Below are 56,897 nucleotides of genomic sequence, written 5' to 3'. Positions count from 1 at the left end.
GGGCGACGACGGCGGGAAGGGCGAGGATGGCTCGCTTGTTCATGGTGTCCTCCACATAGGCGAACCGCTGGTGGTCTCCGACGCTAGGGAGGAGGCGGTAAACGCTCGCCGTGACGACGGTTAGACGACGGCAAAACCGGCCGGTGGCGTCCCTGCCTCGGCCTCACCGGGCGCGCCCACGCTCATGATGGGCGTATGAGACAGCGCGTGATGCGGGTGGCCGTGGTGGCGGTGCTGGTGGCACTCGTCCTGCTGGCCACGCCGCTGGCGCTCGGGATCCAGACGTCCTTCTTCGCGGACGAGCGCGATGAGCTGGAGCGCGTGGCCCTGGCGGCCGCCATCCATGTGCCCCCGCAGTTCGTGGCGGGCGACCATGTGGAACTGCCCGCCCATGAGCGGGGAACCGATGTCGGGGTGTACGACCTCTCCGGGCGGCTGCGCGACGGCAGCGGTCCCAGGAAGGCGGACGCGATCACCCAGGCGGCCCGGGGCGGGGCGGTGACCCGGGGGCGCGGCGACCACCAGATCGTGGTGGCCGTGCCCATAGCGACCGGGGAGCAGGTGATCGGTGTGGTCCGCGCCTCGACCGGGGCACAGCAGGTCTGGCATCGCGTCATCCTGGCCTGGCTCGGCCTGGCCGGCACCGCCCTGGTCGCGCTGGTCACGGCCGTCGTGGTGGCACGACGGCAGGCGCGCACGCTCACCGCACCGTTGGAGGCGCTCTCGGCGAAGGCCGGAGCGGTGGCGGACGGGGATCTGACCGCGCGCGCCGAAGGCAGCGCGATCGCCGAGATCGACCAGGTGGCGCGCACCCAGAACGCCATGGTCGAGCAACTGGCCCGACGGCTCGATCACGAGCGCCACTTCACCTCCAACGCCTCCCATCAGCTGCGTACCCCGCTGGCCGGCCTGCAGCTGGGTCTGGAGGCGGCCGCCGCCGATCCCGACGCGGATCTACGAGCGGCGGTGACGGAGGCCCTGGAGCAGGTACGGCATCTTCAGCGGACTGTGGACGAGGTACTCCGGCTGGCCCGGGCGACGCCACGCCCCGGCGTTCCCGCGACCGCCCGGACCGCCGCCGAGGTGGTCGAGGGGGCGGAGCGCCGCTGGCACGGCACGTTCGCCGCCGAGGGCCGTCGTCTGGACTTCGGCGTCGAGCCCGGGGGCGGGGGCCTGCGGATCCCCGACCGCACCGCAGAGCAGATCCTGGACGCCCTGCTGGACAACGCCCTGCGCCACGGCCGCGGCACGGTCAAGGTCACGGTGCGCGAGCTGGAAATTGCGGTCGCCGTGGACGTGTCCGACGAGGGCTCGCTGACGCTCGACCGGCGGGCCGCCTTCGAACGGGGGGCGACGACATCGCGGGCCGGCAGTGGCATCGGCCTGACACTGGCGCGGGAAATGGCCGAGGCGGCCGGAGGGCGGCTCACCCTCGCCCGGACGGCGCCCACCACCTTCACCTTGCTGCTGCCGGTCGCGGAGCCACCGCCGCCACCGGAGTAAGCCGTCACAGGGGGAGGCGGGCGGCCGAAGATGACCGCCCGCCTCGGATGAGGTCCGGGGCTTCTTCCTACTCGTTGCCCTCGGACTCATGGTTGGCCTGGGAGCCGGAGTCGTTGTGACCGCCGGAGCCGTCCTCCTGGCCGCCCTTCTGCTCGCTCTCGCCCTTCTGCTCGCTCTCGCCCTTCTTCTCGCTCTCGCCCTTCTTCTCGCTCTCGCCCTTCTTCTCGTGCTCGCCGCCGCTCTTGGAGGTGGAGGGGCCCGGAGGGGTGGGCTGCTGCGCCGTGGTGGACACCGAGGACGAGGGGTGGGACGGCTGCGCGGCCGCCATGGCGGTACCGCCACCGACAACGGTCGTGACGATGGCCGCGGCGGACGCGGCGAGTACGGCTGCCTTCTTGCGCGTGTTCATGTTCAACCTTCGCTTTCGGTACCGGACGGACCTTCCAACCGGAATGCGCTCATCCTGTACCGGGGCAGCTGAGAGGAGCCTGAGGCGAGGTGGCGGAGGTCATGGAACCCTCCAGGGGTCCCTCAGCGAGCTCTCAGCTTGCTTCTCCCGCAGCCCCTTACGCTGAAAAAGAATATTCGGGGCATAGAGGAGAGAAAGGCGCACCATGCGTGTCCTCGTCATCGAAGACCATCCCACGCTGGGGCGTGCCCTGATCCATGGACTCACCATCGAGGGGTTCGCCGTGGATCTCGCCACGGACGGAGAGGAAGGACTGCACAAAGCGGGCGAGACCGCCTATGACGCCATCGTGCTGGACATCATGCTGCCGCGACTCAATGGCTACGACGTGTGCCGGCGGCTCCGGGCGGCGGAGGACTGGACCCCCGTGCTGATGCTCACCGCCAAGGACGGCGAGTACGACGAGGCCGACGGGCTGGACATCGGGGCGGATGACTACCTCACCAAACCCTTCTCCTATGTCGTTCTGACCGCCCGGCTGCACGCTCTGATCCGCCGGGGCTGCAGCCCAAGGCCCGCCATCCTGCGTGTCGGGGACCTCCTCCTGGACCCGGGGGGCCGCACCTGCGTGCGCGCCGGAACTCCCATCGAGCTGACCACCCGCGAGTTCTCGCTGCTCGAATATCTGGTGCGCCACGAGGGCCAGGTGGTGAGCAAGCAGGAGATCCTCACCCATGTCTGGGCCGAGCACTTCGATCTGGACCCCAATGTCGTCGAGGTCTACATCGGCTATCTGCGGCGCAAGATCGACGCTCCCTTCGAGGCGCGGTCCATCGAAACCGTCCGCGGGGCGGGGTACCGCCTCGCGGCGAGTGGCGGGTGACCCATGGGAACCCCCGCCGCGCCCCTGGCCTCCCGCAGGGCCTCGACGACGTCACGGACGCGCACCCGGCTCCCCCGCTGGCCCAGGTTGGGCCTGCGGATACGGCTGACACTCGCCGCCACGCTCGTCACCGCGCTCGGTCTGTGCCTGGCGGGCGCGCTGCTGGTGGTCAGCCAGCGCGCCTCGCTCATCCGCAGCCTGGACGACAGCGCCCGGCAGCGTGCGCTGATCATCTCAGCCGCCCTGGACAAGGGCCGGGCGGTGCAGCCGCTGCCCGCCTCCGGCACCGGTGACGACGTGACCCAGATCGTCGACCACCGGGGCCGGGTGATCGCGGCATCCGGGAACGTTGCGGGGGAACCCGCGCTGTTCCGGACGCCGAAACCGGCCCCCGGCAGCGAACCGTCGGTGCGCACCGCCCACGGGGTGCCACTGGGCGACCAGGGGACCTACCGCGTCGCCACTGTGTCGGCCGGATCGACGCAGGCCCCCGAGACCGTGTACGTGGGGCTCGCCACCGCCCAGGCCGACCGCAGCGTGGACGAGCTCGTCGCCAAGCTGGCCGTGGGCCTTCCGGTACTGACAGCCCTGCTCGCCGCCGCCGGATGGCATATCACCGGGCGGGCGCTGGTGCCGGTGGAGCGACTCCGCCGCCAGGCTGCCGAGATCACCGCCACCGACCTGCACCGCCGGCTGGATCTGCCGCCGGTCGCCGACGAGGTGAGGCGGCTGGGGGCCACCCTCAACGATTTGCTGGCCCGGCTCGACGAGGCCACTGCCCATCAGCGGCAGTTCGTGGCCGACGCCGCGCATGAACTGCGCAGCCCGGTGGCTGCCATCCGAGCCGAACTCGAGACCGCCGCCCGCCACCCCCACACCGACTTCTCCACCCGGCTGCCCGATCTGCTGGAGGAGACGGTCCGGCTCGGCCGGCTCATCGACGACCTCGTACGGCTGGCCCGCCTGGACGCTACTCCGGCTGCCGCACTCACGGCCGATGTCGACCTGGACGACCTGGTTCGGGCCGAGGTGCGGCGGCTGCACGTCCGCCCCGGTGTGGCCGTCGTCCGCGGCCGCATCCGCCCCGCCCGCGTCCGCGGGGACGCCGACGCCCTGTCCCGGGCCGTGCGCAATCTGCTCGACAACGCCGTCCGGCATGCCCGCCACCGGGTGGAGGTCACCCTGGACACCGCGCGTGGCGAGGCGGTGCTGAGCGTCCAGGACGACGGCGCCGGTATCGCACTCGCCGACCGAGAGCGGGTCTTCGAACGGTTCACCCGGCTGGATGACGCCCGCAGCCGGGACGCCGGAGGCTCCGGGCTGGGACTGGCGATCGTGTGGGAGGTGGCCACTCATCACGGCGGCCGCGCATGTGTGGAGGACGGCGGTCCGGGAGCCCGGCTGACACTGCACCTGCCCCTTTCGTAAGGGTTGGCGTGGTTTTCGTCAGATGTTGCCGTGGCCTGACTCTCGCCGCGGTGAGCGTTAACGGCCCCCTCTCCAGCGTGGAGAAGATCAGTGGTTCGCCCATGCGGAGGGAACACGACCGCCGCCGGACACTGTCGGAGGCGGTGCGCCGGTCGTGCCTCGGCTCGTGAGGGCGGGGCGTTCGCCGGCCGGGCAGGACCGGGACGCGACGGGCCCCGGGGCGGACGCCGGCGGCACGGCGGCCGCCCGCTGGCCGGGCCGACCGGATGGGGCATGTGGTAAGACCGGTCCGGGGCCGTCCGGGGCGGGCGGCGGATCGACGGATAAATCCGGCGAAGGCGCGGCGGGCAGGTGAACTACCAGGCGGGCTCCGCCGAGGCCGCCGTCGGCGAGGGGTGGGTCCTGGTCGGCGTAGGCGACGCCGCCGTGGGCGGTGACGACCTTGCCGACGATGGCGAGGCCGAGGCCCGAGCCGCCGGCCTCGCGGGAGCGCGCCTCGTCGAGACGGGTGAAACGCTGGAAGACTCGGGTCCGGTCCGCGGCCGGGATACCCGATCCATCATCGCTGACGGTGAGTTCCACGGTGCCGCCGCTCTCGCCCAGGGCCACGCGGACGTGCCGTTCGGCATGGCGACGGGCGTTGTCCAGGAGATTGCGCACGACACAGCGCAGCGCCTCGGCGTCGCCCCATACGCGGCCTCCCGAGACCCGCCGGGCGTCGATCTCCGCCCAGGCCAGGGAGCGCTGCCGACGGATCTCGGCCAGCACCACCTCATCCAGGTCGATGACACGCGCGGCCTGTGATCGCGGCCGGGCGGGATCCTCGCTGCGGGCCAGCGCGAGGAGGCCCTCGACGAGGTCGTGCAGCCGCTCCACGTCTTCCAGTAGGGCGGCGGCCACCTGCGGGTCACGGTCCGGATCGGGGTAACTGGACATGACCTCCAGCTGGGCGCGCAGCGCGGTCAGCGGGCTCCGCAGTTCATGCGCGGCGTCGGCGACGAAGCGGCGTTGCGCGACGGAGGCTTCGTCGAGGCGGGCGAGCATGTCGTTGAGGGTGACGCCCAATGCCTGGATCTCGTCCTGACAATCGGGCAGGTCCAGGCGGCGGTGCAGATCGGTCGCGGTGATGTCCGCGGCCTGGCGGCGCAGTGTTTCCACCGGGCGCAGAGTGCGGCCGGCCGTGAGCGAGATCGTCCAAGCCACCAGCGCCGTCAGCGCGGGGACACCGATCACGAGGCCGGTGGTCAGGCTGGACAGTGTGTGCTCGGCCTGGGCCAGGGACACCGCCACGACGATGGTGGCGGGCCGGTCCCCGATACGGGTTGGCCGGGCCAGTACGCGGAAGTCCCCTCCGTCGCCGATCTTAAGGTCGTGGAGGGTCGTGGCATGGCCCGCGACGACCTGCGGGGGAAGGGGGTTCGGGAACCCGCTGGGGCTGCCCGGGCCCGTGTCGTAATCGGAACTGGCCCGTACCTTCCCCGAGGCATCGAGCACCTCGACCACGTCGGCGTCCCCTCCGTTGGACGGGATGAGGGAACGCAACTGGTCGTGCCTGATGAGAGCCGAGACGTCGGACAGCCGCTGGCGCCCTGTGGTGTCCAGATCGCGCCACATCGAATACTTGAGGCCGAGCAGCAGCCCGAGACCGGCCGCGACCATCGCGATGGCGACGGCCGTCGTGGCCCATATGGTGACCCGCGTACGCAGGCTCAGCTTTCTCGTCAGCCGTCGCACCTGCACGAAGGACAGGCGGTCGGCGAGACGGCGCCGGGACACTCAGCCGCCCTTCCCGTCCAGTCGGTAGCCGACGCCCCGTACGGTTTCGACGGCGGACCGGCCGTACGGGGTGTCGATCTTGCGCCGGAGGTAGCCGACGTAGACCTCGACGATGTTCGGGTCGCCTTCGAACCACGCGTCCCAGACCTGAGCGAGCAGGTCGGTCTTGCTCACCACCGTGTCGGGGTGGCGCAACAGGAACTCCAGCAGTCCGAACTCGCGCGGCGTCAGGTCGAGGGTCTCCTCCCCACGACCGCACCGGTGGGCGGCCGGGTCCAGCCAGAGATCGCCCGCACGGAGAACCGGCGGCCGCTGGGGGGCGCTGCGGCGCAGCAGCGCGCGGATCCGGGCCAGCAGCACCACGAAGGAGAAGGGCTTGGTCAGATAGTCGTCGGCACCCAGATCGAGCGCGTCCGCCTCGTCGTACTCCCCGTCCTTGGCCGTCAGGATCAGAACGGGAGTGGCGATCTCCGCGGCGCGCAGCGTGCGGCAGACGTCGTAGCCGTTACGCCCCGGAAGCATCAGGTCGAGCACGATCACGGCGTAGTCGTGGTGCCTTACCAGACGGAGGGCCTTCTCACCGTCCTCGGCGATGTCGACGCTGAATCCCTCGGCGCGTAGCCCACGGTCCACCGCGGCGGCGATGTTCTGCTCGTCCTCGACCACCAGCACCCGCACGCGCATCACCTCGTGGCCGATCGGTCGGATCCACCGGAAGGCTGATCCTCGCTTGCGAGTCTAGGGGCCCACGCGCTGGTCAGCCGCGCGCTCTCAGCGGGCTCTCAGGGTCTCCTCAGCGCTCACTCAGGGTTCTCAGTGCCCGCACAGACCGTACACGGCACAGTGGGAAGTGCCTGCTTACCACGCAGGCGTCGAGTTCAACGGACATGCCGTCACCCCGACGAAAGGCGTCAACGTGGCTCCGACTTCCGCGCCGCAGCGAACGCATGAGCGTTTGCCCAGCACCGCGCCGAAGCCCGCCCCGCAAGTCTCCGAGCTCCGCGTCCCCCGCCCGGCTCCCGTCGGACGCTGGGTCCTGATCATCGCCGGGGGTTACGCGGCGGGTCTCACGGCCTCCGCCTTCGGCGTTCCCGCCCCCTACCTCCTGGCCTCGCTGCTGGCCGGCGCCGCCCTGGCGCTGTGCGGGGTGGTCCGTGACCGGCTGCCGGCGCCGGCGGGCCGCGCCTCACAGGCGCTGGTCGGCGCTCTGATGGGCAGCTACCTCACCCCGGCCGCCCTCGTCTCCGCCGCCCCCGTCGCGCTGCCCATGACCGTGGCCACCGCGGCCACCATCGCGCTGAGCGTCGGGGTCGCCTGGCTGCTGGCCCGCCGTGGCCGCATCAGCCGGCCCAGCGCCGTCCTCGGCATGGTGCCCGGCGGTTCCGCCGCGATCGTCACCTGCGCCGACGAACTGAACGCCGACGTACGGCTCGTCGCCTTCACCCAGTACCTGCGCGTCGGCCTCGTCGCCACCACCGCCCCGCTGGCTGCACACTGGATGACCTCCGGCCGGCCGTCGGCCGCATCGGGTCACCCGGGCGGGGGCGCCGGAACCGGCCTCCTTCACCTCGTGGCGGGGGCGGACCAGCTGAGTGGCCTGCTCGCGCTCGCGGCCGTCTGCGTCGCCGGCTCCTGGGCCGGCCGGCGGCTGCGACTGCCCACACCCATGCTGATCGGCCCCATGCTGGTCGCACTCGCCGCCACTCTCAGCGGCGCCGTGCCCGGCTTCGCGCCCGTGGGGGTACTGCAGAACATCGTCTTCGTCCTCGTCGGCCTGGACGTCGGCGTACGTTTCACCCGCCAGACGCTCATCAGCGTGCGGCGCCTCCTGGCACCGATCCTGGTCTGCATGACGGTCGTCTGCCTGGGCTGCGCCGGGATGGCGTGGGTCTTCGCCGGCCTGACCGGCACTCCGTTCACCGACGCCTACCTCGCCACGACACCCGGAGGGATCAACGCGGTCCTCGCCACGGCCGTCTCCTCGCACGCGGACGTCGCCCTGGTCTCCACCGTCCAGAGTCTGCGCCTGCTGGTGGTCGTCCTGGTGACCCCGCTGATTATCCGCCAGTTGGCCGCGAGCCGACCGCAACCACCGTCCCGCGTGGGCGGGGACATGGCGCGGACCGGACCGGCTGACGGACTGACCGACACCGACTGACCGACCGCCCAGCCGTCGAAAGGGGTTCCCGTGGAAACCTCGTGTCCCGCCTCAGGCCAGCGATGGGTCGCACTCGTCGATCGCGGAAACGGATGCGTCGAGACATGCGACATCGTGGAGTGGCGACGCGAGGACGAGGAACTCGTCGGCTACATATGCGGCACGGGCGGCGCGGCCCGAGGGGACAAGGCCCGCGTCGTCCGTGCTGACCGCCACCCGGGATTCCTGACCTACGAACGACGGCCGCAGGTGGTCTGCGCTCTACCCGGGATGGGGTGGACGGTCTGCTACCGCCTCGACACACCACCCGATGGCCTCCCTGGCGCCGATGGCGTCGAACGCCGTCCGGTGCTCGCCTGGCTCGTGTACGACGACGGAACGGTCACGCCGTGCGACGTGGACCACGACGGCCTCGTCTACTGCAGCACGGACACCCCGGAACTGGCACATGTCGAACCCCCGGATCCGGTGATCGGCTGACCGCCGACCCGTGGGTCCATGAGGTGCGCGGTCGTGGTCTGATGTGGGGGATCGAGATGGCGAACCCCGGCGACGGCCGGCCCGCGGCCACGATCGCGTCCGCGATCCAGACCTACGCGCTGCGGCACGGGCTCATCGTCGAACGCGGCGAGCGCGAGGACGCGGTGATACGCCTCCTGCCCCCGCTCAGCGTCACTGCCGAGGTCGTGGACATGGCCTGCGCGACGCCGAACATATCGTCACGGCGCATGAGGCGGGTCACGATGTCGTCGTCGTGGTACCCGCCATGGGCGACACCACCGACAGGCTGCTACAGCTGCCGCTGGAAATGAACCCCGAGCCGTCCTCGCGCGCACTGGACGTGCTGCTGACGGCGGGTGACCGCGATGGCGATTCACACGTTGGAGGCCCAGGGGTGCTCGTTCTCGGGCCCGCAAGCCGGTGTGATCACGACCTCGGTCCACGGTGAAGCCCAGATCATCGACGCCAGACCGGAGCGGGTACGCCGGGCCCTTGCTCGGGGCGCGATCGTGCTGGTGGCCGGGTTTCAGGTCCTCAGCCGGGAAACTGAGGAGATCACCGCCCTCGGCCGAGGTGGCTCCGACACCACGGCGATCGCCCTGGCCGCGGCGCTCAAGGCCGACGTGCCGCGCTGCGGCGGTCCGTAGACGTACCCGCTCAGCTCGCCCAGATACCGGTGATGTCCGACGCGGTGGCGGCGTGTCCGGCGTGCGAGGTGTCGTACATGTCCTCGATGGTGCGCAGCACGTCGTAATGGTCGTACCTGGTCGCCGATCTGCTGCCCGCGGCCACCGGCTGACCGTACAGCACCGTGGCGATCTTGTTCTTGCTGTGTTTGTTGTCCTCGTCGAAGGTCACCAGGAGGAGGCTGTTGTGGGTCTTGGCCCAGGCCGCGTAGGCGCCGAGGTGCTTCTCCAGCCAGGCGTCACCGGTGGAGACCGGGCAGTCATGCATGTCACTGCACAGATTCGGGATGACGAAGGAGACCGTGGGCAGCCTGGCGTAGACGGTCGGGAACTGTGCGAACGTCTTGGCACTGGATCGGGGGACGTTGCGGAACCCGAACCACGGGTTGTGCTTGCGCGCGTAGCGTCCGCTGTCGCAGGTGGTCGAACCTTGGCTGGGCAGCGACTCGTTGTAGCCGGCCCAGGTCTTTCCGACGGCCGTCAGCTCGGAGGCGAGGTTGGCGGCGGAGCGGAAGCCGGGGGTGTAGCAGCTGTCGTCGGTGATGCCCTGCGTCGCGCCGGAGAAGAGTGCGAAGTAGTTGGGCTGGCTGGGGTGGGTGATGGCGTAGGAGCTGGTCAGGACGGCGCCGCCCCTTCCCAATGAGTTGATGTACGGAGCGCTGGGGCTGCCGATGATCTGGTCGTACGCGTGATTCTCCATGACGACGACGACCACGTGGTCGGGCGTGGGGACATGTCGGGCCCTGTGCCCGGTTCCTGCGGCTCCCGTCCACGTCGCGGCCGCCGCTGCGGCGACGCCGAGGGCGTAGGCGAGCAGACGGACGGTACTCCGGGGGCGTGTTCTGGACGAGGTGATCACGGGGCCTCCGGTCACAGCAGAGCCGGAAGATATGTCGGTTTTTATTCTTCATGTTTCCGGTCGGTCTCGTGCCCGAGGCCCGTGCTCGGTCAGCGCTGAGTAATCCGTGTGGACGGCTCCGGCGCGTGCGGGTGGCCACGAGATGCCATGGTGGCGATATGACCAGGGAGGACGTGGCGATGTCGGATGAGTCGAAGCCGCTTCTCGCGTAGGGGATCGCCTCGTGAAACCCCGGCCGTCGGCCATCACCGTCGAAGCAGGGGACGGCCGTGCCCTTCGATGCCATCGGTTGCGCGCGGCAGCCCGTGACGCGGCGCCCGCTGTGCTGGGCTTCGCCGTGGTGCGGGCCGTCGGGGTGACGGTGCTCCTGTACTGGGGCCACCGGCGTGGAGATCCAGCGCTGGGAAGATTGGCGACGATATGGGACGCCGAGCGGTACGGGAATATCGCGGTGAACGGATACGACCGCGGCCTGCCCGTACTCGCGGCCAGTCCGCAGGCAGGGAACGCTTACTCCAACCTGGCGTTCTTCCCGCTGTATCCGGCCCTGATCCGGCTCGTGCACGCCCTGACGTCGCTGCCCGTCCCGCATGCCGCTCTTCTGGTCTCCTGGCTCGCGTCCCTGGCCGCGGCCTGGGGGATCTTCGCCGTCGCCGCCTGGCGCTACGGCAAGCACACCGGAGTGCTGGCCGCGGTGCTCTGGGGAGCGTTGCCGCATGCCGTGGTGGAGAGCATGGCCTATACGGAGGCACTATTCACGGCCTTGGCCGCCTGGTCCCTGTATGCGGCGTTGACCCAGCGCTGGATATGGGCCGGCCTCCTGTGCGGGTTGGCGGGGCTGACCCGGCCCAGCGCGGTGGCTCTGGTGGTCGCGATCGACGGGGCGGCTGCCGTCGCCTTGATACGAATCCGCAGACGTCCGGCACGGCAGCCGGCGAAGGCACGGTGGCGGCCTTGCCTGGGTGCGCTGATCGCCCCGCTGGGCTGGCTGGGGTTCATCACATGGGTGGGCACCCGGCTCGGCCACTGGGACGGTTACTTCACCGTCCAGAAACTGTGGCGTTCCCGATTCGACTGGGGAGTCACCACAGTCCGCCAGCTGGGCCGGGTCTTCCTTCATGCCCCGTCCGTGCCGTTCGCCTGGGTGGTCGTGGCGCTCGTGCTGTGCGCCGCCATAGCCCTCGGAGCCGTGACAGTGGCGCACGGCCAGCCGCTGCCGCTCGTGGTGTACAGCGTGGGCCTGTTGGTGATCGCTGTCGGGGACTCGGCGTTCTTCGGCGTCCGGGCCCGGTTCCTCCTGCCCGCTTTTCCCTTGCTGCTGCCGTTGGCGATGGGGCTGGCCCGAGTCCGCCCCGGCAGCGTGCGTGTCCTCCTGCTGGGCTCGACGACCGCCCTGTCCGCGCTGTACGGCGCTTACCTGGTCTTCGCCGTCGATCACGCACCGTAGTAAGCGGTCACTGTTCCCTGATTCTGTGCGGGACATCGCGCGGCCCGTGCGTCGGTGATCTTTTCGACGCTCGCCGCGGCCTCCAGCTCGACGGGACCTGTGGTTGGTTGTCCGGAAATACCGGTTGGGCGCTCTCCGTTTCAGCGGCTTGCCTCGCCCTGGGCGACTTCGATGTCCTGGTGGACGCTGAGTGCGCCGGTCGCCGCAGTGGCGCAGGAGATCACCGCGCAGGCGGCCAGGAGAACGGCGATCCACGGCACGATGCGCGGTGTTCGTGCGGCTGGGGACAGGAGGGCGGCCACACGCCGCGGCACAGGACCTGTGGTCGCCGCCGGTGTGAACGCCGGGCGATCCGAGTCCGCCGCGTGCGCGGCCAGGGCGGCTCGGGCGATGGCGCGGGCGGTCAGGTGCCGGTCGCCGACCGCAGTGGCGGCCGCCTCGTCGGCAGCGCGTTCCGCGACCAGCCGGACCGCTTCACGGACCGCTCGCAAGGCGGGGTGGCAGTGGGCGGCGAGTTCCGCCGCGGCCAGGAAGTAGCGGTGGCCGCCGGTGTTGTGGGCGCGCTCGTGCGCGAAGAGGGCCTCCCGCTCGTCCGGCCGCAGGGCACGCAGCATGCCGGTCGTGACGACGATGCGGTGCGGGCGGCCGGGCAGGGCGTAGGCGTCCGGGTGCGGGGAGTCGACGACGCACAGGTCGCCCGCGACGGGCCGGCGTTCGGCCTGGGAGCGGGCGGTGCGCAGCCCTGCGGCCTGGCGCACGGCCGAGCGCCCGAGCGCGAAGGTGCCGAGCGTGAGCAGACCGGCGGCCAGGGCGGCCACGGGCAGGACCAGCCGTTCGGAGGGCGTCCGCAGAGGGTGGACCAGCTCGCCCAGCGCGGCAAAGGCCGGGATTTTGAGCAGGCCGGTCACCGCGAAGGTGCCGAGTGCCGCGACGGTACCGGCTGCGAGGAGGAGCGCGGAGACGGTGAGGGTCCACAGGGCGGCCACCGGCGAGCGGTGGTCGAGGATCCGGCGGGCCAGGAAAGGCGACGCACAGGGCAGGAGGAGCGGGATCAGCAGAAGCGTGGTCGTCATAGGCCCTCCTCCAGCAGTCGCCGCAGGACCTGCTCGTCGTCCGGGCCGAGCTGGGCGACGAAGCGGGCCAGAACGGTCTCCCGGTCGCTGTCGCGGTCGAGTTCGCCGTGCATGCGCAGAGCGGTCAGGCCGTGCGGGTCCTGTATGGGGCGGTAGGCGTAGCCGCGGCCCTGCCGCTCCCGCTCCAGGGTCCCCTTGTCATACAGGCGGGAAAGGATCGTCGTCACGGTCGTCCGCGCCAGACCGGAGGAGAGTTCGGCCTGGACCTGGGCCGGGGTGAGCGGCGTGTCCGAAGCCCACAGGACGGCCATCACGGCCGCCTCCAGCTCACCCGCGGGTCGGCGCTCGTCCTTCGCGTCGGTCATGGGAATGATTCTCACCCCACCATCGTCTACAGTGACGCAGATCGTCTACAGGATTGTAGTCGGTCGGGGTGCCGTGCATCCGGTCGTCCGCAGGGAAAGGACTCATGCCGATGACCACACCCGTGGTCCTATCGTCGCAGCTCGCTGTCAACCCCCTCGACGCGCACTCGTTGCTGGCCGCCTTCGGCGTGCTGGGTGTCGGTGCGGTGATGTTCGCCGAGACGGGACTGCTGATCGGCTTCTTCCTGCCGGGCGACTCCCTGTTGTTCACGGCGGGCCTGCTGTGCACGGGCACGGGCACGGGGGAGCATGGCGTACGGCTGTCCCTGGGGCCCCTTCTGGTCGCCGCGGCGTTCGGCGCGCTGGCCGGTGCGCAGTGCGGCTATCTCATCGGGCGCCGGGCGGGCGGCACCCTGCTCGCTCGTAGCAGGTCCACCCGGCTGCGCGAGGGGGCGAAGCGGGCCGAGGTGCTGCTGGCGCGGTACGGGCATGCGAAGGCCATCGTCCTGGCGCGATTCGTGCCGGTGGTGCGGACCGTCCTCAACCCGCTGGCAGGGGCGCTGGACGTGCCCGTCCGGGTGTTCACCGTCTGGCAAGTGGTCGGTGGCCTGGTGTGGAGCGTCGGCCTGTCCCTGGCGGGATACGCGCTGGGCTCCTCGATCCCCGGCGTGGACCGCTATCTGCTGCCGCTGGTGGCGCTGATCGTGGTGGTGTCGCTGATTCCGCTCGCCGCCGAGCTGTACCGCAGCCGCAGGCAGGCCAGGGCGAAGGAGGCGCGCGGGTGACCTCCGCGTTCGGCGGAGCGTCGATCGACGGCTCCGCGTACACGGATGTGGTGGACCTGGCGGGGCGCTCGCCCCGCTGGCTGGACACCGCGGTGACGGCGTGGTCGGCGTACGGGCTGGCGGTGTTCGCCCTGCTGATGGTCCTGGGCTGGTGGCAGGCCCGGCGGACAGGGGCAGTGGTGGCGGTGACGGCGTTGGCCGCGCCGGTGGTCGTGGTCCTGGCGTACGGCGTGGATGCCGTCCTGAAGCTGGTGGTGCGTGAGGACCGGCCGTGCCGGAGCTTGCACATGAGGACGCTGGAGGCGTGCCCGGCGCCGGGTGACTGGTCCCTACCCAGCAATCACGCGGCGATCGCTGCGGCGACCGCCGTGGCGCTGGTGTTCCTCTCACGTCGCCTGGGAGCGGTCGCGGCCGTGGCCGCGCTTGCCATGGCGGCCTCCCGGGTCTGGGTCGGCGTGCACTACCCGCACGACGTCGCGGTCGGCGTGCTCGTGGGCGGTCTCGTGGCCTTCGCTGCGATGATCCTGTTGCGGCGGTGGGCGCAGATGCTTGCCCGTCACCTGAGCGCCACTGTGCTGCGTCCGCTCCTGGCTGCCCCGTGAACCGCAGGGACGCCGCAGGGCTGGTGTGCAGCGCGGGCCTCGGCGCCTGGACGGCGCTGGGAGTGCTGACCATGGTGGTCGTGGGTGGCGATGGTGCTCCGCTGTGGGTGGACGACGGCCTTCTCTCGTGGTCCGTCGGACACCGCCCCGATGCGGCGCTGGCCCTGGCACGCGGGCTGACTGACACCGGAACCGGTGTCATCCCGTACGTCCTCGCCGTGCTGGCCGGCGTTGTGGCGGGGCGGACGCTGCGGCACAGGCTTTTCGCCGCCGCACTCTGCCTCGCGTGCCTCGGCACAGGACAGGCGCTTCGGTACGGCGTGATGGAGCTCATCCACCGGGCCCGCCCGCCACGTTATGACTGGGCCACGCACGCGAGCGGCTGGGCCTTCCCGTCGGGGCATGCCACCACGGCTGCACTGACCGCCGGGCTACTGATCGTGGCGCTGAGCCTGCGCGCCCCGCGCGGCGGGACGGCACTCAGCGTCGCCGTCGGCTGCTGGGGCCTGCTGGTCGGGCTCACCCGCGTCTACCTCGGGGTGCACTGGTTCACCGACGTCGTCGGCGGCTGGCTGTTCGCCGTCGGCTGGCTCGGAGTGTGCCTGTGCGCCGCGGCCCACTGGCTGCCCGCATCCTTCCTCGGCGACACGACCCACCCGGCCGCAGAGTTTTGACAGGCCGTGATCTGCGGCGGTTGTAGTTGAGGTGCAGGATATCCCGGTGAGATTGATCTTGCCTGTGTTCAGGCCTCTGGCTGGTGGTCCCAGAGGTGCACGGCCTCACCGGACTTGAGTGGCTTGTCGCTTGATATGGGCGGACACGATGCGGGCTTCGTGCTCGCACGCGTTGCTGGCGTGGGCGCGGGGTTCGGTCGGCCGACGTGTTTTCGGCCAACAGGTCGGCGCGCCGGCCGACGCCCTGGACTAACGCTGCGGCAACTGGGACGACCTCCTTCATGCCCCCGTCGCCGTCCCGGCCCCCATAGAGGCTGCGCTGCACAGCTACCTGGCCGCCTTCGGCCTGGTCTCCGGCTGCTTCGACTTCGCGCTGACCGGCGACGGGGACACCCCCGGAGCGCTGGACGGCGATCGAGTGCAATCCGAACGGACAGCGCCATACGTTCGGCAGGGGGAGAAAGTCATGCCGACTCCGGAGGCCGGGCGCCCAATGCGGGGCCGCCAAGAAGGCGATGGGGGACGAGGTATCCGGAGTTCCGGCGCAAGTCTCCGGGCTGCTCGTCGGTGTGTCGGTCGCTTCCGCTCCGTCCGCTGGAAGATCCTCCGTCAGGAGATCCGCTGCGGCGAAAGGAGCCCTTGGTGGGCTGGAGAAGGCGTCGCCCGGGCTGTTCCTCCCGCACGCCGGCGACCGCGGCTCCTGCCTGACCGCGCTCGCACCGGCGGTCGGGCTCACGCGGTGCGAGCCCGACCGCCGGAGCCAGCAGTGGAACCGTGAGCCATGGCGGAGCGCAACCTGGAAACGCACGGCCTGGCGGATCTTCGGGAGTGCGGACCGCTGTCTGTACCAGGACGACCGCGGACTCCCCGCCCGCTGGGATGACCGCGACCGGCAGAGCCCCGAGCCGAGACTCTCCGGCTGCGGCGCCCGGCCCCGGCCCGAACTCTACTGGCGCTGGGCGGCTGACGCTCCGGACACCGCCCCGCCCCGCGGCTTCACGACAGCGGCTCAGGGCTGTCTCGAACCCTCGGCCGCCGCGTCGCCGAATCGCGTCAGGGCCAGTGCTCCCGCCACCGCCGCCACGAACCCCGCGACCGCCAGCCACTGGAGACCGTCGCGGGGGCGGTCGCCCAGCCAGACGATGCCCACCACGGCGGGCCCTGCCGTTTCGGCCAGGACCATGCCCGCTGTCGCCACGGTCACCGAGCCGCGCTGCAACGCCGAGGTGAGCAGGAGAAACCCCGCTGCTCCCCCGAGCGCCAGAGCGTAGAGGGCGGGGTTGCCGAAGACCCGGGGAACCGCGAGGGAGTCGATCAGCCGGACCGCGACCTCGACCACGCCGAAGCCCGCGCCCGCGCCGAGACCCAGCAGCAGGGCGCGCGGCCGCTCCGCGAGCCGCCCGGAGAGCGCGCCGGCGAGGAGCACGACGAGGACGGCGCCGAGCAGGGACCAGTGCAGGGCGGCCGGTCCGGCGCGCTGTCCCTGCGCTCCGGAGGCGAGGGCGATCATCGCCAGCCCCGCGCACACCGTGGCCACCGCGGCCCATTCGGCGACGGTCAGCCGGGCGTCGAGGAGCCAGGCGGCGACCACGGCGGTGACCGCGAGACTGGCGGCAAGCGAGGCGCCGACCGCGTACAGGGGAATCGACCGCAAGGCGGCGATCTGGAGGAGGAACCCGAGGCCGTCGACGGCGAGACCGGCGCCATAGCGCCACTGGCGCAGAGCGCGCAACAGCAGCACCGGGTCGACGCCGGAGCCGGAGCCGGTGTCGACGGCACGTGCGGCGATGGCCTGGAGAACGGAGGCCGTGCCGAAGCAGCAGGCCGAAGCGAGTGCGCACACCATCCCCAAGGGCACGGGAAGGACTGTAGGCCAGAGCTCGGCGAAGAGCTGGGGGCTGGCCGCCGACCACGCGGGGCACACGGGTACGGGAATACCGGGACCGTGCGCGGTGCAGGTCAGCGGCCGGGCGGCACATCGACCGACCCGATGTACTCCTGGGTCTCCTCGTCCGGGAGCCGGACCGACTGCGCCCAGAAGTAGATCAGCAGACTGAAGACCGCGATGATCGCCATGTCCCACCACAAAGGCAGGGCTCCGGTCGCGCCGCAGGACACAGACGAGGCAGGCCCGCCGCTGCAGTAGCCGCCCTGCCAGGAGATCAGGCCCATGCCCACCAGATACACCGGCAGCCACTGAGCGGAGCGCCAGTCCGGATGCGGGGCCCTCGGGTTCAGCCCGAGCAGCGCCGAGGCGCCTAGCAGCAGATAGCCGAGCACGATCGCCAGACCGAGCCGCCACAGGGTGTCCCAGCCCGCCCAGTAGATGATCAGGTTGGACACGATGAAGGCGACGGGCGCCCAGAACATACCGCCCGGAAGGCGGTACGGACGGCGCCGGTCGGGGTCCTGTCTGCGCAGACACCCGAAGGCGAGCGGCGCGCCCGCGTACATCAGCACGCTCGCGGAGGTGACGAAGCCGACCAGCTTCTGCCAGGTGGGGAAGGGCAGGAAGGCGATGAGTCCGACGACGAAGGTGAAGAGCAGACCGAACCAGGGAACCCCGCGCGCGGTGGTCCGTTCGAAGACCGCGGGCACGTAGCCGTTGCGGGAGAGCCCGTACGAGACCCGGGAGGCGGCGGTGGTGTAGATCAGGCCGGTGCCGGTCGGGGAGACGACCGCGTCGATGTAGATCAGCACGGCGAGCCAGCCGAGCCCGGCGGAGAGGGCGAGTCCGGCGAACGGGCCCGCCTTGTCGGTGAAGGACAGATTGACCCAGCCGTGGACGAAGGAGTCCGGCGGCAGAGCACCGATGAAGACCACCTGGAGTGCCAGATAGAGGAGGGTGCCGAGGACGATCGAGCCGATCACCGCCCGTGGGATGTCCCGTGCCGGATTGCGGCTCTCCCCCGCCAATTGGTCTGCCTGTTCGAATCCGAGGAGCGCGAAGATGATCCCGCTGGTGCTGACGGCGGAGAGTACGCCCTGGACGCCGAACGGGGCGAAGCCCTGGTGGCCGAAGTTGCCGCGGTGGAAGGCGGTTCCCGCCAGAGCGACGACGGTGAGCACGGGGACGGCGACCTTCCACCAGGTGGCCATGCTGTTGGTGTGGGCGAGCCAGCGGATGCCGAAGAAGTTGACGAGGACAAAGAAGGCCATGAAGGCAACGGCCAGCCCATATCCGGCGGCGGTCAGCTGGTTCTTCCCCGTCTGTACCCAGCCGGCGTGAACACTGAGGTAGTTCAGCGACGCCATGACCTCGATCGGAGCCGTGGCGGCGGCCTGCAGCCAGGAGAACCAGCCGAAGGAGGCTCCGGCCACGCTGCCGAAGGCGTAGTGCGGGAAGCGCGCGGTGCCCCCCGCGACCGGGTAGGTGGCCCCCAGTTCCGCGTGGACGAAGGCCAGAACGGTGATCGCGAGTGCCCCGATCCCCCAGGAGACGAGGGAGGCGGTCCCGGCCGCCTGCGCGGCGAACAGCGCGCCGAAAAGCCAGCCGGAGCCGACGATGGATCCCACGGAGGTCCAGATGAGTCCGATCAGGCCGATGTCTCGCTGAAGACCCGGCTTCCAGGACGCCTCAGGCGCGGTCGACGGCGGCATCCGACACGCAACCTCGCTCCGCTGGGGACCAGACGCGCAGCCTGTGTGGACGCGCCCGCTGACTCCGTTCTCCCTTTCCCGGCGCCGGCCCCGCCACTCCGGCACGGCGGGACTTGCTCCGAATGGAGTGCCGGGGAGACGGGGACTCGCGATTCTCCCTGCTCGGCCCGTCCGGCGCGGGCGGCAGGGGATTCAGGTCCCCACGGGCGGCGACCCGGACCGGCCCGCACCGCCTTCGCTGACGCCGCCACCGCTACCGACGACGGACGCGCGCCGACGCCGGCGCAGGGCCACGAGCACGCAGAGCGCCAGCGCCGCCCCGATCGCCACAAGATGCTCTCTGCCCGCCAGGTTGGGTTCGGCGATCACCTCGACGACCATCGCCACGATCACCAGCGCCCCGGTGAACCAGGCCCCCGTGCTCACGCAGACGCACACCACGAGCCCGACGACCGTCGCCGACGGCCCGGTGTCGACGACCTGCGCGTCCGATGCCGGCAGCCCGAGGACGCCCCCGGGGCCGAGCGCGATCCCGAGCCGCGCGTAGAGCGCCCCGGCGAGGGTGCAGAGGTAGGCGACGACGAGGGTCCCCGGCCGCCCCAGAGTGATCTCCGCGATGCCGAACACCAGCAGGACCTGTGCCAGCGAGCCCCAGACGGGCAGGTCGGGCGCGGGCACGAAGAGCGAGAGCGGAGTACGGAGGAGGGCGAGCCAGAGAGGATCCTGGGCCCGGACGAAGCCGACGTCCTGAACGAAGCCATGGCCCCAGCTCTGATTCTGGCCGAGTTGGAAGAGCGCGATCAGAGAGATCGAGGCGAGCGTCAGCGGGAAGGCCCGCCACCCCCGGGCCGCCACCGCCGCCCGCACGGTCGTGTACAGCGGGCCCCACTCGCGCCGGGCGAACGAGGCAGCCGTGTTCAACGGCGAGTCTCCAGACGTCTGCGGTGCAGCCACTTCGGCAGTCCGGGCGCTTCCAGAAAGCCCTCGGCGCGGGCGCTCGCGATACCGATGCGCAGCAGGTCGGTGCTCTGGGCGTACAGCAGGAAACGGGGCTCCCAGATGGGCCGGTACTTGGCGTTGGCGCGGTAGAGCGACTCGATCTGCCACCAGCGGGAGAAGAAGGTCAGCAGCGAGCGCCACAGCCGCAGCACCGGGCCGGCGCCGAGCCGGGAGCCGCGTTCGAAGACCGCGCGGAACATCGCGAAGTTCAGCGAGACCTGGGTGACGCCGAAGTCGCCGGCACGCTGGATCAGCTCCAGCACCATGAATTCGAACAGGCCGTTGTCCGAGTCCCGGTCACGTCGCATCAGATCGAGGGAGAGCCCGTCGGGGCCCCAGGGGACGAAACTCAGCAGGGCGCGCGGCCGTCCGTCGGCGTCCCGGCAGACCAGCATGACGCAGCGACCGTCCTGCGGATCGCCGAGACGGCCCAGCGCCATGGAGAATCCGCGCTCCGTCGCTCCGTCGCGCCAGTCGTCGGCCAATTCGATCATCTCGGCCATCTCGTGAGGCGGCATGTCCTCGTGACGGCTGACGCGGACGGTGTACCCGGCGCGCTCGACACGGTGGTGTGCCTGGCGGACACTGCGTATGGCACGGCCTTCCGTAGTGAACTCGGCGATGTCGACAATCGCCTCGTCGCCCAGCTCCAGAGCGTTCAGTCCGTGTCGGGCATAGACGGTGCCGCCCTCTTCGCTCGCCCCGATCACCGAGGGTGTCCAGCCGTGCTCACGGGCCCGGACCAGCCAGCGGTCGATCGCTCCCGGCCACGCCTCCGGGTCGCCGATCGGATCACCGGACGCGAGCGAGACACCGCCGACCACTCGGTAGGTGACGGCGGACTTGCCCGACGGCGACCAGATGACGCTTTTGTCGCGGCGCAGGGCGAAGTAGCCGAGGGAGTCGCGGTCGCCGTGCCGTTCCAGCAGCGCGCGGATCTCCCGCTGATCTTCGTCGGTCTGCGGGTCGACGGCGCGGCGGGATCTGAACGCCGCGTACAGGACCAGCAGGATCAGTGCCGTGCTCATCAGATTGATGAGCACATTGGCCCAGCCGGGGGTGACGATTCCCCCGAAGTGGATGTCGTCGTAGGCGAGCGAGAACATGCGGAGCACGCCGTAATGCCAGCGCTCCAGGAAGTCGGAGCGCCCGGGGTCCGGGTCGGTGTTGCTCACGGTGACCATCGTGGCGGCGAGCAACGACCCCACCACCAGCCCGACCGCGCCGACCATCGCCGCCAGTTTCGGGTTGGCGCGGTCGCCCTTCGCGTAGAACTCCCGCCGCCCGGCGATCAGGGCGGCGACGAAGAACGCGGTCAGTCCGACCGCGAGCCAGTTCTGGACGTGCTGCCGGTACACCGGCAACCCCAGGGCCAGGGCCGTCAGCACCAGCGTCAGCCCGGACAGGGCGAGATTGAGGATCCAGGCGGCGCGTTTGCGCCGCCTCATGGTGATCGCCAGAAACACGGAGAGCACACCGGAGAAGAACCCGGCGGTCAGCAGGTAGGACGTGAAGAACTCGTCGTCGTTGTGCCGCCGGATGTCGTTCCCGAACGACACCCACACGGCGCCGAGGAAGTTGATGAAGGCGACGACCCGCAGATACCAGACCGCTGAGACGTACCCGCGCCGTGACCACTCGCTGCGAGCCGCACCCGGCTGCGGACTCCGTCGGACGCGCCCCATGCGAGCGACCCTAGAGGCTGCCGGGCCCTCGGAAGCGCTCCGCGAAGGGCGGTGAACGGGTGAACTCGCCAAGGCGGCCCTGGACGCGTTCAACACCGCGTACCGGGCGGCCAAGGCGGCGGACGCCGTATACATCGGCGTCGAGCACCATGGACGGCGGTGGACGGTGAAGGCCGGCATGCTCACCGCACCCGGCTCAGGGCCGCGGCTACGCCCATGCACTACACGCTTCAAAGGCGTCACAGGCGAGGCGCGGGCCCGCGCCTCGCCGCCGCCCTGCACGCCGCCCTCTACGGAGACCTGGAACCGCTGGCCCGCGCGGTGCCCGCCGTACCGTCCTGACCGAGTCCATCCCCACCCGGCCAGCGATCCCTCTACCAGATCGTGGTGATGATCCGGGCCGGAATGGAAGATCACCGGACAAGCCGTCGGAGGGGCTGGGAACGTCGCGCGCGAGGCAGGCTGACGCTCAAGGAGCGCGCGGTGCCGACCAACTTCCTGAGCGAGGACGAATAACGGCGCTTCGGCCGGTTCGCGCAGAACCCCGACGAGGGACAGCTCGCCGGGTCCTCCCTGCTTGACCGGACCGCGCGGCGCCGGGCGACAGCCGCCAAGTGCGCCAGGAACCGGATCGGCTGGGCGGTCCAGCTCGGGACCGTCCGCTACCTGGGAACGTTCCTCGACAACCCCGAACAGGTAGCGCGCCGTGGTGGTCGACTACGTCGCCGAGCAGCTGGGCCTGGACCCTGCCGAAATTCGCCGGGTACGGCACGAAGGAGCACCGCTAGGACCACCAGGACCAGATACGCGAGGGCTACGGGTACACGAAGTTCGGCTTCGACCAGTGGTTCGGGCTCGCCCGCTGGATGTACCAGCGGGCGTGGATCGGGTCCGAGCGCCCGCCCCTGCTGGGATCGCTCGTCCTAGACGCCGTGATGCTGATCTGTACCTATGCGCTGACCCGCCTCTCGGCGGGCCGGGCACTGCGCCCCGTGCGGGCCATGACCGAGCAGGCCACCCGGTGGAGTGCGGTGGCCGCCGTGGACCGCTTCGGCGCCGAGGAGCGCCCGGCCGAACTCCCAGCCCTGGGCGCTTCCCTTGACGCACTGCTGGACCGCATACGCGCGGTGCTGCGAGCCAACGGCGTACGGGAGACCGAAGTCCTCGGCCTGCTGCAGCGGGCCGACGGCGCGCTGCAGCAGGCCGGGCGAGGTCGCCGAACGCCTCAGCGGCGAGCTGACCCACATGCACGTCAAACAGCTGCTCTCCCGCACCCCCGCGGCCGGGCCTACGCCTACGCGCCCGTCACCGACGACCCCGGCTTCGCCGCCCGCCGCGTGCGCACCGTCATGGAAGAGCGGCACGACCACGAGGCGGTGCTGGCCCGCTTCGCCGACGGCCTGTCCGCCATGGACACCGACCTGCTGCGCCAGCTGCTCGGCCCTGATCAGTAGGAGGAGACGCCCGGATGCGGATCGCCGTCTACCTCCCGCTGCTGCTGTCCCTCCTTGCCCCGCTCGGGGCAAGGCCGCTGGCCGAACGCTGCGAACCCCGCCTGGCCACCTGGCTCCTGACCATCTCGCTCGGCCTGCTGGCCGCCACCGGCCTGATTCGCATCCCGCTGTTCGCAGAGCTCGGCCACTGGTCGTCGCGCACCGCGCAGCGCGACGGCCCCGCAGAACTCTCTGTCGCTCTCATCGCCGGCCTGCTGCTTGGCGGCGCCGTGGTCACCGCGGGTCGCATGCTCTGGCGCCGCGCCCGCACACTGACCGCCGCCGCGCTGGAGGCCGCCACGCTCCCGGTCCTCACCGCCGCGACCTGGGCCACCGCCGGAGCCGCCCACGACCTCCACCTCCTGCTGGAGAGTTGGCGCCTGGTAGCCGTTCTCTCCCGCCGCCGTGTGGCCGTGTGGCGGGAACTGTGCCGGATCGGCGCGCTGTCCCCGGGGCAGGGCACCTGGGCGGTCCCCGACGTACCAGTGTTCGCCGACTGCCTCACGCGCGCGGCGCAGCTCGCCCGCGAGGCCTTCGGCGACGTGGTGACGCTGGCGGCCGCCGGACGCACGGACGCCGACACCGCAACTCGCGATGAGCGGCTCCGTGTCGTCCCAGCGATCCGCCACATCATCCTGCCGCAAGGAGCGATACAGATGGTCTTCGGTGGCGACCACGTTGCGACAGGAGAGAACAGGTACGGAACGATGCTTCATCGGGTGCGAAAGGGCTGCTCTCGATGGACTGGTAGGACATGAAGGCGGTTCCCATGTCACCCGAAGGTGCAGTCGTTGCGGCGTCCCGCGAGGTGTCGGCCTTCTCCTCCGCTACCTGTACGCGGTCGCGGGCGGCGGCAGCCCGCCCGCGACCGCCCGCGCGTTTCGCCCTCCGCTGCCAGCGGTCCCTGGCGCTCGGTTCGTGCGCGACTCACTGCCCGCCAGACGGACTCATTCCAGCCCTGCATTGACGTCACCCTGCGGAAAGCCTCAGTAGCTGCCGTCGGCTTGCAGGGGCTTGCCAAAAACGCTGACGATGTCGAGCTCGCGGCGCGAGACCCCCGACCCAGGCCGCGCAACAAGCAAGTCCTCATCGCCGCAGAACGGATAATTCACCCCCGCGCGCAGCCGAGCCCCTCACCGTCGGCACCTCACCGACGATGCTCATACCACGCGAAACTGCACGTCAACCGGCTTCCCAAGGGAATCACCACAGCGGGGGCGAACCGCAGCGAGCGCATCCGCTACCCTGTGAGGGGTCAGTCGGGATCTCCGCCGCGCCCTGTCGCCAGGACCCCTTGGTGATCAGCACGCGGACCGTCTGAACTGCGGGTTTGTCCAGCCAAGACGAAGATCGGTCACTGGATTTTCGACAAGGTTTCCCACAAGCCCCGGCCTCCGCCTCCGTAGCTCAGGGGATAGAGCACCGCTCTCCTAAAGCGGGTGTCGCAGGTTCGAATCCTGCCGGGGGCACCACGCATTACGTCGCTGACCTGGGGTTCCCTCCCCAGGGAGGCGCTCTATTCGGCCTCGGACTCCTCGTCCGGGGCCGTTTGCGTGAGCGGTGCGTGAGCGGTGCGTGAGCGGTGCGTGAGCGGCACCCGCGCGGCGTCGACCAGGTTTCCCCACTGAGGGTCGCTACCCGAAAGTTCGGGCAAGTTCCTGGCTCGGCAGCTGAGTCACGGGCAAGCTCTGGCACAGAGATCGTTACCGGCACCGGAGGAGGTCATCATGGCCCTGATCTGATCGCCCTGCGGCGGACGAAGCACCACCAGCTCGGGTTCGCGCTCCAGATGTGCACGGTGCGGTACGTCGGCCACGTCGTCCAGGAAGAAGAACCGCTCCAGCTCGGGCCTCGTCGGTTCCTCGGCGAACGCCCCGTACGCCTCGGCCTGTTCATCACTCAGAGATTCCACCGGCACGAGCCGGACCGTAGCCAGCCCCGAAGCAGGCCCAGAGACGTTTCACCGAACCCCAGCGGCGAAGTGGATCACTGTGCTGCACCACCATGATCGTTCTCACCGATAACCGCTGTACCGATGTTCCCCGAGGCCGGAGAGGCTCGCGAGTTCGAGGAAACTGAAGGTTCTTCAGGACGAACCCGAGGGCGTGTTGCCCAAATTCTGGGGATGGGCCCGTGGGTTCCCGGTCAACTCACGGGGTCGGCTTCGGCAGCTTGCTCCAGCAGTGCCCGTGCGGAGTCCGAGTAACGCATGGCGGTCTTCTCGTGCAGCCCGAACACCTCGGCGAGATGGAGAGGGTCAGGGCCCTGAATCATGGCCTCTTCGAGTTGTCGATCGACGCGGAGCCTTTCCAAGGTTGCCGCCTGGCCGCGCAGAGGCCCGCGGATCCAGCGGTTGCTGGCGCGACCCGTTCCCGTGGCGGTCTGGCTATTGATCAGCAGGTGGAGGTTGGCCGTGTTCGGCCAGCGCTCGCGCCGGTATTCCAGCCAGTCCAGCAGTAGTTTCAGGGTGAGATCGTCGAGCGGCCGGACTCGTCCGGCGATAGCCAGGCGGCGGTTCCCGATGTCGGCATCGTCGAGCATCATGGTGGCGATCTGGGCGACCCGGGCTGCGTGCACCGCCGCGAGAGCGAGGACGAGCCGGGTGGCCGGCGTGGTGGCGGCGGCGACAGAGCGGTCGATCTGGTCGGGTGCGAGCGGTTGGAGCACGCTGTACTCAATTTGGCCGACCTTGATACGGCTGGCCGGGTTGCGGAAGATCAGGCCCGACCGCTTGGCCCAGGCGAACAGTGAACGCAGGGCGACGAGTTCATCTATGCGGTGGTGGCCGTGCAGTGTCTTGGCGTGGACCAGGACGTCTTCGCGGGTCACCTCCCGCAGGTGGTCGTAGCGGTTCGACCACGCCAACAGTGCTGGGCGGGCCCCGTTGAGGTAGAGCCGGACCGTGGCTTGCTGCCGCGGCAGGCTGCGGGGGCCGCCATCCCGCAGAACTCTGGTCCAGCGTTCGGCTTCCGCAGCGATGCCGGGGGCGGTGCCCTCCAGACGCTCAACGAGTCACCGCTCGAAGAAGGGTTCCTCGTCATCCAGGAAGATTCCCATCTCCTCAAGGACCGTGATGACGTGGCCAACCCGCAGGTCGAGGGCACGGAGCGGGGCGAATATCTCACTGTGGCGGATGACGTCGCCCTCGGTGTATGCCGTAAGAACGACTGCCAGTCCGCGGTTGACAGCGAAGCGGATGCCGCGTCCCCAGCCCCGGGCTTCAGCGAGTTGGTGGGCGAGGTGCTTCGCCCAGGCCAGCCAGGGACTGGCCAGGTCGGCGGCGGCTGGGTCGAGCCGGCCGAAGTCACGCGGAACCTGTTCGAACAGCGGCAGTTGTCTCCAACCGGTGCTCGGCCGTGAGCGCGATGTGGGTGGCGGCTTGCGGGACGCTTCTCGTGCCTTGACATGGTGCAGGGCGGTGAGAGCTGATCCTCTGCGGTAGTGCAGGCCCACGAAGAAGAGCTGGTGATGACGGACGGTCTGGAGCCACGAGGTCATCACCTCGCCGGTGACGGTCGGCATGCCGGTGGCCGTCCTGGCGTTGAGCCGGGCCTGGCACCAGCACAGACGGCAGTACTCCCACTTCAGTGGCTGGACTCGCCGACAGCCGACGCAGGTGGCCGCCTCGTGATTGCGGCCGAAGGTGTAGCAGGCAGGACAGAGGCGTCCGCTGAAATCGCCCCAGGCCAGACAGCTCTCGCAGGAGTCAGTGGGCTTGACGTAGCCCTTCGGATACCGGCTCATGCCGGAGGCAGCGACCGGCCGTCGCGGCGCTTGGGCACCACCGCCGGAGCGATGGTGCCGGAGCCGACCGCGACTCGATCGGTCTCCTTCTCACCGGGGCGGTTGACCTTGCCCGGCTCCGGAATCAGCAGGTCGCTGATCTCGCAGCCGAGGACGACGCAGATGACGTCCAGGTCCTCCAACTTGAGCGAAACGGGCTGCCCGGACCACAGACCGGACATCTTCCCCGCCGAGATCACCAACCCGTGCTCAGCCAGGTTTCGCTGGAGCTCGGAAGCCTTCCAGACCCCTTTGTTCGCGGCGGTCAGCCGCAGGTTCCACCTCATCAGACCAGTCCTTCCAGCCGCTTCGCGGCCCGTTCCATCCCGGCGACCCAGGCGTCCTCGACCCGGGTCTGCTGGACGTGGATGTATCGCATCGTGGTGGCGATCCACGAGTGTCCCAAAACCTCCTGGATTGTGAGCAAGTCCAGTCCATTTCCGTAGAGTTGGGACGCGCAGAAATGTCGCAGGACGTGCGGTGTCAGCTTCTTGCCCCACCCGGGCAGGTGCACTTTGGCCGCGTCCTTGAGCCCATTGCGCAGGGCATCGTCGCCCACCCGACGCGAGGATCCGTCGGCGTTCTTGCGCTCGGACGGGAACAGCGGGGCGCCAGGGCGGGTGTGGTCGTCGTCGAACTGGCCCCAGATGTCCTCGATGAACCACCGAAGGGTCCGGTCGGCGCCGTTGATCAGCGGCACCATCCGCTCGCGCGGGCCCGAGCCGCGGGCGCCCTTGCCGTGGCGGACGTGGAGCTTGCCGAATCGGCCCAGGTCCCACTTGACGTCATCCAGGTCGAGCCCGCATGCCTCGCTCACCCGCAGGCCGACCTGGGACAACAGCTTCGAGGCGGTGTAGTTCCTGGCGGTAGGGGCGAACTTGCGGCAGGTGGCCAGCTCACCGCCCCAGCCGGTGAAGAGCGCCCCGACTTCCGGCTCGCTCGGTGGGATCCGCAGCTGGGCGTCCTTCGTGCCGCGCGGCTTGTTCATCTCGTCGATCGGGCACTCGATGACCCGGCCGGTCATCCGGTGCAGTTCGACCTTGTGCCGCAGCTCCAGGAACATGAAGTACGTGCTCAGCGCCTGGGAGCGGGCCAGCCGGGTGCCGCTCGGCGAGCCACGCAGCACCTTCCCGAAGTACGCGTCGGCGTCGGCCGGCTCCATATCCCACAGCGGTCGGCCGAACCAGGTTCTGATCTGGTCCAGGTGTCCGACATCTCCGCGGATCGTGCCGTCCGCCAGTCCTGCCGAGGCGCGTGCGAGGACGAACCCGGACAGCGCGTCGGCCTCGAACTGCTCCAGTTCCTCCGCCGACGCGGGCACCCAGCGCTCGCGCAGGTCCCGTACGACTGCCAGCGCCGTCAACCCGAGCCCCCTCACCTTCGGCCCGACTGCGGATCGGTCGGACACGGTGAGAACGCTTCAAGAATCCCGAAGTTACGTCACGCGACCGCAGACCACCCGAAGGGGGAACAATCCCCTGGCCACAGGTACGGAGACTCCGCGGGGCTCAGGGGAACTCACGGGATGTCGCACAATCGCCCAGCCCGGCAGCAGCGGCCGCACGGCTGACGACACCGCACTCACGGAAAGTTTCCACCACCCGCGTCCTTGTACGAGAAGTGGGCGAACCGGATACTTCGCGCTGACACTATTTGAGGGGGATGTAGTGGATGTGGATCTTGTCCAATTGGCAGAGCGGTCCGCGGCAGTTACGGGGGACTTCCTGGTGGCGTCGGCCACGGTGGCTGCGACGCAGGCCAGTTCCGCTGTCGGAAGCGCAGTGGCTCAACTGGTGATGGGGCGGCTCGGTATCAGCCCCGCCACGTCCGAGGCTGTGCCGGCGCTGCAGGCCGCCCCCGGGGACGAGCAGCGTCGGTCGGACCTCGCCGCCGCCCTGCGGGATGCCTTGAGCCAGGACCCCGGCTTCGTCCAGCAACTGAAAGAAGCGCTCGGGACTGTGGACCGGACTGTCCACGCGGTGGCGTCCGAGGGCGGCCAGGTTTGGGTCGAGCCGAATTTCACCGCCAACGACCACGGAGTGGTGGTCGGTGGTGACCAGCACAACACCAAGCGGATCACGAAGAGGAGCGGTGCGTTGTGGACGGTCGCCGCAGTGCTGATCCTCGGCGGGGGCACAACTCTCCTGGTCACACAGAACAGCTCGGAAACCACCCTGCAGCAGAAAGCCGAAAAGACTGCCGTCGACTTCATCCGGGCCGGGTACAGCGGTGACATCGAAACCCTGTGCGGGCTCACCTCCCCCAGCCAGGACGGCAACATCGCGCCCTGCCTCACCAAGGAAAGCGTGAGGGAAGCGAAGGCCGAGGCAAAGGCCAGCACCGTTCCGGACGACCAGCGCGCTTTCGCACAGGGATGGGAGGCCGAATCGTCGAACCTGCCCAGCGACAACACCGCCATCGTGACGACCGTCAACAAAAACCCCAAAGCGTCCGTCGTCATTCACCTGACCCGCGAGAGCGGCGAATGGCGAGTCACCAGCACGGAAGGCGGAGTCCAACGCACCCCCTAGGCCCCGAAGTCCTAGCCCAGACACCGGGGAACAAGTAACCCGTCGGCAGGAAACCCTCGGCCCAGTCGCCGTGCCCACGGGTCGTTTTCGGGCGACTTGGCGGGCGGCCCGGAGAAGCTCAGCTGTAACTCAGAGTGGCCGCGTCGCTGAGTAGGCACGCGGCGTAGTTATTGATCTCGTTGGCACCTCGTGAACTCGCCTGTTCGACGGGAATGTCACAGGCGTGGCCTAGCCTGCCGGAACATGGATCTTAATCTTGCGGGGCGACGCGCGTTGGTAACGGCGAGCAGCGGGGGCATCGGTGCGGCAGTGGCCCGGCGGCTGGCCGATGAAGGGTGCGCCGTGTTGGTGCATGGCCGCAACCCCGTGCGTGCTGGCGAGGTTGCGGCGGAGTTGAACGACACCGGCGGGGTGGCGGATGTCGTGCTCGGTGACCTTACTGAGGACGAGGGTGCCTGGGAGGTGGCCCAGCGGGCTCGCGAGTGGGGTGTGGAGGTACTGGTCAACAACGCCGGTCCATTCGTTGAGCATGACTGGGAGAGTGCGGAGCCGGCCGCCTGGCTGGATGCGGTGAACGGCAATGTCGTATCCGCCGTACGGATGATCCGGGCCCTGGTGCCTCAGATGCGCGAGCGCGGATGGGGGCGGATTGTCAACATGGGCAGCCGGGCCGCGACGACTCCGTTGCCGAACATGGTCGAGTACTCGGCGGCGAAGGCCGCCGTGGTCAACATGACCACCAGTTTGGCCCGGCATCTGGCCGGATCCGGTATCACCGCAAACACACTGAGCCCTGGGGTGATTGTCACCGACGGAATGCGGCAGATGTTCGAAAATGGGGCGGCTGTGCGGGGCTGGCCGGAGCAGTGGACGCAGTTGGAGCCGCTGGTGGTGGCCGAGTACGCCCCGAACCCGGCGGGGCGGCTGGGCACTGCGGCGGACATCGCGGCAGCGGTTGCATTTCTGGCCAGTCCGTTGGCCGGCTACATCAACGGGATCGACCTGCGCGTCGACGGGGGCATCACCCTTGTGCCGTAACGGCTTTCTCGGGACGACGTCTGGTGACCGCCGTAGATGAGAGGCTGCCTTGGTCAGTGGGAGCTTGATGCGGGACAGCAGTGGCCAATCGGTACTGAGAATTACGACAACAGCACACGTCTACGTAGGAGTTGGAAGCCAGCGCGGCCGAACATCTGGCGCTTGAGCATCCTGATCCGGTTGACATGGCCTTCGACGGGACCCGAGTTCCAGGGCAGGGTGAGGCCGGCGATGACGGCGTCGCGGTCGCGGTCGATACCCGCGGCGAGGGTGTGGAGACTGGGCAGGTCGTCCTGACGGACCGCGTCAAGCCAGCCGGCCAGGTGCTCGCCTTGGCGCTCGGTGAGCATGGTCGCGAAGGAGCGGACGTGCCGGGTGAGCGCGTCCAGTCCAGGGCAGTGGCTCTGGACGGTCATGAGCTGCAGCTGTTCGGTCTCGGCGAGCGTTTCCGGGCGTCGCAGGATCCATCCGGCGACAGTGCGGGGCGAGGGCGGGAGTGCGGTCACGGCCCGCGGTGAGGTCCGTTTCTTGCCGGTTCTCGTGAACAAAGCCAATCCCCGCGGGTGCGGGGAGCAGCCCGGCACGGCGAACGCCGAGCGGCTCCGGAAGGGACCATCCCCGCGGGTGCTAGGAGTGAGCCGACTTCGCACCCCGACGAGACGCCCTGCCCGCAAGGGCGCCCGGCGTGGCGATAATCGCCTGGTGGGGCGCACACGAAGAGGCAATCGCGGGCGCGCTGCTCCGTATGGATGACCGGATGCCAGGACCATTGCGTGCGGATCGCCCCGGGGGCCTACTGAACACGTTTGTACAGGTGAGCTGCCCCTACTCCTTGGCCAGGCTGACCGCCGACATGCCTACCGGCTCGTCAGAGCGCGGTGTCGCGTCTGGCCTTGGCCGGAAACATGGATTCATCAATCCGTGCACCTCTGCCCAAGTGCCCGGCGTTGATGTGGCGGCTCAGGCCACCTTCAAGGAGTCGTCATGGCCGCACCCAACCTCACCACGCTCAGCCCCATCCAGGGCCACAACGGGCAGATCCTGACCCTCACCGGACAGGGACTGACGGGCACCACCAGGGTTAATTTCAGTGGTAAGTCGTTCGCCCCCGTCCACCGTTAGCGCCACCACCGTCACCGTCGAGACCCCGGTACTGCCCGTCGGTCAGGTCGATGTCAGCGTGACCGCATCAGGCATCACCAGCAATTCCCTCCCGTTCTACTACATCGCGTCCCCGATGTGCCGGTCTCTGAGTCTCAACGAAGGGTCGGCCCCGCCCACGCTGATCACCATCTTCGGAAACGCCCTGTCGACCGCGACCGGGGTGCTTTTCGGCTCAGTCGGCCCGGGTACCGGACTGGTCATCGTCTCTGACACCGCGCTCAACATCACCACACCCCCGCACGGCTCGTTCGGCTCCGCCTGCACGGACACAGTGGATGTCACCGTCACCACCGCCGGCGGCAGCACTTTCCCCACGGGTGCCTCCTGCCAGTACACCTACTACAAAGCCCCGAACATCACGGGCCTGTCTCCCACAGCGGCATCGACCGGTTCAACCGTAACCATCGTCGGCACCTGCCTGCCGGACGCCACCCAAGTGACCTTCACCCCGACCGGCAGTGGCCAGGCGACCCAGGCCGCTTTCACCAACATCTCCACCTCCCGGATCACCACCGTCGTCCCCCCGAGCCTCGTCGCAGGCACCTACGACATCCGAGTCACCACCCCCGGCGGCCAGACCCCCATCGTTCCCATCGACGTCTTCACCATCTGAGGCCCATCGGACACGTCCCATCCGTGGCAGCCCCGTCCCCGGGCTTCCCGAGGCAGCGAGGTGGGAATGCCGCGCCGCTGTCCCGGTCGAACTTGAGCTCGTCCGCAGCCGAGGCGCCCCTGCGGCACACATTGCCGACGACACCAGCTACTCAACCAGGTCCGCCACGAGCGATTCAGCGGCCGCCCACCGCCATAAGAAACGGCTCCTGAGCAGGAGCGCCTGACGGCAGTCGTTGACGGCAACAGGGACGCACATTGCCGTATCGCAAGCCTCGTCCGCGCACCGGGCAGGCCAGGGTGTGGCATCGACGGGCTGATCACGCCATGAGCGTGACGAACTCCTAAAGGGGGTGTCGCAGCTTCGAATCCTGCCGGGGGCACCACGCATTACGTCGCTGACCTGGGGTTCCCTCCTCAGGGAGGCGCTCTATTCGGCCTCGGACTCCTCGTCCGGGGCCGTTTGCGTGAGCGAGCATCTCCGAGGGACTGGCCCGAGGCCGGTGAGCTGGTTGCGTCGGCGGTCACCCGCGTGTGGCTCGCAGGAGGGAACAGCCCCCGCAAGATCCCTCTCGCCAGCGACGACCTGTCAGGAACCGGAGCACAGAAAGCGAAGGTGGGCCCACTTCGCCGAGGGCCACGACGGGCTGGAAGCCGCCTTCGGCGCCGTTGGCCCGGCCGGCCGCCTCAGCGACACGTCGGCGTCTCCTGGACTGGTGCGGGCCGCAGCTTCTCCAGGAGCTCGGACCGCCGCCGGTGGTAGGCATCGACGTTGTCCAGCTTGATCCGCTCGTAGCCGCGGACCATGTCGGGGAGTTCTGCCAGCTCCACCACGGCTTCGAGATCGGCGGGCCGCGCGGTGGACAGGGCTCCCAGGATGGTGTCGCGGTACTCCTGGATCAGCTCGCGCTCGACGCGGCGTAGGTGCGCGTAGCCGAAGAGGTCCAGGCAGGTTCCGCGGACCTTGCGCATGGCCCGCAGGGTCCGGAACACCGGGCGGAACCAGGGGCCCAGGCTGATCTTCCGTTCCATGCCGAGTGCTCTCAGCACCGGAGGATGCAGCCGGTAGGAGTACCGCGCCCCGCTACCGAACCGGGCCTCGATGTCCTGGGTCAGCGACTCCTCGAGGGAGAGTCTGGCGACCTCGTACTCGTCCTTGTAGGCCATGAGCTTGTAGAGGTTGCGGGCCACCGACTCGGTGACCGCGGTGGAGGTCGGCTCGTGACGGCGGACCCGCTCGACGAACAACGCGTACTCCCGCGCGTATCGCTCGTCCTGGTACGCGATGAGGTCCGGCACCCGGATGTCCAGCAGGCGTGCCAGTTCGGAGCCGGGCTCCGCGCCGACCAAGGCCCGCACCCGTGCGGAGGCCGGGTGGACTCTCCTGGGGCCGGCCGACGGGCCGGGCGTGGTGGCGGCTTTGAATGCCTCGGGGTCTTCGACGAGCTGACGGCCCCGCCGGAATGCCTGGAGGTTGCGTTGCACAGCCGTGCCGTTCAGCGTGATGGCGCGTTCAATGGCCGCCGCGGTCAGTGGGAGCGCTCCGGTCTGGAACGCCGCGCCGAGCTGAAGGACGTTGGCGTACTGGTCGTCGTCGAACAACGCCTCCGCCAGAGCGCGGGCGTCCAGGTACACGGCATGCGCGCTGACCGCGTCGATGGCCGAGCGGATACGGTTCTGCTCGGGGAACGTGACCGTGGGATCGATGATCATCCGGCCGGTGGGGATCTCGGTTGTGCAGACCACGGCGGTCGTCCGGTCCGGGTCGGCCGCCGCCAGGTACTGCGCATCGGCGCCCACCAGCGCGTCGCAGGCCAGGTAGAGATCGCATTCGGCGGTGGCGAGCTTCGCCGCCTGCTCCACCACCTCGGACGTGATCTTGACGTCCGACACCACGGCGCCGCCCTTCTGCGCCAGCCCCGTCTGGTCGAGGGTGCGCACCTGCTTGCCGTCGATCACCGCGGCGGTGGCGACGACTTGGGCGACCGTGACCACGCCGGTGCCGCCCACTCCCGTGATGCGCACCGTGAAGTCATCGGAAATGGTCCGCCGCTCAGGCCTCGGCAGCGCTTCGGCGGCCAGGTCGGGCACGTCCTGGCGGCGTTCGTGTCGCCCGGGGACGACGGTCAGGAAGGACGGGCAGTCACCGTCGAGGCAGGAGTAGTCCAGGTTGCACGAGGACTGGTTGATCTCCGTCTTACGGCCGAACTCCGTAGTCACCGGATGGACGGACAGGCAGTTGGACTTCGTACCGCAGTCCCCGCACCCCTCGCAGACCCGCTCATTGATCACAACCTTCGTATCGGGGGTGGCCGCCTTGCCGCGGCGCCGTTTCCGCCGTTTCTCGGCCGCGCACTCCTGGTCGTGGATGAGCACGGTGACCCCGGGTATGGCGGCCAGCTCTTCCTGAGTGGTGAGGAGTTGGTCGCGATGGCGGACCTCGACGCCCCTGGGAAGCCTGGTCTTGCGCAGACGATCGGGGGCGTCGCTGGTGACGGCCACCTTCGCCGCACCCTCCAGGAGCAGCAGTGCGGCCAGCCGGTCGACGGGGAGGGCGCCGACCGCTTCCTGGCCGCCGGTCATCGCGACGGCCGAGTTGTACAAGAGTTTGAAGGTGATGTTGACGCCGGCGGCGACGGCCGCCCGTACCGCGAGGCTGCCGGAGTGCGTGAACGTGCCGTCGCCGATGTTCTGTACGAAGTGCTCGTCGCCGACGAACGGGGCCATCCCGATCCACTGGGCGCCCTCACCGCCCATCTGGGTCAGCCCGACCACGTTCCCCACCTGTGCGGGATCCATGAACACGGCCATGGTGTGGCAGCCGATACCGGCTCCCACCAGCGAGCCTTCGGGAACCTTCGTCGAGGAGTTGTGCGGGCAGCCGGAGCAGAAGTACGGCGTCCGGGTCAGCAGGGGGAGGGAGATGCGTTCCCCGCGGCGCCTTGTCCGCCAGGCGGTGACGGAGCCGATGTCCCCGTGTGCGGTCAGGCGGCGGGCGAGTCCGGACGCGATCGTCTCGGGACCCAGTTCCCCGATCTCGCTGAAGAGCGTCGTCCCCTCCGGGCCGGTCTTGCCGTGCACGGTGGGCGCGTCGGGCACTCCGTAGAGGATGTCCTTGATGGCGGCCTCGATGAAGGACCGTTTCTCCTCCACCACGATGATCTCGGTGAGTCCACTGGCGAACTCTCTGATGATGGTGGGCTCCATGGGGTGGATCGCACCGAGCTTGAGTACGCGGATCCCGTGGCGCGCGAGGTCCTTCTCGTCGAGCCCCAGGTCGCGCAGCGCCTGGCGGAGATCGAGGTACGGCTTCCCCGCGGCCACGATGCCGATCCGGTCGGCGGAGGTGCTACTGATCAAGCGGTTGATACCGCTGGCGCGGAGGTATTCCATGGCGAGCGGCAGCCGTACGGTGTACAGGCTTCGTTCCAGCGCGGCGAGGCTGGTGCCCAGCAGATGGGCGCTCGGACGGTGGCTGTACGGTGTGGCGCCGCCCTGCGGGGTCAGGGCCGGAGGGCGCCAGCCGGGGTCGACCATCGCGGTGCCGGCCGCGTCCGCCACGTTGGTGACCACCTTCATCGCGGCCCAGACGCCACTGGCCCGGGACAGTTCCACGGCATGCAGTCCGTAGTCCAGGATGTCCTGCGAATCCGCCGGGTAGAAGACCGGCAACGCCAGGTCCGCCAGGGCGCCTTCGGACGCGCACGGCACCGTCGAGGACTTGGCCACCGGATCGTCGCCGACGAGCGCGAGCGCACCGCTCATGGCCGGGACACCCACAAGGTTGGCGTGCCGGAAGGCGTCGGCCGCGCGGTCCAGCCCCGGGGACTTGCCGTACCAGAGCCCGATCACACCGTCCGGCCCCATACGGGTCGCCTCACCGGCCAGTTGGCTGCCCATCACCGATGTCGCCGCCAGCTCCTCGTTCAGCCCCGGCTGATGGGAGATGGCGTGCTCGGCCAGCAACGCGGAGCGTCGCGCGAGCTCCAGGTCGAAGCCGGCCAAGGGTGAGCCCTCGTACCCCGAGACGAAGGCCGCGGTCTCCCGTCCCAGCCGCCGGTCATGCCTGATCCGGTCGAAGAGGACGCGTACCAGGGCCTGGACGCCGGTGAGATAGACCGTCCCCCGCTCCCTCAGATAACGGTCGTCGAGCGTGAAATCACCATCCGTCGCCGCGTGGACAACCGGTGCGGACATCGAATATCACCTAACTCTCAAGGGCCTCGGGGAATGGACCGGGGCCAATGGAAATGACACCAGGGGTCGCATAGGGACATGCGTCAATGAGGAATGCGCGTCACCGAGGAGTGCGCGTCACCGAGCGATTCACAGTTCCGCGAGCCAGGAACCCGCTGTCGTCACCCGCGCGCCTCGTGCGGGGAAAATCCGCTCCATGAAGAAGTCATGGACGTCCCCCGCGGCATCCGCGCAGGCGTCGCTCAAGACGGTGGCCCGGTAGTCGCGGTCCAGGGCGTCGTAGAGCGTTCCCGCGACCATGGCGCTGGTCGCCACTCCGGTCAGCGCGATCGTTTCGATGCGCTGGGCGCGCAGCACCAGTTCGAGTTCCGTTCCGGCGAACGCGCTGGTGCGGCGCTTGGTGATGACGACATCCTCCGCTTGCGGTGCCAATCGCGGAATGATGTCCGTCTCCCCGGATCCCTCGTGGAACAACGTGCCGGCTTGGTGAAGCGCCGTGAACAGAGTGTTGTTCGCCGAGACATCGACTCCGGATACCCGCAGTTCCGTGCGTACGAAGACAACGAGGATGCCGTGCACACGAGCGGCGCGTACCAAAGACTGCATGGCAGGTACGGGCGCCCGGCTGAATGGGTGGTTCGCCAGGATGCCTGTCTGCATATCACCGACGATCAGTGCGGTGTCGGTACGGCCGGTCACCCGATCTTCTCCGTTTCGTGGGCCTGGGGCAGTGGTTCCTGGGCGGTCGACCGCTCCGCCTTGCGCCCGGCCGTCAGCAGGATCACCAATCCGGCGGCGAGCATGAGGGCGATGACCAGGAGGGCGTAGGTGAAGTCGCCGGTGGCATCCGCGATGGCGCCGGTCATATAGGGGCCGACGAATCCGCTGACGTTGCTCACCGAGTTGATCAGCGCGATGCCGGAGGCGGCGGCGGCACCGGTCAGGCACAGGGGCGGCAGTCGCCAGAATTGCGCCATGGCGGTGTAGACACCGGAGACGCTGACGCAGAACGCCGCGATGAACAGGACGTCGTGGTGGGTGAAGGTGGCCAGCAGCAGACCTACGACGCCGAAGGCCAGGGGTATCGCCGTGGAGAACACCACGGACCGGCGGGCCGCCACCCTGGCCCAGGCGAGCATGGCGACGATGGCGATCGCCGACGGGATGGCGGCGAGCAGCACACTGTTGACATCCGAGATCGCGGAGCCGTTTCCGGTAAGGGTGGCGATCATCGTCGGCAGGAAGAAGGCGATGGGGTACAGGCCGAAGACGATGGCGAAGAAGGCGAGGGCGAGCATCCACACTCGTCCGCTGGTAAGCGCCTGACGCACCCCGGTGAGGGCGCCATGCGCGTTCTGTTGGTCGGCTTCCAGGGTGAGTTGACGCTGGATGGCGTCCTTCTCCTGGGGTGTCAGCCATTTGGCGCCGGCGGGCCGGTCCGGCAGAAAGCTGAAGATGAGAATTCCGGACAGGACGGTGAAGAGGCCCTCGATGAGGAACAACGACCGCCACCCGGCGTACCCGGTGAGCTGTTCACCCCAGGACAGCATGGCCGCGGCGAGGGGCGATCCTACGATGCCGGACAGCGGAATCATGATGAAGAAGACCGACATGGCCCAGGTCCGCTGTCTCCTGGGGAACCAGAAGGTCAGGTACAGCAGGATTCCGGCGGCCAGCCCGGCCTCCGCGAAACCCAGCAGGATTCTCATGACATAGAGCTGGCCGACGCTCTGCACGGCCGCGGTTCCCATGGTGACAATGCCCCAGGAGACAAGGATTCGGGTGATCCATTTCCGCGCTCCGAATCGGCGCAGCATCATATTGCTGGGGATTTCCACGAGAATGTAGCCGATGAAGAACAGGCCGGAGGCCAGGCCCATCTGTCCGGCGGTGATGCCGAGGCTCTTGTCGAGCGACTGTGCCACATAGCCGAGATTGGCACGGTCGATATAGCTCATCACGTAGGCGAGGCCGATGAGCGGGATGATGCGGATACCTACTTTGCGCCATACAAGACGCATGTCATCGTCTGTCTTTGTCAGGGCGGTGACCTCGGCCATGACGGGATCCTCTCGGTGAACGGGGTCCGCGGGTGGTGAGGTGGGAGACGGGGACGGGGACGGGGACGGGGACGGGGCAGTGCTAACGGCATCCGGCGGCGCGCCGTCGCCGTGTTGCCGCCGTGTCGATCGCGCCGTCGGGGGTGACGACGACTCCGTAGTCGCGGGCCGCTCCGGAAGCGGTGACTTTTCCGTCGAGTACGTCCTGGAGGACACGGTCGGGGTCGCGGGTGAAGGGGTCCCCATGGCCGCCTCCGCCGGCGGTGACATGCCGATGGCGGTCGCCGGAGGCGAGGTCGCGGACGACCTTGGCGGGGAGTTCCCGCTCCTGGGGGGTGCCGGGGTTGAGGATGTTGGACGACGCCGTGCCCTGGGCTCCTCCCCGGAGACCGTAGGGCAGGTGTGTGCGCCGGTCGGAGCGAATCTGCACCGAGACCGTGGGGGCGAGAACCGTCATATCGCGGAAGGTCGACAGGCCGCCGCGCCATCGGCCCGGGCCGCCGGTGTCGGGCAGGTAGCCGTAGCCGTCGATGCGCACATGGCCGGACTGCTCGAGTTCCTCTACCGGTACGTTGGCCAGGTTGGCGCCGAGCGGGCTCACGCCGTCCACACCGTCGCGGTCCGGACGGGCTCCCCAGGCCCCGCACAGGATGTCCCACAGGACGTTGGTGGTTCCGTCCTGCCCGGTGATGCCGATGGCCACGGAGTCGGGGCCGCCGTCGCCCGCGGCCGGGACCCGGTCGGGGAAGACGGGAGCCAGCGCGCCGAGGACGGTGTCGATGATGCGGTAGGCGACCAGGCCCCGGGCTCCACGTGCCGAGGGCCTTCGGCCGCTGAGGATGGATGCCTCGGGGATCGTGAACGTGAGGGGCCGGTAGAAGCCGCTGTTGGCCGGGATGTCGGATCCCAGGGCGCCCTGGATGGCCGCGTAGGAGGCGGACCGGGTGAAGGACTCGGTGGCGTTGAGCGCCGAGGCGACCTGGGGCGAGGACCCGGTGAAGTCCAGGTGCAGACGGTCCCCGGTGATGGTGACGGTGACGCGGAAGGGGATGGGCGGCGAACCCATGCCGTCGTCGTCGATGAAGTCCTCGAACGCGTAGGCACCGTCGGGGGCCTCGGCGAGGGCGGCGCGCAGCAGCGTCTCGGAGTAGTCGAGGAGTTCGTCGTTGAGCGCGGTCAGCCCGTCGATGCCGTGGCGTTCGGCCAGTTCCTTCAGTCCTTCCCCGCCCGCGTGACACGCGGCGAGCTGGGCTTCCAGGTCGCCACGCAGAAGCTCGGGCTCGCGTACGTTGCGCAGGACGAGGGCGAGGAACGTCTCGTTGAGCGTGCCCGCGTCGCACAGCTGGGAAGGCGGTATCTGCACGCCTTCCGCGAAGATGCTCGTGGACTGCACCGCCATGGATCCCGCGGCCCAGCCGCCCACGTCGACGTGGTTGACGACGGTGACCGAGTAGCCGATCAGCTCCTGCCCGGAGGTGAACACCGGGGCGATGGCGAAGATGTCGGGCAGGTGCATGCCGCCCAGGTCGGGATCGTTGAGCAGGTAGACATCGCCCGGGCGGACGGAGTCGCCGAAGCTCTCCAGCACGGCGCTCATGGCTTCGGGAATGGAGCCGAGGTGCACCGGACAGGTGTTGGCCTGTGCGATCACCCGTCCGGAGGCGTCGCACAGCGCGGCCGAGAAGTCCATGCTGGAGGCCACGATCTGGGAGTGCGCGGTGCGCAGAATGGTGATCGCCATTTCGTCCGCGAGTCCGGTGACCGCGTTCCGGTGGACCTCGAACGTGGCGGCGTCGCTGATCGGGCGCGGGCTCATGAGGTGGCCTCCGGTGCTGTGGTCGTCCAGCTGATGACGATGTTGTTGAAGCGGTCGCGGTGGGCGGTGGCCGCCGGCGGTACGAGGGTGGTGGAGTCCATGTCCTCGATGACCAGGGGGCCTTGCCGGGGTTCCCGCGACAGCGCGGAGCGGGCGATCACCGGGGTCGGCTCGCTCCGGTCGAATCGGCACGCCCGAGTCGTTTCGGCGCTGGGCGCCGACGGCAGGAGGCTCAGAATCCGCTCGACACTCACGGGATTGCGCACCCGCCCGCGGACGCGGAGGTTGACGATCTCCACGAGCTCGTCGGTGCCGGCCCGGCCGTAGGTGCGGTGGTGCTCGGCGTGGAACCGCTGCCGCGCGGAGGCCATCAGACCGGAGTCCAGCTTCCCGCCCGGCACGGTGACGGACAGCTCGAATCGCTGACCGCGGTAGCGCATGTCGAGGACCCGCTGTACCTCGGTGTGCGCCGAGGGGTCGGCCTCGCGCAGTGCCTCGGTGACGTCCTTGGCCATACGGTCGAACTCGGCGCCGAGCAGGTCGAGCGCGTCGAGGTCTGCCCGGTAGGGCATCACCGCCTGCCGTTCGGTGTCGGCGACGAGGAGTCCCAGACTGCTGAACAGCCCGGTGTGCACGGGGACGATGACGGTCTCGATGCCGAGCTCACGGGCGATGGCCGCGCCGTAGAGCGGCCCGGCGCCGCCGAAGGCCACCATGACCGCCTCCCGCGGATCGCGGCCGCGTTCGCTGGTGACGGCCTTGACGGCCTTGGTCATGCTGGACACGGCGACTTCGTAGGCTCCGCGCGCGGCCGCCGGGATGTCGACGCCGAGGTCCTCGGCCACCGGGGCCATGGCCCGCCGGGCGAGGTCCGGCTCGATGGTCACCCGCCCGCCGGCCAGGGCCTGCGAGCTGAGGTAGCCCAGGACCACATTGGCGTCTGTGAGAGTGGGGCTGGTCCCTCCGTTGCCGTAGCAGGCGGGACCGGGCCGGGAGCCGGCGCTCTCCGGTCCGACCCGCAGGGATCCGGCGACGTCGGTGGAGATGACGCTGCCCCCGCCCGCGCCCACTTCGGCGATGTCGATGGAGGGCACGCGCAGCGCGTATCCCGCCCCCTTGCCCAGGCCGCGGGTGATGTTCATGCCCCCGCCGACCTCGTAGTCGCCCGCGACGAACGGCTCGCCGTTCTCGATGAGGGATGCCTTGGCCGTGGTGCCGCCCATGTCGAAGGCGACCACGGAGTCGAGGCCCATGAGCCGGGAGAGTTTCCGTACGGCGATGACACCGGCGGCGGGCCCCGACTCGATGATCTGCACCGGCCGCCCCACCACCGAGGGCGCGTCGAGGAGTCCACCGCTGGACTGCATGATCATCAAGGGCGCGGAGACGCCCGCTTCCCGCAAGCCCTCGCCGAGCGCCGTGACATAGTCATGGACCTGGGGCCCCACATAGCTGTTGACGACCGCGGTACTGGTGCGCTCGTACTCCTGCATCTGAGGTGTGATGTCGACGGAGGCGGTCACGTATGTGCCGGGCAGGAGGGCCCGCAGTTCGGCGGCGACCCGGCGCTCTTCCTCGGGGCAGGCATAGGAGTTGATCAGACACACCGCCACCGCCTCGATGTCCGCGGCCCGGATCTCGCCCGCCACACGGGCCAGTTCGGCGGAGTCCGCCGGGGGCTCGAGATGCCCGTCGGCGGTGATGCGCTGGTCGATCTCGTAGCGGTGACGCCGGGCAACGAGCGGGGTCGGCCGCTGCCAGGAGAGGTCGTACAGCAGGGGGCGGCGCAGGCGTCCAAGTTCCAGCACGTCCCGGAATCCCCGCGTGGTCACCAGCGCGGTACGTGCACCGCGCATCTCCAGAATGGCGTTGGTGGCCACCGTGGTGGCGTGCAGCATCGCCCTGACCTGGCTCGGGAGCACGCTCGCCGCGGACAGCGCGGCCCGGGTTCCGCCGAGCACGCCGCTGCCGAAGTCCGGCGGTGTGGAGAGGACCTTCACGGGGACGACCCGGCCTCCGGGGCCCAGGGCGATGACATCGGTGAACGTCCCACCGATGTCGGCGGCGACGCGCCAGCTTCCGTCGAGATCGGTCTTGGCAGGTCCTGGCACGTTCGGCTCCTTGAAAGGTGGCCCTAGAGGGCTGCATCGCGCCGCCCCTCCGGCAGTTGCGATGACCCTAGGGGAGAACTGAGATCTCATCAATGGCCATCTAAGATCTTTGCTGCTCATGCGGCACCCCACCGCACCGCGCACGTCGTCTTCTGTTCCGCTACTCCACGAGAGCCGAGCGGACCCCCGCACTCCGCCGCGTCAGCTCACTGAGCCGCCGCCCCGCTTCCTCGAGGTCGGCGGCGGATCCCCCGTACACCATGCGGACGTGCGTATCCGGCCCGGCGAAGGCGTCTCCCGCGATGGCCGTCACACCGTGATCCAGCAGCAGCCGCTCCAGCCGGCGCCCACGGAGTCCGAGAGGGGTGCAGTCGGCGAAGACGAAAACGCCGGCGTCGGGGCGTACCGAAGCGAGACCGGCACGCTCCAGCCCGTCGCGAAGAATGTCACGCCTGGCCCGCATGGTGGCGAACTCTTGTTCGATCCACTGTTGCGGACCGGTCATGACGGCATGCGCCGCGGCCTGGGCCACGTCGCCGACGTTGATGGCGTCCCATTCGAAGGCGTGGTGTATCGGCTTCAGCAGATGGGCGGGGGCGTGCACATATCCGACCCGCCAACTGGTGAAGGCGTAGTTCTTGCTGAGGCTGGTGACCGTGACCAGATCCGGATGGTGATCGCGCAGCAGCATCTGCGGCACATAGCCGGGCCCGTCCCATACATATCGCTCGTAGGACTCGTCGGAGAAGACGATCAGACCGTGGCGCGCGGCGATGTCCAGCAGCCCGCACAGCCGCTCCCGACCCGGCACATAACCGGTCGGATTGTTGGGATTGCAGACCAGCAGTGCCCGGGTGGCCGGAGTGATCGCGGCCTCGACAGCCGCCGGGACATGATCCCATCCGCGGCTCTCGTCGGACGGTACGTACACCGGCCGGGCTCCCGCCAGGCGGATCACGCCGTCGAAGAAATAGCTCGGAGCGGGTACCACCACTTCGTCGCCCGGTGACAGCAGAGCCCTCAGCGCCACACTCATCCCGTGCTGGGCGCCATGAGTGATCAGCAGTTCGCCCTCCGGGTCCACGACGAGCCCGTGCGCGACCCCCAGCCGCGAGGCGATCGCCTGACGGAGTTCTTCGGAACCGCGACTGCGCCGGGGGAACACCTCGCCCGCGGCGGTCCGCACCGCCTCCACGACATGCTCCGGCATGGGAAGCACCGGCACACCGCGGAAGGGGATCATGGCCGCCCGGCTCGGCGGTGCCATCCGGGCACGGTCGGCGAGTTCGAGGGCCGGCAGACGTTCCAGATTCATCAGGTTCCCTTCACGGATCGTGGTTGCCACAGCGTTGCCACGGCGGGCCGGACAGGCGGCCGGGCTCACAAGAACGCGCCGGGCAGCCGAGCCCAGACGGTCTTGCCAACGGGATGCGGTTCGGTCGTCAGACCTCCGCCGAGTTCGGTGAGCAGTGCATCGGCGATCGCCGTCCCGCGGCCATGGTCGGCTTCCGGGGAGGCGGCCCGTGGCCTCGGAATGTCGCGAGAGTTGTCGCGGACACCGAGTTCAAGGGTTCCGCCCGCACCGATCCTGAGGATGACGACGATGCTCGGCGTGAGCACGCCGGCGTGGATGACGGCATTGGTCACCAGCTCCGAGGCGACGAGACCCACGGTGTGGACCAGCTCACCGCCCTCGGGGAGCCCCCATTCGAGGAGGGTGCCCACCAGGGCGCTCCGGATCCCGGGCACGTCGGCGGCGGAGGGCGGCAGAGAGAAGGTCCGGTCGGTCCGGAAGAGCGCTGTGGCGTTCATGGTGATCATCTCGATGCGGCAGCGGGCGTGAGTATGAGCTTCCACCCCCTTCTGAGATCTCTATATGCACATCTAAGATCTCAGTTCCCAGCCCACCACTCCAGGGAACGTCCGTCAACCCCTCGGGGGACGCGAGATGAATCCGGCCCTCTGGGATCAGGTAACGCTGATACTGACCTCGGCGAGCGACGCATGGGACACAAGCTGGTCGATGATCTGCTCCTGGGCGGCCTGCGTTCTGGCACTCATGGCCGCGCGGGCCGCGGCCGGGTCACGGCCCCGGATGGCCTCGAGGATCTCCCGCCGCTGGTGCGCGGCCGGCTCCGAGAAGGGCAGGGACTTCAGCGTGATCCGCAGGACTCGCTCCAACTCGTCGAAGACGCGGATGACCGATTGGGCCAGCATGTCATTGCCGCATCGATTGGCGATGATCGCGTCGAATTCGAGGTTGGCGCGAAGGAACGCGTCGAGACCGGCCGCGTCGCCCGTCTCGTACGTGACCGACAGGAGCTCTTCCATCCGGGCGAGATCGCGCTCCGGGCACCCGATCTCCGCCGCGAGACCCGCCGCCTCCACCTCCAGCAGCCGACGGAAAGCGCAGAGGTCACGGGTCCCCTTGAGGGTGACCGGCAGGATGCGGTAGCCCGAGCGGGGCAGCGCCTGCACCAGACCGTCCCTCTGCAGCCGGGTCAGCGCCTCCCGGACGGGCATCGTGCCGACGCCGGCCCGATGCACCAGGGCCGACTTGGTGACATGAATGCCAGGCCCCAGCTCGAGTTGAATGATCTGGCGCTTGATGGCGGCGTATGCACGCTCGGTGGCGCTGAGGCTCGGATGGTCTTCACTCAGGATGCCCGGCAGATACTTCACATCGCCACCCTAACGCAGTTGCGATCTCACGTTCCGGATACGGAGATCTCAGTCCCGCCGTCCCGGTCCCCCTACGCCGTCGCCCTCGGCACCGAAGCACGGGGGTGGACAGCTCCGGCGGCGCCCGCTAACGTCCACCGCGAGTTAACGTTCACTAACTGCGGAGCCTCCGGGCTCCTGGTTTCGCCTGGCCGCCCGCCATCTCGGACCTGGGCCGGCAGCGAGCCCTCCTCGACACTCGGCAGTTCCCGGGCATACGGCCGGAGCCGCCGACCCCGCGAACCCGGCCGCGCCGCCGCCACTTTCCTGACCGGCGCGAAACGGCGGTGCGCTGTCGACGGCTCGCCATCTCCGGCGAACCCGACCTCGAACGGAGGGTGTTCATGGACAAAGTCGTCACTTCCGCCGCCGAAGCCGTGGCGGAGATCCACGACGGGGCCTCACTGGCAGTGGGCGGCTTCGGCCTCTGCGGTATCCCCGCCGTACTCATCCAGGCGCTCCTGGAGCAGGGAGCGGCAGAGCTCAGCGTCGTGTCCAACAACTGCGGCGTCGACGGCTGGGGCTGGGCGTACTGCTCGAGGCACGGCGCGTCTCACGCGCCATGTGCTCGTATGTCGGCGAGAACAAGGAGTTCGCCCGCCAATACCTGGCGGGCGACCTCGAGCTCGAGTTGGTGCCCCAGGGCACGCTGGCCGAGCGGCTGCGCGCGGGCGGTTGCGGCATACCCGCCTTCTTCACTCCCGCGGGTGTGGGAACCCAGGTCGCCGAGGGCGGACTGCCCTGGCGCTACGACGCCGAAGGCAATGTCGCCGTCGCCTCGCCGCGGAAAGAGGTGCGCGAGTACGACGGGGCGCAGTACGTACTGGAGGAGTCGATCACCACCGACTTCGCTCTGGTACGGGCGGCCAAGGGCGACCGGCACGGCAACCTCGTCTTCGACAAGTCAGCGCGGAACTTCAACCCCCTGGCGGCCATGGCCGGGCGAGTGACCATCGCGGAGGTCGAAGAACTCCTCGACCCGGGAGAGCTCGCCCCTGACGCGATTCATCTCCCCGGGGTGTTCGTGCGGTCGGTGCTCGCGCTCACCACGGCGGAAGCCGCGGACAAGCGCATCGAGAAGACGACCGTGCGCACGGCGCACATCGTCACGGCGGGAGGAGAGAACTGATGGCCTGGTCCAGGGACGAGATGGCGGCCAGGGCGGCCCGCGAACTGCCTGACGGCTCCTATGTGAACCTCGGCATCGGCTTGCCCACCCTGGTGCCCAACCATCTGCCCGCCGGCGTCCATGTGGTGCTGCAATCCGAGAACGGCATCCTGGGTCTGGGCCCCTATCCAACCGTTGATCAGGTGGACCCGGACCTGATCAACGCGGGCAAGGAGACCGTCAGCGTGCTGCCGGGAGCCTCGTTCTTCGATTCCTCCCTGTCCTTCGGCATGATCCGGGGCGGGCATATCGACGTGGCGATCCTGGGTGCCATGCAGGTGTCGGCCACCGGAGATCTCGCGAACTGGACCATCCCCGGGAAAATGATCAAGGGGATGGGCGGCGCCATGGACCTCGTCCACGGAGCCCGGCGCGTGATCGTCCTGATGGACCATACGGCCAAGGACGGCAGTCCGAAGATCCTCGAGGAGTGCGCGCTCCCCCTCACCGGCAAACGGTGCGTCCAGCGCGTCATCACCGACCTGGGCGTGATCGACGTTACGGAACACGGCCTGGTCCTCGCCGAGGCCGCCCCGGGCGTCTCCACCGATGAGATCGTGGACAGGACCGGAGCGCATCTCGACGTCCGGGCGGCCTCCAGGCCGACGTGACGCGCCCGCCGGTATCCCGGTCCCCGGACGCCAGCACTCTTAGGCGGTCTGGCACGGCCGGCGTGGCCAGGCGGCTCCCCGGCGGTGCCGAGCAGTGATCGAACTCCTGAAGCGGGTGTCGCAGGTTCGAATCCTGCCGGGGCACCAGCCAAAACGCCCCGAGCCGATCAGGGCCCGGGGTGTTTGACATCCGCTGGAGAATCCGCAGGTCAGACCCTTGATCGCCCGGCCTCGCCGCCAAAGCGGTCGGTGCCGTCCGGGTCTGTGCTGCGCAGAGGACGTGGACAGCCGCAGCGAAGGGGATGGACGTAGGCGCATACTGGGGGGCCAATGACAAAACCTGCTGCATCGAAGCGTCATCTGCCTACCAGCCCCTTCAAGGCGCCGGTCACACCAGATCCCAAGCACTTCGCCGTGGGCGACCAGGTCACGCACGACATCTACGGCCTCGGCCGGGTGATCGGCATCGAGGATGGAATCGCGGCGCTCGTGGATTTCGGCTCGGCGCAAATGCGGATCTTGAGCCCGTACGCCAAGATGACCAAGCTGTAGGGCCCGCTGTGCCCGGTCACGGCACGCCAGAGCCCTTCAGGAACCTGCACCGAAAGAGAGACCTCTCATCGATCTCACGTCGCTGTTCTCCGCTCCGGAAGCGCAACCCCGCTGTTCCACCGCAGCAGCATTGCCGCTTCCGACGACAGACCCGTTCCAGGCCCCGGACTTCGGGGAAGACGAGGTCTTCCTGCTCAACGATGCACAGGGACCCGTTTCGGGCATGTGTGCGGCGCGCCCCAAGGCGGCTTAGCGCCCACGAGTCACGGTGGTGTCGGGAGCCGGCCGGGGCCGTCCGGGCCCCGTTCACCATCGTTCGGACGAGACCGTGTGCCGGGCCCTTCCCACTTCGGCGGGCGTCGGGCGTGGTGGTGTCAGCCTCCGGTGAGGGTCCGCCGCACGCCGGGTGAGCCTTGGTCAGGTCTTGTTGCCTGCGCGCAGCCATGCGATGTAGTCGCCGGCGGCTCGCTCGGTGTCGTACTCGGCCTGGTAGCCGGTGTCTTCCCGGAGGCGGCTGATGCCGAGGACCGTGGGCGGGGTGTCTCCTTCGGTGGGGAGGTCGACCTGGGCGTCGGGGGCCACCTTCTTGATCGCTTCGATGAGCTGGGCGTTGGTCGTGGCCCGGCCGGAGCCGACGTTGTACGTGCGGTGGTTCAGCTTGTCCGCGAGCTGGAGGAGGGCGAGCGCACGCCCGGTGTCCGGCACGTAGTTGAGGTCGATCCCGTCCTCGGCGAAGGCCGGCCCCATGAGGTGGGAGAGGTCCGGGGCGGTGCCGCGGGCGGCGGCGTGGATGAGGGCGGGCGCGGCGAAGAACGGTTCGGTGTGGCCGAGCGGGCCCCAGGTGCCCGAGATGCGGTAGTCGACGATGTCGACGCCCGTGGTGTCGGCGAGGAATCCGCCCAGCATTTCACCGACCTTCTTGAAGGTGGGGATCGAGACGGGTGCGCTCAGCGGCGGCGCTGCAGCTTCCCCAGCGCGCTGGGGTCGTCTTCCAGGGCGCTGACCGCCGTCTTCCAGCTGATGTCCTCGAGGTGGAGGGCGCTGCGGAGGAAGGCCGTGCTGAGGTGCTGGATCAGCGCGACGCGCGCGGGGCTCTCGTCCGTCGTCTCGGCGACCTCGTACCCGGGGATGCCGCCGAGCGAGTGCTCCGCCCCGAAGAGCGTGAGCAGGGCCTTGCTTCCCGGGCTGTAGGTGTACGGGTCGGTGAACCAGTCCGGTCCGCGAGTGGACAGGTGGGACTGGTCGTTGTCCCCGGCGACGATGAGGGCCGGCGTGGTCATGGTGTCGAAGGACGGCCGCATGAAGGGGAGGTGTTCGACGGCGAACGGGGTCAGATCATCGCCCAGGCCGGTCAGGGCGAACAGCACGCCCGCCTTGACGCGGGGGTCGGACATGTCCTCGCCGGGAACGCCGTCGGAGCCGAGGACGCGCGCGCCCAGCAGCGCGCTCGCACTCTGGGCTCCCCAGGAGTGGCCGGACACGGCGATGCGGTCGCGGTCGAGGCGCCCGCCGAGGCCCGGGACGGAGGCTTCCAGGACGTCGAGTCCGTCCAGTACGCGTGTGAGGTCCTCGATACGGAAGCGCCACATCCGCGGCGTACGGGGGTCCTCGGCGGGGATGCCGAGCGTCCGGGAGTCGAGGTGGGTGGGCTGGATGACCACGAAGCCGTGAGCGGCCCAGTAGTCCGCCAGCGGGGCGTAGCCGTTCATCGACCAGCCGAAGCCGTGCGAGAAGACGATGACGGGCAGATCGCCGCCGGTCGCGGGGGCGGACACGCGGACCTGGAGATCCTCTCCGCGGCCCGGGGCGGGCAGCACGACCGGCTTCGCGGATACCACTGTGGTGGGCGCCGCCCCCGGGATCTGCTGCGCGTTCGTGGTGTTCGAGTCGGGCATGGGCGTGGGCATGGGAGTGCCTTCCGTTCGGTTTCTTCGCGCTGGTGGTTCGGTGGGCCCGGGGTGGTCCGGGGCGCCGCGGGCGGGCCAGGGTTGGGGGGCGAGGAGGGTTTCTCACACCCGGCCGCATCGACGCCGGGTATCGGCGACCGGGTGTGCTGTCGGTCCGGTGGAGCGTGCGAGGACAGGAGACGGCCTGGCCGCCCGTCCCCCGGTCTGCCATCATGGCTGAAGCGGAACGTTGCTCCGTTAATAATACGGAGCGATGTTCCGTTTCGCAAGGCCGGTCATGGAAGGAGTGCGAGTGCCGTGGTGAACGACAGCGGCCAGAGCGCGGGAAGCTCAGCCGGGTCCAGGCGCAAGGACGCCCGGCGCAACCAGCAGACCCTGCTGGACGCGGCCGCCGCGGTCTTCGTCGCCTCGGGCGTGGAAGCACCGGTACGCGACATCGCGGCCGAGGCCGGTGTCGGGATGGGCACGATCTACCGCCACTTCCCCACCCGGGCGGACCTCATCATCGCCGTCTACCGCCACCAGGTCGAAGCCTGCGCCGAGGCAGGCCCGGCCCTGCTGGCGACCAGCCCGACACCGCACGCCGCCCTCGAAGCGTGGGTCGAGCTGTTCGTCGACTTCCTGGTCACCAAGCACGGCCTGGCCGCCGCGATGCAGGCCGACAACACCGGCTTCGAAACGCTGCACGCCTACTTCCTCGACCGCCTTCTGCCGGTGTGCACCCAGCTCCTCGACGCCGCCGTCGCCTCCGGTGAGATCCGCCCCGGCCTCAGCGCCTACCAACTCATGCGCGGCATGGGAAACCTCTGCATCGGCGCCGAAAGCGATCCCCACTACGACGCCCGTCGGTTGGTCAAGCTCCTCGTCGCGGGGCTACGCCAACCACGCTGACCGCGGCGCCGGTTCCGTTCGATCCATTCGTCGATCCCTGGAGGGCTCGGCCAGAGGAGCCGGACCTCCTGCGTCGGGGATGGACTGCCCTCTGAGGCGGGGTGCTCGCGTGCGGAGTAGACCGCTGATCGTGAAACCCCCCGACGCTGGCGTTCCATGCGGCGCTGGGCGTGGAGCCACACGACGGCAAGGTGATGTATCGCCTCCAGAAGTAGCGTGACCCAAAGGCCGCCGTTGGCTGCGCGGGTGGCAACTGGCGGGGCATTGGGCGTCCGGAGTCGGTGTCAGGGGTGGGTCAACTGCCCGGGCGGGGAGCCCGTAGGTGTTGGCGCTGGGCCAGCTCTTCGTCTTCGACCAGGGTGAGCATGGGCTGGTCCGGGGCGCAGATCATGGTGACGACGAAGCGGCTCCGCGAGTCTGTCCGGTTGTTTCCGTCCTGGTAGTGGATGACATCGCCACCCGGCTCCCAGAACGACTCCCCGGCCCTGATCACCCGCTCCGGCTCGCCTTCCAGCTCGAAGAGCATCTCGCCCTCCAGCATGTAGCCGAAGGCGGGGCCCGAGTGCCGGTGGGGAGGGGCGCCGGGGTCGCCGGGAGGGTACTCGACGAGGACCGTCATCGCCTCTGCCCCCTCCGGAACGAACGGCGGCTTCGCCGACTGCAGCATGGTGAACGCCGTCCTCCATGCTTCCGAGCGCCGTGTGCTCTGAGCGGTGCCTGCCGCCGGCTCCTTGTTGGACATGGCGGGACCTCCAGTGGTGGGCCGGACGGATCAGCAGCGCCAGTCGGTGTGGTTCGTCGTGTACCGATAGGTCACGCGTCCAGATTGCGACGATGTGGCGCGCGGCGCACGCGGGGGCCGGCCGCTCCCCCGATTGACCGACTCGCCCGCGCATCGGAGCTACGGGGCGGAAGGTCGCCTCAGATCCCCACGGAGAGGGTCGCCCTGCCACCGCCGTGCCATCCCCGTGCCGGATAGGACGATTCGTCACGCTCAGTTGCGGGGACTGGTGGGCGCATCCGCGCCCCCAGGGGCAAGTGCCCCACATCGCAAGGGAGTTGGGTCGGCCAGGCGGAGATCACGGCCCGGTCTCGTTCTTCTTTGTTGGGCAACCATTCAGCTTCCGGACAACTCTACTTTGGCGACCCTTCCGTTCCGGCCGCCGGGGGAGACAGATGGCAGTCGGGGCTCAGGGGCGACCAATGCGTTACTGATGGAGGATTTGTGCGCAATAGAACCCGAGGTGTGGTGGGTGTGGCGGTCGGCGCCGTCGTCACCGCCGCTGTGGCCGCCGGGGCCAGCGCCGTCGTGTCGAACGGCGACGGGGCCGACCAGAACCAGCCCTCCCCCAGGGCTGCCGCGGCGGGAAAGACCACGGGCGACTTCGACGGCGACGGATACGCCGACCTCGGCGTGGGCGCGCCCGACGGCACCGTCTCCGGGAAGTCCAAGGCGGGCTACGTGGGCGTGACCTACGGGGCCCAGAGCGGCGTGGACACCGGTCGGCGCGGCACGTTGTCGCAGGCCAGCGCGGGGGTGCCCGGCACGCCCGAGGCCGGGGATCACTTCGGCTCGGCCGTGGTGCGCGGCGATGTGGACGGGGACGGGTACACCGATCTGATCGTCGCCGCGAACCACGAGGCCATCGGCGACACCAAGCGGGCCGGTTCCGTGACGGTCGTCTTCGGCTCGAAGGACGGCCTGTCCAGCGACGCCATCGCCTTCCACGCGCCGAAGGCCACCGCCTACGCGATGTTCGGCGACACGATGGCCGTGGGCGACTACAACCACGACGGCCGCGACGACATCGCCATCTCCGACGGCACCGCGGTCCAGATCGTCAGCGGCGCGGCGAACCTGCGCGAGACGGCCACCCCGAAGATGTCCAGCGTCACCCCGCCCGGCGGCGGAGCGGGCATCGAGCACCTGTCCTCGGGCGACATCAACGGGGACGGCTTCGCCGACCTGGTCACCGTCGCCTACCAGGACGACCCCGCCGACGAGGGCACGCTCGGCGTGCTGCCCGGTTCGTCCGGGGGGCTGAAGAGCACGTCGCTGGGCGAGGACGTGGCGCTGCCGTTCGCCTCGTACCAGGCCGTGGTCGGTGACATCAACGGCGACGGCAAGGACGACGTCGTCACGGACACCGGCTTCGAGGACGGTCCGGAGGACCAGCGCCTGCGGACGTACCCGGGCACCGCCCAGGGCCTCGACACCGCGAACCCGGTGAACTGGAAGGGCAAGGCGCAGAACGGCACCGCCTCCCAGCTCACCGACATCAACGGCGATGGCCTTGACGACCTCGTCGTCAGCGACACCGCCGCCGAGGCCCCCGGCGGCTACAACGACGCCGGCGCCATCACCGTGCTCAAGGGCACCAAGAACTGGCTGACCGACGCGGGGGCGCAGACCTTCTCCCTCGACACCGAGGGCGTTCCCGGCGAGATGGCGGGCAACGACAAGTTCGGTGAGGCCGTCTCGGCAGCCGACTACAACGGCGACGGCAAGCCCGACCTGGCCATCGGGATCCCGAACCGGACCGAGGGCGCGGGCGCGGTGGCGCTCCTGTACGCGGGCGCCGACGGGCTCACCGCCGAAGGCTCCGCCCTCATCGGGCCGGGCGATCTCGGCTCCCCGGCGACCGATGCCGCCTTCGGCACGGAGCTGTCCGGCCGCGCCACGAAGTAGCACCACCGCAGGTAGCACCACCCCGTTGTTGGTTCGGTGGCCCGGCCCTCCCGGGCCGGGCCACCGGCCGAACCGGACGATCCGGCCGCACCTGCCCCGACAGCGGTCGGCCCTCCCCCGCGTAATCTCCTCAGCCCGCGGCCTTGGCGATGATCCCCCGCATCTCCTCAAGGCCGAAGGCCCGCAGGGTCGTGGTGCGTACGTTGCCCGCCGCGCCGAGCTGCAAGGACGCCGCGGTGGCGGTTTCGTCGTCGGGGGCCTCGACCATGCACACCAGGTCGTACGGCCCGTCCGTCCAGTAGATGTCCACGAGCCTCGCCCCGAGCTTGTTCAGCGCCGCGGAGAAGTCCTCGGTGCGCTTCGTGGTGTCCTTGTAGCCGCGGACTCCCTGCTCGGTCCAGTTCAGCAGCGTGATGTAGGTCGCCACGCCCTCACCTCCCAGGAGAAGAACCCCCTGAGATCAATTCTGGGAGCGACGTCCTGAATCCGCACACCTGGCACACCTGGCACACCTGGCACAGGTGTACACCTGGCCCACCGGACGCGGTCGACGGCCACGGTCAGGTTTGCCGAACCGGCAACAGGCATGGCCCGCGCCGCCGAGATCACGGCAGGATCGGATCGTCGGCCGCCACGCGGAGGGCGTGTCCGAGCACCCCGGGAGGGAACCATGCCGCAGCCACCCACGACCGACCTCACCCACCGCCTGGTGTCCTCCCCCGCCGGGCGGATCCACCTCGTGGAGCAGGGCACCGGCCCACTGGTGCTGCTCGTCCACGGCTTCCCGGAGTCCTGGTACTCATGGCGCCACCAGCTCCCGGCGCTCGCCGCGGCCGGGTACCGGGTGGCCGCCATCGATGTGCGCGGATACGGGCGCTCGTCCAGGCCCGGGGAGGTGGACGCGTACCGGATGCGGGAGCTGGTGGCGGACAACGCCGCCGTGGTGGAGGCGCTCGGCGAGGAGTCCGCCGTGGTGATCGGCCACGACTGGGGCTCGCCCATCGCCGCCAACTCCGCCCTGCTGCGGCCGGATGTGTTCCGGGCGGTCGGGCTGCTGAGCGTGCCGTACTCCCCGTCCGGCGGCCCCAGGCCCAGTGACGTCTTCGCCGGGATGGGCGGGGAGGAGGAGTTCTACGTCTCCTACTTCCAGCAGCCGGGACGGGCCGAGGCGGAGATCGAACCGGATGTACGCGGCTGGCTCGCGGGGATCTACGCCGCGCTGTCCGGCGACACCATGCCCGGACCCGACCTGCCCGACCCGCACTTCATCACGCGCGGCGCGGCGATGCGCGAGCGGTTCCCCGCCGGGCGCCTGCCCGCCTGGCTGAGCGAGCGGGACCTCGATGTCTACGCCGGTGAGTTCGAGCGGACCGGAACGAGCGGGGCGCTGAACCGCTACCGCAACATGGACCGGGACTGGGAGGACCTGACCGAGTTCAACGGTGCGCCCATCACCCAGCCGTCGCTCTTCATCGGCGGCGGCCTGGACGCCTCCACCACCTGGATGGGCGACGCGATCAAGGCGTACCCGACCACGCTGCCCGGACTCGCCGGCTCGCACATCCTCGAGGACAGCGGCCACTGGATCCAGCAGGAGCGCCCCGAGGAGATCAACCGGCTGCTGGTCGACTGGCTGAATTCCCTTCCCGCGTCCTAGGACTGCCCTAGGACCCGCGGCGGTCCTGCTGCCGCTGGAGGGCCCGGAAGTCGTCGAAGAAGCCGTAGTTGTGGGCCGGTGAGCCGTCGTCGGCCCGCTCCACGGTGCGGTTGGCGTACAGGCTGTTCAGGAGCCAGGGCTGCTTGACCGGGCCGAAGTTCTCGGTCATGGCGGCACCTTGGGTGACTCCGTACGTGGCCACGGCGAGGCGTCCGGTGTCGCGGAAGTGGCCCACCTGGTCCCGCAGGAAGTGCTTGTTGTTCTCGAACCAGGGGCTCATGGCGAGGAAGTCGCGCCACTTCTCCTCGGGGAAGGGGTGTTCGATGGCTTCCTTGATCACCTGCCACACCAGGGTGTCGGGAGGTAGGTGGTAGCGGCTTGCGAAGCGTGCGGGGATCTTGTCTTTCAGGTGCAGCTTCCAGAGCTGTACCAGGGAGAACTCGGTGACGAGGAATTTCTGGTCGTCGCGGAGGCGGGGAAGGATGTAGTCGAGGTAGGGCCGCACCCGCTGCGGTGCGGCGACGTGGGGGTGGATGTCCACGCCCTCGATCTCCGGGGTCCGGCGCGTGAAGGACAGCCAGCGGTCGGTGGCCGCCGTCTGCTCGTCCGGCTTGTCGAGGTGGTTGAGCGCCCCCATGTAGAGGTGGGTCCGGCAGCGCGCGGGAAAGTGCTTCTTCCGGTACGCGATGATGTGCTCCGCGACCGTCTCGTAGAACGTGTTCATCGCGCCCGAGCGGCGGTCCTCCGGGAGGCTCTCGATGAAGGGCTCGTTGCCGATGCCCAGGACGTCGACGGTGTCGAGGACGGCGTGGAGAACCCGGTCGAGCCGGGCGAGTTCCTTGTCCATGGCCGAGCTGCCCGGCCGGGGAATCGGCCGGTGGTTGTACGGGAACTTCAGCGAGAGCACCGTGCCGTAGCCCTGGTGGTGGGCGTCCAGGAGCTTCGCGATGGCGCGCTGGTCGGCGGCGTCGGCCGTGACCTCGGGCATCGGAACGAAGCCCCGGAGCCAGCTCGCGGAGAGCTCTCGCAGTTCGCCGAAGGTCACGCTGTCGGGGTCCTCGTTGAAGTTCGCTCCCAGCGCGCCGTCCGGACCCTCGGCCGGACCGTCGGCGGACGCTCTTCCCTCGTCGGGGTCGTGGCTGGTCTTGTCGGCGGGGCGTTGTTCGCCCTGCGTGCACCCCGTGGCGATGAGCGCTGCCCCACCCGTCAGGGCCAGAACACGCCGCCGTGACAGCGGCTTCTTCCTCGTCTCCGTATCCGTACCCGTATCCAAGTGACGTTCCCTGTTCGTGCTGGTTTCCCGGCCTGTACCGGCCGGACTGCCCGGGAGGACGCGTCGGCGAGGGCTGCCAGTTGCCCAGGGCACCCACCTTTTTCGCGGAGTCGGGTCCCGTGGGTGTGCCGTTGGCCGTTCAGCGTGTGCCGTCGCCCGGTCAGCGGGTGATCTGCACGGTGACGGTGATGGCGCCCCTGTTGTCGTGGAGGCAGCCCTCGCCGTCGTTGATGCGGAGTTGGAGGGAGCCCGGGCGGGTGGCCTGGAAGTGCCAGGCGCGGCCCACGGCGTGGGGGTTTCGGGGGTTCCCCGGGTAGCGGCCCAGGAGGGCGCCGAAGGGGACGGCGGAGTCCACCTTGCAGTCCCGCCAGGCGAAGCGGAGGGTTTCGTCATCGGCACGGGTGTGGCCGACCGGGCCGACCAAGGGCAGGTTGGCGGCGTCCACCGTCCAGGTTCCGGTGGTGTAGCGGACGCTCACCTTGTCGCCCTTCCGGACCGTGGCGGTCGTCGCGGACTGCCAGCCGCGTGCCGCGTCCACGGTCACCTTCGCCGTGCTGGTGACGGGCGATGCGTCGTCTTCGCTGTCGGACGGGGGTCCGAAGGTGAAGAAGAGCGCGGTGGCGAGGCCCGCCACCGCGAGCGTGGCGCCCGCCGTCCACCACCATGTCCGGGCCCGGCCACGGGACCGAGGGGGTGGCGGCCCGGCCGGGGCGACGAGCGTCGGGTCCCGGTCCAGGTCCGGGGTCTGGGTCTGGGTCCGGGTCGGGGCCGAGATCAGCGTCGGGCCCCGGTCGAGGGTGGGGGTCCCGGTCACGGTGTGGGGCGCGCCTGCCGTCGGGGTCGCGCTCATCGTCGGGGTCGCGGTCATCGTGGGCGTGTCCGCCAGGTCCGCGGGGGTGTCCGCGTCGCCGCCCGGGGTTCGTACAGGACCCGGCGCTGGTACGGGCCCCGGCGTGCGTACGGGCCCCGGCGTGCGTACGGGCCCCGGCGTGCGTACGGGCCCCGGCGTGCGTACGGGCCCCGCGGGCGCTGCCGGGGGCAGCGGGCCCGGATCGTCCGCGCCGTCCGCGACGCGTCGCAGGGCGGTGCGGAGCGTGGCGGCGGAGGGTCGCTGGGCCGGGGACTTGTTCAGCAGGGCCTGGACGATGGGCCGCAGGGGGCCGACCCGTTCCGGGATGACCGGGTCCGCG

52 protein-coding genes, 1 tRNA gene and 3 pseudogenes (2 of these 56 cut by a window edge) are annotated in these 56,897 nt (G+C 69.6%); 25 read left to right on the top strand and 31 right to left on the bottom strand.

Annotation, left to right across the window (positions count from 1 at the left end; all coding sequences use genetic code 11):
• Positions 1–43 carry the start of a hypothetical protein gene (locus tag CGL27_RS28910; RefSeq protein ID WP_119990973.1) on the bottom strand. It extends 584 nt beyond the left edge of the window, so only the first 43 of its 627 coding nucleotides appear in the window; it begins with the start codon at positions 41–43; the stop codon falls past the left edge of the window.
• A 152-nt stretch (positions 44–195) separates the two neighbouring features.
• On the opposite strand from CGL27_RS28910, the gene CGL27_RS28905 reads away from it, so the two are divergent.
• On the top strand, positions 196–1,503 hold the full coding sequence (locus CGL27_RS28905) for a HAMP domain-containing sensor histidine kinase (protein ID WP_240450672.1): 1,308 nt from the start codon (positions 196–198) through the stop codon (positions 1,501–1,503).
• A gap of 67 nt (positions 1,504–1,570) precedes the next feature.
• Here CGL27_RS28905 and CGL27_RS28900 read toward each other — a convergent pair whose 3' ends face one another.
• Positions 1,571–1,912 carry a hypothetical protein gene (locus CGL27_RS28900; protein WP_119990970.1) on the bottom strand — a complete coding sequence of 114 codons (342 nt, stop codon included), beginning with the start codon at positions 1,910–1,912 and terminating at the stop codon, positions 1,571–1,573.
• A 205-nt stretch (positions 1,913–2,117) separates the two neighbouring features.
• Here CGL27_RS28900 and CGL27_RS28895 point away from each other — a divergent pair, with 205 nt between their 5' ends.
• On the top strand, positions 2,118–2,795 hold the full coding sequence (locus CGL27_RS28895; RefSeq protein WP_119990968.1) for a response regulator transcription factor: 678 nt from the start codon (positions 2,118–2,120) through the stop codon (positions 2,793–2,795).
• Between the two features lie 3 nt (positions 2,796–2,798).
• A complete protein-coding gene (locus CGL27_RS28890) occupies positions 2,799–4,223 on the top strand; it encodes an ATP-binding protein (protein WP_119990966.1) in 1,425 nt (474 codons plus the stop codon).
• 87 nt (positions 4,224–4,310) lie between these two features.
• Here the strand turns inward: CGL27_RS28890 and CGL27_RS28885 are convergent, their stop codons facing one another.
• Entirely contained in the window at positions 4,311–5,999 is a 1,689-nt protein-coding gene (locus CGL27_RS28885) for an ATP-binding protein (protein ID WP_119990964.1), read from the bottom strand.
• Complete coding sequence (locus CGL27_RS28880; RefSeq protein WP_119994597.1) at positions 6,000–6,677, bottom strand: response regulator transcription factor; 678 nt, start codon at positions 6,675–6,677, stop codon at positions 6,000–6,002.
• A gap of 277 nt (positions 6,678–6,954) precedes the next feature.
• On the opposite strand from CGL27_RS28880, the gene CGL27_RS28875 reads away from it, so the two are divergent.
• The 4 genes from CGL27_RS28875 (at position 6,955) to CGL27_RS28860 (ending at position 9,305) form a co-directional block, all read left to right on the top strand.
• Entirely contained in the window at positions 6,955–8,157 is a 1,203-nt protein-coding gene (locus tag CGL27_RS28875; RefSeq protein ID WP_240450671.1) for an AbrB family transcriptional regulator, read from the top strand.
• Between the two features lie 114 nt (positions 8,158–8,271).
• Entirely contained in the window at positions 8,272–8,637 is a 366-nt protein-coding gene (locus CGL27_RS50245; RefSeq protein ID WP_162953092.1) for a hypothetical protein, read from the top strand.
• A gap of 56 nt (positions 8,638–8,693) precedes the next feature.
• The gene (locus tag CGL27_RS28865) at positions 8,694–8,969 is read left to right on the top strand and encodes a hypothetical protein (RefSeq protein WP_240450670.1); all 276 of its coding nucleotides are present in this window, start codon (positions 8,694–8,696) and stop codon (positions 8,967–8,969) included.
• 54 nt (positions 8,970–9,023) lie between these two features.
• Positions 9,024–9,305, top strand: a complete 282-nt coding sequence (locus tag CGL27_RS28860; protein ID WP_240450669.1) for a hypothetical protein — start codon at positions 9,024–9,026, stop codon at positions 9,303–9,305.
• 10 nt (positions 9,306–9,315) lie between these two features.
• Here the strand turns inward: CGL27_RS28860 and CGL27_RS28855 are convergent, their stop codons facing one another.
• Positions 9,316–10,200 (bottom strand): alkaline phosphatase family protein, encoded by an 885-nt coding sequence (locus tag CGL27_RS28855; protein ID WP_205587944.1) that lies wholly within the window; start codon positions 10,198–10,200, stop codon positions 9,316–9,318.
• 292 nt (positions 10,201–10,492) lie between these two features.
• On the opposite strand from CGL27_RS28855, the gene CGL27_RS28850 reads away from it, so the two are divergent.
• Positions 10,493–11,650: a glycosyltransferase family 39 protein gene (locus tag CGL27_RS28850; RefSeq protein WP_119990956.1), complete on the top strand. Its 1,158-nt coding sequence runs from the start codon at positions 10,493–10,495 to the stop codon at positions 11,648–11,650.
• A gap of 140 nt (positions 11,651–11,790) precedes the next feature.
• On the opposite strand, the gene CGL27_RS28845 is transcribed toward CGL27_RS28850, so the two are convergent.
• The gene (locus CGL27_RS28845) at positions 11,791–12,723 is read right to left on the bottom strand and encodes a M48 family metalloprotease (protein ID WP_119990954.1); all 933 of its coding nucleotides are present in this window, start codon (positions 12,721–12,723) and stop codon (positions 11,791–11,793) included.
• On the bottom strand, positions 12,720–13,088 hold the full coding sequence (locus CGL27_RS28840) for a BlaI/MecI/CopY family transcriptional regulator (protein WP_119990952.1): 369 nt from the start codon (positions 13,086–13,088) through the stop codon (positions 12,720–12,722). Before CGL27_RS28840 ends, CGL27_RS28845 begins: the two co-directional genes overlap by 4 nt.
• Positions 13,089–13,198: 110 nt before the next feature.
• Here CGL27_RS28840 and CGL27_RS28835 point away from each other — a divergent pair, with 110 nt between their 5' ends.
• The 3 genes from CGL27_RS28835 to CGL27_RS28825 are packed head-to-tail and all read left to right on the top strand — an operon-like array spanning position 13,199 to position 15,149.
• Complete coding sequence (locus CGL27_RS28835; protein ID WP_119990950.1) at positions 13,199–13,873, top strand: DedA family protein; 675 nt, start codon at positions 13,199–13,201, stop codon at positions 13,871–13,873.
• Positions 13,870–14,475 carry a phosphatase PAP2 family protein gene (locus tag CGL27_RS28830; RefSeq protein ID WP_119990948.1) on the top strand — a complete coding sequence of 202 codons (606 nt, stop codon included), beginning with the start codon at positions 13,870–13,872 and terminating at the stop codon, positions 14,473–14,475. Before CGL27_RS28835 ends, CGL27_RS28830 begins: the two co-directional genes overlap by 4 nt.
• The gene (locus tag CGL27_RS28825; protein ID WP_205587763.1) at positions 14,472–15,149 is read left to right on the top strand and encodes a phosphatase PAP2 family protein; all 678 of its coding nucleotides are present in this window, start codon (positions 14,472–14,474) and stop codon (positions 15,147–15,149) included. Before CGL27_RS28830 ends, CGL27_RS28825 begins: the two co-directional genes overlap by 4 nt.
• 1,009 nt (positions 15,150–16,158) lie before the next feature.
• Here the strand turns inward: CGL27_RS28825 and CGL27_RS28815 are convergent.
• The 4 genes from CGL27_RS28815 to CGL27_RS28800 form a co-directional block, all read right to left on the bottom strand.
• On the bottom strand, positions 16,159–16,995 hold the full coding sequence (locus CGL27_RS28815; protein ID WP_119990946.1) for a hypothetical protein: 837 nt from the start codon (positions 16,993–16,995) through the stop codon (positions 16,159–16,161).
• 113 nt (positions 16,996–17,108) lie between these two features.
• Positions 17,109–18,749 carry an APC family permease gene (locus CGL27_RS28810; RefSeq protein ID WP_119990944.1) on the bottom strand — a complete coding sequence of 547 codons (1,641 nt, stop codon included), beginning with the start codon at positions 18,747–18,749 and terminating at the stop codon, positions 17,109–17,111.
• A gap of 192 nt (positions 18,750–18,941) precedes the next feature.
• Positions 18,942–19,670 carry a hypothetical protein gene (locus CGL27_RS28805; protein ID WP_119990942.1) on the bottom strand — a complete coding sequence of 243 codons (729 nt, stop codon included), beginning with the start codon at positions 19,668–19,670 and terminating at the stop codon, positions 18,942–18,944.
• Entirely contained in the window at positions 19,667–21,433 is a 1,767-nt protein-coding gene (locus tag CGL27_RS28800; RefSeq protein ID WP_119990940.1) for a phosphatidylglycerol lysyltransferase domain-containing protein, read from the bottom strand. The genes CGL27_RS28805 and CGL27_RS28800 overlap by 4 nt, the downstream gene beginning before the upstream one ends.
• A 216-nt stretch (positions 21,434–21,649) precedes the next feature.
• On the opposite strand from CGL27_RS28800, the gene CGL27_RS53235 reads away from it, so the two are divergent.
• The 4 genes and pseudogenes from CGL27_RS53235 (at position 21,650) to CGL27_RS28770 (ending at position 24,398) form a co-directional block, all read left to right on the top strand.
• Complete coding sequence (locus tag CGL27_RS53235) at positions 21,650–21,775, top strand: hypothetical protein (RefSeq protein ID WP_276147881.1); 126 nt, start codon at positions 21,650–21,652, stop codon at positions 21,773–21,775.
• 563 nt (positions 21,776–22,338) lie between these two features.
• Positions 22,339–22,569, top strand: a pseudogene (locus CGL27_RS28785) (sensor histidine kinase); the annotation flags it as partial.
• Between the two features lie 332 nt (positions 22,570–22,901).
• On the top strand, positions 22,902–23,684 hold the full coding sequence (locus CGL27_RS28775) for a Chromate resistance protein ChrB (protein ID WP_119990938.1): 783 nt from the start codon (positions 22,902–22,904) through the stop codon (positions 23,682–23,684).
• Positions 23,685–24,322: 638 nt separating this feature from the next.
• Positions 24,323–24,398 (top strand) — tRNA-Arg (locus CGL27_RS28770).
• Positions 24,399–24,601: 203 nt separating this feature from the next.
• Here CGL27_RS28770 and CGL27_RS28765 read toward each other — a convergent pair.
• The 5 genes from CGL27_RS28765 to CGL27_RS28750 form a co-directional block, all read right to left on the bottom strand.
• Positions 24,602–24,844: a hypothetical protein gene (locus CGL27_RS28765; protein WP_119990936.1), complete on the bottom strand. Its 243-nt coding sequence runs from the start codon at positions 24,842–24,844 to the stop codon at positions 24,602–24,604.
• 227 nt (positions 24,845–25,071) lie between these two features.
• Complete coding sequence (locus CGL27_RS52315) at positions 25,072–25,755, bottom strand: hypothetical protein (protein WP_240450448.1); 684 nt, start codon at positions 25,753–25,755, stop codon at positions 25,072–25,074.
• A gap of 183 nt (positions 25,756–25,938) precedes the next feature.
• Positions 25,939–26,670 carry a hypothetical protein gene (locus tag CGL27_RS52310; RefSeq protein WP_240450447.1) on the bottom strand — a complete coding sequence of 244 codons (732 nt, stop codon included), beginning with the start codon at positions 26,668–26,670 and terminating at the stop codon, positions 25,939–25,941.
• Positions 26,667–26,996, bottom strand: a complete 330-nt coding sequence (locus CGL27_RS28755) for a helix-turn-helix transcriptional regulator (RefSeq protein WP_119986158.1) — start codon at positions 26,994–26,996, stop codon at positions 26,667–26,669. Before CGL27_RS28755 ends, CGL27_RS52310 begins: the two co-directional genes overlap by 4 nt.
• Positions 26,996–28,072 (bottom strand): site-specific integrase, encoded by a 1,077-nt coding sequence (locus CGL27_RS28750; RefSeq protein ID WP_119986156.1) that lies wholly within the window; start codon positions 28,070–28,072, stop codon positions 26,996–26,998. The genes CGL27_RS28755 and CGL27_RS28750 overlap by 1 nt, the downstream gene beginning before the upstream one ends.
• Before the next feature lie 304 nt (positions 28,073–28,376).
• On the opposite strand from CGL27_RS28750, the gene CGL27_RS28745 reads away from it, so the two are divergent.
• A complete protein-coding gene (locus CGL27_RS28745; RefSeq protein ID WP_162953091.1) occupies positions 28,377–29,240 on the top strand; it encodes a hypothetical protein in 864 nt (287 codons plus the stop codon).
• A 243-nt stretch (positions 29,241–29,483) separates the two neighbouring features.
• Positions 29,484–30,278 (top strand): SDR family oxidoreductase, encoded by a 795-nt coding sequence (locus CGL27_RS28740; protein WP_119990932.1) that lies wholly within the window; start codon positions 29,484–29,486, stop codon positions 30,276–30,278.
• 101 nt (positions 30,279–30,379) lie between these two features.
• Here the strand turns inward: CGL27_RS28740 and CGL27_RS52305 are convergent.
• Positions 30,380–30,808: pseudogene (locus CGL27_RS52305) on the bottom strand (transposase); the annotation flags it as partial.
• Positions 30,809–31,262: 454 nt separating this feature from the next.
• Between CGL27_RS52305 and CGL27_RS50240 the strand changes: the two are divergent.
• Positions 31,263–31,400, top strand: coding sequence for a hypothetical protein (locus CGL27_RS50240; protein ID WP_162953090.1), 138 nt, complete (start codon positions 31,263–31,265; stop codon positions 31,398–31,400).
• Positions 31,401–31,458: 58 nt separating this feature from the next.
• Positions 31,459–32,055 carry a hypothetical protein gene (locus CGL27_RS28725; RefSeq protein ID WP_119990930.1) on the top strand — a complete coding sequence of 199 codons (597 nt, stop codon included), beginning with the start codon at positions 31,459–31,461 and terminating at the stop codon, positions 32,053–32,055.
• Between the two features lie 686 nt (positions 32,056–32,741).
• Here CGL27_RS28725 and CGL27_RS28720 read toward each other — a convergent pair.
• From CGL27_RS28720 to CGL27_RS28685, 8 genes are all read right to left on the bottom strand, one after another.
• Positions 32,742–36,251 carry an indolepyruvate ferredoxin oxidoreductase family protein gene (locus tag CGL27_RS28720; RefSeq protein WP_119990928.1) on the bottom strand — a complete coding sequence of 1,170 codons (3,510 nt, stop codon included), beginning with the start codon at positions 36,249–36,251 and terminating at the stop codon, positions 32,742–32,744.
• Between the two features lie 129 nt (positions 36,252–36,380).
• Positions 36,381–36,950: a cysteine hydrolase gene (locus tag CGL27_RS28715; RefSeq protein ID WP_240450668.1), complete on the bottom strand. Its 570-nt coding sequence runs from the start codon at positions 36,948–36,950 to the stop codon at positions 36,381–36,383.
• Positions 36,947–38,311, bottom strand: coding sequence for an MFS transporter (locus CGL27_RS28710; protein WP_240450667.1), 1,365 nt, complete (start codon positions 38,309–38,311; stop codon positions 36,947–36,949). The genes CGL27_RS28715 and CGL27_RS28710 overlap by 4 nt, the downstream gene beginning before the upstream one ends.
• An 82-nt stretch (positions 38,312–38,393) precedes the next feature.
• The gene (locus CGL27_RS28705) at positions 38,394–40,127 is read right to left on the bottom strand and encodes a hydantoinase B/oxoprolinase family protein (RefSeq protein ID WP_119990926.1); all 1,734 of its coding nucleotides are present in this window, start codon (positions 40,125–40,127) and stop codon (positions 38,394–38,396) included.
• A complete protein-coding gene (locus tag CGL27_RS28700) occupies positions 40,124–42,238 on the bottom strand; it encodes a hydantoinase/oxoprolinase family protein (RefSeq protein ID WP_240450666.1) in 2,115 nt (704 codons plus the stop codon). Before CGL27_RS28700 ends, CGL27_RS28705 begins: the two co-directional genes overlap by 4 nt.
• 160 nt (positions 42,239–42,398) lie before the next feature.
• Positions 42,399–43,553, bottom strand: a complete 1,155-nt coding sequence (locus CGL27_RS28695) for a pyridoxal phosphate-dependent aminotransferase (RefSeq protein WP_119990922.1) — start codon at positions 43,551–43,553, stop codon at positions 42,399–42,401.
• A 65-nt stretch (positions 43,554–43,618) separates the two neighbouring features.
• The gene (locus tag CGL27_RS28690; RefSeq protein ID WP_240450665.1) at positions 43,619–44,050 is read right to left on the bottom strand and encodes an ATP-binding protein; all 432 of its coding nucleotides are present in this window, start codon (positions 44,048–44,050) and stop codon (positions 43,619–43,621) included.
• Positions 44,051–44,206: 156 nt separating this feature from the next.
• On the bottom strand, positions 44,207–44,920 hold the full coding sequence (locus CGL27_RS28685; protein WP_119990920.1) for a GntR family transcriptional regulator: 714 nt from the start codon (positions 44,918–44,920) through the stop codon (positions 44,207–44,209).
• Between the two features lie 383 nt (positions 44,921–45,303).
• On the opposite strand from CGL27_RS28685, the pseudogene CGL27_RS28680 reads away from it, so the two are divergent.
• The 3 genes and pseudogenes from CGL27_RS28680 to CGL27_RS28670 all read left to right on the top strand — a co-directional run bounded on the left by CGL27_RS28680 (position 45,304) and on the right by CGL27_RS28670 (position 47,290).
• Positions 45,304–46,088 (top strand): annotated as a pseudogene (locus CGL27_RS28680) (CoA transferase subunit A).
• Positions 46,088–46,738: a CoA transferase subunit B gene (locus CGL27_RS28675; protein ID WP_119990918.1), complete on the top strand. Its 651-nt coding sequence runs from the start codon at positions 46,088–46,090 to the stop codon at positions 46,736–46,738. The pseudogene CGL27_RS28680 and the gene CGL27_RS28675 overlap by 1 nt, the downstream one beginning before the upstream one ends.
• A 330-nt stretch (positions 46,739–47,068) precedes the next feature.
• On the top strand, positions 47,069–47,290 hold the full coding sequence (locus CGL27_RS28670; RefSeq protein WP_078643058.1) for a hypothetical protein: 222 nt from the start codon (positions 47,069–47,071) through the stop codon (positions 47,288–47,290).
• A 417-nt stretch (positions 47,291–47,707) separates the two neighbouring features.
• Here the strand turns inward: CGL27_RS28670 and CGL27_RS28665 are convergent, their stop codons facing one another.
• Both CGL27_RS28665 and CGL27_RS28660 read right to left on the bottom strand, forming a co-directional pair.
• On the bottom strand, positions 47,708–48,196 hold the full coding sequence (locus CGL27_RS28665) for a hypothetical protein (RefSeq protein ID WP_240450664.1): 489 nt from the start codon (positions 48,194–48,196) through the stop codon (positions 47,708–47,710).
• A 41-nt stretch (positions 48,197–48,237) separates the two neighbouring features.
• Positions 48,238–49,197, bottom strand: a complete 960-nt coding sequence (locus tag CGL27_RS28660) for a chlorophyllase (RefSeq protein ID WP_240450663.1) — start codon at positions 49,195–49,197, stop codon at positions 48,238–48,240.
• A gap of 300 nt (positions 49,198–49,497) precedes the next feature.
• Between CGL27_RS28660 and CGL27_RS28655 the strand changes: the two genes are divergently transcribed.
• Complete coding sequence (locus tag CGL27_RS28655; RefSeq protein WP_119994589.1) at positions 49,498–50,088, top strand: TetR/AcrR family transcriptional regulator; 591 nt, start codon at positions 49,498–49,500, stop codon at positions 50,086–50,088.
• Between the two features lie 295 nt (positions 50,089–50,383).
• Here CGL27_RS28655 and CGL27_RS28645 read toward each other — a convergent pair whose 3' ends face one another.
• Positions 50,384–50,830, bottom strand: a complete 447-nt coding sequence (locus CGL27_RS28645; protein WP_119990916.1) for a cupin domain-containing protein — start codon at positions 50,828–50,830, stop codon at positions 50,384–50,386.
• A 483-nt stretch (positions 50,831–51,313) separates the two neighbouring features.
• Here CGL27_RS28645 and CGL27_RS28640 point away from each other — a divergent pair, with 483 nt between their 5' ends.
• Positions 51,314–52,777, top strand: coding sequence for an FG-GAP and VCBS repeat-containing protein (locus tag CGL27_RS28640; protein WP_119990914.1), 1,464 nt, complete (start codon positions 51,314–51,316; stop codon positions 52,775–52,777).
• Between the two features lie 130 nt (positions 52,778–52,907).
• Here CGL27_RS28640 and CGL27_RS28635 read toward each other — a convergent pair whose 3' ends face one another.
• The gene (locus CGL27_RS28635; protein WP_078643054.1) at positions 52,908–53,204 is read right to left on the bottom strand and encodes a GYD domain-containing protein; all 297 of its coding nucleotides are present in this window, start codon (positions 53,202–53,204) and stop codon (positions 52,908–52,910) included.
• Between the two features lie 243 nt (positions 53,205–53,447).
• Here CGL27_RS28635 and CGL27_RS28630 point away from each other — a divergent pair, with 243 nt between their 5' ends.
• Positions 53,448–54,434: an alpha/beta hydrolase gene (locus CGL27_RS28630; RefSeq protein ID WP_119990912.1), complete on the top strand. Its 987-nt coding sequence runs from the start codon at positions 53,448–53,450 to the stop codon at positions 54,432–54,434.
• A gap of 7 nt (positions 54,435–54,441) precedes the next feature.
• Here CGL27_RS28630 and CGL27_RS28625 read toward each other — a convergent pair whose 3' ends face one another.
• Positions 54,442–55,707: a hypothetical protein gene (locus CGL27_RS28625; protein WP_119990910.1), complete on the bottom strand. Its 1,266-nt coding sequence runs from the start codon at positions 55,705–55,707 to the stop codon at positions 54,442–54,444.
• A gap of 160 nt (positions 55,708–55,867) precedes the next feature.
• A protein-coding gene (locus tag CGL27_RS28620) for a serine/threonine-protein kinase (protein ID WP_162953089.1) crosses the window boundary here: on the bottom strand, positions 55,868–56,897 show its 3' portion. 689 nt of this gene lie beyond the right edge of the window; the window shows 1,030 of its 1,719 coding nt (coding positions 690–1,719); the start codon falls outside the window, past its right edge; its stop codon occupies positions 55,868–55,870.

The organism is Streptomyces sp. 11-1-2, assembly GCF_003595545.1.
Lineage (GTDB): Bacteria > Actinomycetota > Actinomycetes > Streptomycetales > Streptomycetaceae > Streptomyces > Streptomyces hygroscopicus_B.
Note: the sequence above shows the minus strand (reverse complement) of the source record. Positions and strands in the feature narration are given on the sequence as shown.

Bases quoted from the DNA above. Each gene is read 5' to 3' on its own strand.
- CGL27_RS28800 (WP_119990940.1), bottom strand. From the start codon at position 21,433: ATGGGGCGCGTCCGACGGAGTCCGCAGCCGGGTGCGGCTCGCAGCGAG.
- CGL27_RS28670 (WP_078643058.1), top strand. From the start codon at position 47,069: ATGACAAAACCTGCTGCATCGAAGCGTCATCTGCCTACCAGCCCCTTC.
- CGL27_RS28810 (WP_119990944.1), bottom strand. From the start codon at position 18,749: ATGCCGCCGTCGACCGCGCCTGAGGCGTCCTGGAAGCCGGGTCTTCAG.
- CGL27_RS28845 (WP_119990954.1), bottom strand. From the start codon at position 12,723: ATGACGACCACGCTTCTGCTGATCCCGCTCCTCCTGCCCTGTGCGTCG.
- CGL27_RS28665 (WP_240450664.1), bottom strand. From the start codon at position 48,196: ATGCTGGGCGGATTCCTCGCCGACACCACGGGCGTCGACATCGTCGAC.
- CGL27_RS28630 (WP_119990912.1), top strand. From the start codon at position 53,448: ATGCCGCAGCCACCCACGACCGACCTCACCCACCGCCTGGTGTCCTCC.
- CGL27_RS28840 (WP_119990952.1), bottom strand. From the start codon at position 13,088: ATGACCGACGCGAAGGACGAGCGCCGACCCGCGGGTGAGCTGGAGGCG.
- CGL27_RS50240 (WP_162953090.1), top strand. From the start codon at position 31,263: ATGGCCGCACCCAACCTCACCACGCTCAGCCCCATCCAGGGCCACAAC.
- CGL27_RS28755 (WP_119986158.1), bottom strand. From the start codon at position 26,996: ATGAGGTGGAACCTGCGGCTGACCGCCGCGAACAAAGGGGTCTGGAAG.
- CGL27_RS28865 (WP_240450670.1), top strand. From the start codon at position 8,694: ATGGCGAACCCCGGCGACGGCCGGCCCGCGGCCACGATCGCGTCCGCG.
- CGL27_RS28740 (WP_119990932.1), top strand. From the start codon at position 29,484: ATGGATCTTAATCTTGCGGGGCGACGCGCGTTGGTAACGGCGAGCAGC.
- CGL27_RS28835 (WP_119990950.1), top strand. From the start codon at position 13,199: ATGACCACACCCGTGGTCCTATCGTCGCAGCTCGCTGTCAACCCCCTC.
- CGL27_RS28900 (WP_119990970.1), bottom strand. From the start codon at position 1,912: ATGAACACGCGCAAGAAGGCAGCCGTACTCGCCGCGTCCGCCGCGGCC.
- CGL27_RS28815 (WP_119990946.1), bottom strand. From the start codon at position 16,995: ATGGTGTGCGCACTCGCTTCGGCCTGCTGCTTCGGCACGGCCTCCGTT.
- CGL27_RS28645 (WP_119990916.1), bottom strand. From the start codon at position 50,830: ATGTCCAACAAGGAGCCGGCGGCAGGCACCGCTCAGAGCACACGGCGC.
- CGL27_RS28895 (WP_119990968.1), top strand. From the start codon at position 2,118: ATGCGTGTCCTCGTCATCGAAGACCATCCCACGCTGGGGCGTGCCCTG.
- CGL27_RS28890 (WP_119990966.1), top strand. From the start codon at position 2,799: ATGGGAACCCCCGCCGCGCCCCTGGCCTCCCGCAGGGCCTCGACGACG.
- CGL27_RS53235 (WP_276147881.1), top strand. From the start codon at position 21,650: ATGCACTACACGCTTCAAAGGCGTCACAGGCGAGGCGCGGGCCCGCGC.
- CGL27_RS52310 (WP_240450447.1), bottom strand. From the start codon at position 26,670: ATGAGCCGGTATCCGAAGGGCTACGTCAAGCCCACTGACTCCTGCGAG.
- CGL27_RS28695 (WP_119990922.1), bottom strand. From the start codon at position 43,553: ATGAATCTGGAACGTCTGCCGGCCCTCGAACTCGCCGACCGTGCCCGG.
- CGL27_RS28775 (WP_119990938.1), top strand. From the start codon at position 22,902: ATGCGGATCGCCGTCTACCTCCCGCTGCTGCTGTCCCTCCTTGCCCCG.
- CGL27_RS28710 (WP_240450667.1), bottom strand. From the start codon at position 38,311: ATGGCCGAGGTCACCGCCCTGACAAAGACAGACGATGACATGCGTCTT.
- CGL27_RS28675 (WP_119990918.1), top strand. From the start codon at position 46,088: ATGGCCTGGTCCAGGGACGAGATGGCGGCCAGGGCGGCCCGCGAACTG.
- CGL27_RS28660 (WP_240450663.1), bottom strand. From the start codon at position 49,197: ATGCCCACGCCCATGCCCGACTCGAACACCACGAACGCGCAGCAGATC.
- CGL27_RS28690 (WP_240450665.1), bottom strand. From the start codon at position 44,050: ATGAACGCCACAGCGCTCTTCCGGACCGACCGGACCTTCTCTCTGCCG.
- CGL27_RS28905 (WP_240450672.1), top strand. From the start codon at position 196: ATGAGACAGCGCGTGATGCGGGTGGCCGTGGTGGCGGTGCTGGTGGCA.
- CGL27_RS28705 (WP_119990926.1), bottom strand. From the start codon at position 40,127: ATGAGCCCGCGCCCGATCAGCGACGCCGCCACGTTCGAGGTCCACCGG.
- CGL27_RS28720 (WP_119990928.1), bottom strand. From the start codon at position 36,251: ATGTCCGCACCGGTTGTCCACGCGGCGACGGATGGTGATTTCACGCTC.
- CGL27_RS28860 (WP_240450669.1), top strand. From the start codon at position 9,024: ATGGCGATTCACACGTTGGAGGCCCAGGGGTGCTCGTTCTCGGGCCCG.